55 protein-coding genes (2 of these 55 only partly in view) are annotated in these 54,944 nt (G+C 72.0%); 24 read left to right on the top strand and 31 right to left on the bottom strand.

What is annotated here, in order from left to right:
• Window positions 1–136 carry the 5' portion of a deoxyguanosinetriphosphate triphosphohydrolase gene (locus MFF21_RS11105; RefSeq protein WP_238311203.1) on the bottom strand. Its footprint begins 1,157 nt before the window's first position, so 136 of the gene's 1,293 nt are visible here — the first part of the coding sequence; it begins with the start codon at window positions 134–136; the stop codon falls past the left edge of the window.
• A gap of 123 nt (window positions 137–259) precedes the next feature.
• On the opposite strand from MFF21_RS11105, the gene MFF21_RS11100 reads away from it, so the two are divergent.
• A complete protein-coding gene (locus MFF21_RS11100; protein ID WP_238311202.1) occupies window positions 260–586 on the top strand; it encodes a HesB/IscA family protein in 327 nt (108 codons plus the stop codon).
• Window positions 587–702: 116 nt separating this feature from the next.
• Window positions 703–2,640, top strand: a complete 1,938-nt coding sequence (locus MFF21_RS11095) for an aq_1923 C-terminal domain (protein WP_238311201.1) — start codon at window positions 703–705, stop codon at window positions 2,638–2,640.
• A 46-nt stretch (window positions 2,641–2,686) separates the two neighbouring features.
• On the opposite strand, the gene MFF21_RS11090 is transcribed toward MFF21_RS11095, so the two are convergent.
• Window positions 2,687–2,974 carry a hypothetical protein gene (locus tag MFF21_RS11090; protein WP_238311200.1) on the bottom strand — a complete coding sequence of 96 codons (288 nt, stop codon included), beginning with the start codon at window positions 2,972–2,974 and terminating at the stop codon, window positions 2,687–2,689.
• 154 nt (window positions 2,975–3,128) lie between these two features.
• Between MFF21_RS11090 and MFF21_RS11085 the strand changes: the two genes are divergently transcribed.
• Window positions 3,129–4,088: a lytic transglycosylase domain-containing protein gene (locus MFF21_RS11085; RefSeq protein ID WP_373324988.1), complete on the top strand. Its 960-nt coding sequence runs from the start codon at window positions 3,129–3,131 to the stop codon at window positions 4,086–4,088.
• A gap of 63 nt (window positions 4,089–4,151) precedes the next feature.
• The gene (locus MFF21_RS11080; RefSeq protein ID WP_238311199.1) at window positions 4,152–5,057 is read left to right on the top strand and encodes an alpha/beta hydrolase; all 906 of its coding nucleotides are present in this window, start codon (window positions 4,152–4,154) and stop codon (window positions 5,055–5,057) included.
• Between the two features lie 46 nt (window positions 5,058–5,103).
• Here MFF21_RS11080 and MFF21_RS11075 read toward each other — a convergent pair whose 3' ends face one another.
• From MFF21_RS11075 to sfnG, 4 genes are all read right to left on the bottom strand, one after another.
• Window positions 5,104–6,801, bottom strand: coding sequence for a methyl-accepting chemotaxis protein (locus MFF21_RS11075; protein WP_238311198.1), 1,698 nt, complete (start codon window positions 6,799–6,801; stop codon window positions 5,104–5,106).
• Window positions 6,802–6,994: 193 nt separating this feature from the next.
• Window positions 6,995–8,128 carry an endo-1,4-beta-xylanase gene (locus tag MFF21_RS11070; protein WP_238311197.1) on the bottom strand — a complete coding sequence of 378 codons (1,134 nt, stop codon included), beginning with the start codon at window positions 8,126–8,128 and terminating at the stop codon, window positions 6,995–6,997.
• A gap of 158 nt (window positions 8,129–8,286) precedes the next feature.
• Complete coding sequence (locus tag MFF21_RS11065; protein ID WP_238311196.1) at window positions 8,287–9,546, bottom strand: SfnB family sulfur acquisition oxidoreductase; 1,260 nt, start codon at window positions 9,544–9,546, stop codon at window positions 8,287–8,289.
• 44 nt (window positions 9,547–9,590) lie between these two features.
• Window positions 9,591–10,706 (bottom strand): dimethylsulfone monooxygenase SfnG, encoded by a 1,116-nt coding sequence (gene sfnG / locus MFF21_RS11060; protein ID WP_238311195.1) that lies wholly within the window; start codon window positions 10,704–10,706, stop codon window positions 9,591–9,593.
• Window positions 10,707–11,245: 539 nt separating this feature from the next.
• Here sfnG and msuE point away from each other — a divergent pair.
• The 17 genes from msuE to MFF21_RS10970 all read left to right on the top strand — a co-directional run bounded on the left by msuE (window position 11,246) and on the right by MFF21_RS10970 (window position 29,244).
• Window positions 11,246–11,839, top strand: coding sequence for an FMN reductase (gene msuE / locus MFF21_RS11055; protein WP_238311194.1), 594 nt, complete (start codon window positions 11,246–11,248; stop codon window positions 11,837–11,839).
• Window positions 11,836–12,810, top strand: a complete 975-nt coding sequence (locus MFF21_RS11050) for an aliphatic sulfonate ABC transporter substrate-binding protein (protein ID WP_238311193.1) — start codon at window positions 11,836–11,838, stop codon at window positions 12,808–12,810. The genes msuE and MFF21_RS11050 overlap by 4 nt, the downstream gene beginning before the upstream one ends.
• Window positions 12,807–13,592 carry an ABC transporter permease subunit gene (locus MFF21_RS11045; RefSeq protein WP_238311192.1) on the top strand — a complete coding sequence of 262 codons (786 nt, stop codon included), beginning with the start codon at window positions 12,807–12,809 and terminating at the stop codon, window positions 13,590–13,592. The genes MFF21_RS11050 and MFF21_RS11045 overlap by 4 nt, the downstream gene beginning before the upstream one ends.
• A 4-nt stretch (window positions 13,593–13,596) precedes the next feature.
• Entirely contained in the window at window positions 13,597–14,466 is an 870-nt protein-coding gene (locus tag MFF21_RS11040; RefSeq protein WP_238311191.1) for an ATP-binding cassette domain-containing protein, read from the top strand.
• Window positions 14,467–14,483: 17 nt separating this feature from the next.
• Window positions 14,484–15,659, top strand: a complete 1,176-nt coding sequence (gene ssuD / locus MFF21_RS11035) for an FMNH2-dependent alkanesulfonate monooxygenase (RefSeq protein WP_238311190.1) — start codon at window positions 14,484–14,486, stop codon at window positions 15,657–15,659.
• 42 nt (window positions 15,660–15,701) lie between these two features.
• Entirely contained in the window at window positions 15,702–16,685 is a 984-nt protein-coding gene (locus tag MFF21_RS11030) for a sulfonate ABC transporter substrate-binding protein (protein WP_238311189.1), read from the top strand.
• Window positions 16,686–16,840: 155 nt separating this feature from the next.
• Window positions 16,841–17,431: a ComEA family DNA-binding protein gene (locus MFF21_RS23980; protein ID WP_283206526.1), complete on the top strand. Its 591-nt coding sequence runs from the start codon at window positions 16,841–16,843 to the stop codon at window positions 17,429–17,431.
• A 625-nt stretch (window positions 17,432–18,056) separates the two neighbouring features.
• A complete protein-coding gene (locus tag MFF21_RS11015) occupies window positions 18,057–18,758 on the top strand; it encodes a carbonic anhydrase (RefSeq protein WP_238311188.1) in 702 nt (233 codons plus the stop codon).
• Window positions 18,759–18,771: 13 nt separating this feature from the next.
• Complete coding sequence (locus tag MFF21_RS11010) at window positions 18,772–20,334, top strand: SulP family inorganic anion transporter (RefSeq protein ID WP_238311187.1); 1,563 nt, start codon at window positions 18,772–18,774, stop codon at window positions 20,332–20,334.
• A gap of 164 nt (window positions 20,335–20,498) precedes the next feature.
• Window positions 20,499–21,356: a TrmH family RNA methyltransferase gene (locus MFF21_RS11005; RefSeq protein WP_238311186.1), complete on the top strand. Its 858-nt coding sequence runs from the start codon at window positions 20,499–20,501 to the stop codon at window positions 21,354–21,356.
• A 48-nt stretch (window positions 21,357–21,404) separates the two neighbouring features.
• Complete coding sequence (crtI, locus tag MFF21_RS11000) at window positions 21,405–22,997, top strand: phytoene desaturase family protein (RefSeq protein ID WP_238311185.1); 1,593 nt, start codon at window positions 21,405–21,407, stop codon at window positions 22,995–22,997.
• Window positions 22,997–23,419 carry a DUF2141 domain-containing protein gene (locus MFF21_RS10995; RefSeq protein WP_238311258.1) on the top strand — a complete coding sequence of 141 codons (423 nt, stop codon included), beginning with the start codon at window positions 22,997–22,999 and terminating at the stop codon, window positions 23,417–23,419. The genes crtI and MFF21_RS10995 overlap by 1 nt, the downstream gene beginning before the upstream one ends.
• Before the next feature lie 8 nt (window positions 23,420–23,427).
• Window positions 23,428–24,405, top strand: a complete 978-nt coding sequence (locus MFF21_RS10990) for an ABC transporter ATP-binding protein (protein WP_238311184.1) — start codon at window positions 23,428–23,430, stop codon at window positions 24,403–24,405.
• Complete coding sequence (locus tag MFF21_RS10985; protein WP_238311183.1) at window positions 24,402–25,601, top strand: ABC transporter permease; 1,200 nt, start codon at window positions 24,402–24,404, stop codon at window positions 25,599–25,601. Before MFF21_RS10990 ends, MFF21_RS10985 begins: the two co-directional genes overlap by 4 nt.
• 124 nt (window positions 25,602–25,725) lie before the next feature.
• A complete protein-coding gene (locus MFF21_RS10980) occupies window positions 25,726–27,276 on the top strand; it encodes a phytoene desaturase family protein (RefSeq protein WP_238311182.1) in 1,551 nt (516 codons plus the stop codon).
• 79 nt (window positions 27,277–27,355) lie between these two features.
• A complete protein-coding gene (locus tag MFF21_RS10975) occupies window positions 27,356–28,108 on the top strand; it encodes a lysophospholipid acyltransferase family protein (protein WP_238311257.1) in 753 nt (250 codons plus the stop codon).
• A complete protein-coding gene (locus MFF21_RS10970; RefSeq protein ID WP_373324991.1) occupies window positions 28,108–29,244 on the top strand; it encodes a glycosyltransferase family 2 protein in 1,137 nt (378 codons plus the stop codon). The genes MFF21_RS10975 and MFF21_RS10970 overlap by 1 nt, the downstream gene beginning before the upstream one ends.
• Before the next feature lie 20 nt (window positions 29,245–29,264).
• Here the strand turns inward: MFF21_RS10970 and surE are convergent, their stop codons facing one another.
• The 5 genes from surE to MFF21_RS10945 form a co-directional block, all read right to left on the bottom strand.
• A complete protein-coding gene (gene surE / locus MFF21_RS10965) occupies window positions 29,265–30,029 on the bottom strand; it encodes a 5'/3'-nucleotidase SurE (protein WP_238311180.1) in 765 nt (254 codons plus the stop codon).
• A complete protein-coding gene (serS, locus tag MFF21_RS10960; RefSeq protein WP_238311179.1) occupies window positions 30,029–31,315 on the bottom strand; it encodes a serine--tRNA ligase in 1,287 nt (428 codons plus the stop codon). Before serS ends, surE begins: the two co-directional genes overlap by 1 nt.
• A gap of 86 nt (window positions 31,316–31,401) precedes the next feature.
• Window positions 31,402–32,745, bottom strand: a complete 1,344-nt coding sequence (locus MFF21_RS10955) for a septal ring lytic transglycosylase RlpA family protein (RefSeq protein ID WP_238311178.1) — start codon at window positions 32,743–32,745, stop codon at window positions 31,402–31,404.
• A 301-nt stretch (window positions 32,746–33,046) separates the two neighbouring features.
• On the bottom strand, window positions 33,047–33,352 hold the full coding sequence (locus tag MFF21_RS10950) for a ribbon-helix-helix domain-containing protein (protein WP_238311177.1): 306 nt from the start codon (window positions 33,350–33,352) through the stop codon (window positions 33,047–33,049).
• Entirely contained in the window at window positions 33,336–33,974 is a 639-nt protein-coding gene (locus MFF21_RS10945; RefSeq protein WP_238311176.1) for a division plane positioning ATPase MipZ, read from the bottom strand. Before MFF21_RS10945 ends, MFF21_RS10950 begins: the two co-directional genes overlap by 17 nt.
• 372 nt (window positions 33,975–34,346) lie before the next feature.
• Here MFF21_RS10945 and MFF21_RS10940 point away from each other — a divergent pair, with 372 nt between their 5' ends.
• Window positions 34,347–34,892: a hypothetical protein gene (locus MFF21_RS10940; RefSeq protein ID WP_238311175.1), complete on the top strand. Its 546-nt coding sequence runs from the start codon at window positions 34,347–34,349 to the stop codon at window positions 34,890–34,892.
• 10 nt (window positions 34,893–34,902) lie between these two features.
• Here the strand turns inward: MFF21_RS10940 and MFF21_RS10935 are convergent, their stop codons facing one another.
• From MFF21_RS10935 to MFF21_RS10910, 6 genes are all read right to left on the bottom strand, one after another.
• Window positions 34,903–36,174: a COG3904 family protein gene (locus MFF21_RS10935; protein WP_238311174.1), complete on the bottom strand. Its 1,272-nt coding sequence runs from the start codon at window positions 36,172–36,174 to the stop codon at window positions 34,903–34,905.
• A 272-nt stretch (window positions 36,175–36,446) separates the two neighbouring features.
• Complete coding sequence (gene cobF, locus MFF21_RS10930) at window positions 36,447–37,202, bottom strand: precorrin-6A synthase (deacetylating) (RefSeq protein ID WP_238311173.1); 756 nt, start codon at window positions 37,200–37,202, stop codon at window positions 36,447–36,449.
• Between the two features lie 20 nt (window positions 37,203–37,222).
• The gene (locus tag MFF21_RS10925; protein ID WP_238311172.1) at window positions 37,223–37,618 is read right to left on the bottom strand and encodes a hypothetical protein; all 396 of its coding nucleotides are present in this window, start codon (window positions 37,616–37,618) and stop codon (window positions 37,223–37,225) included.
• A gap of 488 nt (window positions 37,619–38,106) precedes the next feature.
• Complete coding sequence (locus MFF21_RS10920) at window positions 38,107–38,367, bottom strand: hypothetical protein (RefSeq protein ID WP_238311171.1); 261 nt, start codon at window positions 38,365–38,367, stop codon at window positions 38,107–38,109.
• A 123-nt stretch (window positions 38,368–38,490) separates the two neighbouring features.
• Window positions 38,491–38,670, bottom strand: a complete 180-nt coding sequence (locus tag MFF21_RS10915; RefSeq protein ID WP_238311170.1) for a hypothetical protein — start codon at window positions 38,668–38,670, stop codon at window positions 38,491–38,493.
• A gap of 34 nt (window positions 38,671–38,704) precedes the next feature.
• Window positions 38,705–39,715 (bottom strand): SDR family oxidoreductase, encoded by a 1,011-nt coding sequence (locus MFF21_RS10910; protein ID WP_238311169.1) that lies wholly within the window; start codon window positions 39,713–39,715, stop codon window positions 38,705–38,707.
• 243 nt (window positions 39,716–39,958) lie between these two features.
• On the opposite strand from MFF21_RS10910, the gene MFF21_RS10905 reads away from it, so the two are divergent.
• Entirely contained in the window at window positions 39,959–41,422 is a 1,464-nt protein-coding gene (locus tag MFF21_RS10905; RefSeq protein ID WP_238311168.1) for an amino acid permease, read from the top strand.
• Between the two features lie 40 nt (window positions 41,423–41,462).
• On the opposite strand, the gene MFF21_RS10900 is transcribed toward MFF21_RS10905, so the two are convergent.
• The 3 genes from MFF21_RS10900 to MFF21_RS10890 all read right to left on the bottom strand — a co-directional run bounded on the left by MFF21_RS10900 (window position 41,463) and on the right by MFF21_RS10890 (window position 46,775).
• Window positions 41,463–44,531, bottom strand: a complete 3,069-nt coding sequence (locus tag MFF21_RS10900; protein ID WP_283206528.1) for an efflux RND transporter permease subunit — start codon at window positions 44,529–44,531, stop codon at window positions 41,463–41,465.
• A gap of 100 nt (window positions 44,532–44,631) precedes the next feature.
• The gene (locus tag MFF21_RS10895; RefSeq protein WP_238311166.1) at window positions 44,632–45,699 is read right to left on the bottom strand and encodes an efflux RND transporter periplasmic adaptor subunit; all 1,068 of its coding nucleotides are present in this window, start codon (window positions 45,697–45,699) and stop codon (window positions 44,632–44,634) included.
• Window positions 45,696–46,775 (bottom strand): efflux RND transporter periplasmic adaptor subunit, encoded by a 1,080-nt coding sequence (locus MFF21_RS10890; protein ID WP_373324985.1) that lies wholly within the window; start codon window positions 46,773–46,775, stop codon window positions 45,696–45,698. Before MFF21_RS10890 ends, MFF21_RS10895 begins: the two co-directional genes overlap by 4 nt.
• Before the next feature lie 200 nt (window positions 46,776–46,975).
• Between MFF21_RS10890 and MFF21_RS10885 the strand changes: the two genes are divergently transcribed.
• Window positions 46,976–47,644, top strand: a complete 669-nt coding sequence (locus MFF21_RS10885) for a TetR/AcrR family transcriptional regulator (protein WP_238311165.1) — start codon at window positions 46,976–46,978, stop codon at window positions 47,642–47,644.
• On the opposite strand, the gene MFF21_RS10880 is transcribed toward MFF21_RS10885, so the two are convergent.
• The 11 genes from MFF21_RS10880 to pedA1 all read right to left on the bottom strand — a co-directional run.
• Window positions 47,638–47,937 (bottom strand): GCG_CRPN prefix-to-repeats domain-containing protein, encoded by a 300-nt coding sequence (locus tag MFF21_RS10880; RefSeq protein WP_238311164.1) that lies wholly within the window; start codon window positions 47,935–47,937, stop codon window positions 47,638–47,640. The genes MFF21_RS10885 and MFF21_RS10880 overlap by 7 nt on opposite strands.
• 316 nt (window positions 47,938–48,253) lie before the next feature.
• Window positions 48,254–48,538 carry a hypothetical protein gene (locus MFF21_RS10875; RefSeq protein ID WP_238311163.1) on the bottom strand — a complete coding sequence of 95 codons (285 nt, stop codon included), beginning with the start codon at window positions 48,536–48,538 and terminating at the stop codon, window positions 48,254–48,256.
• A 192-nt stretch (window positions 48,539–48,730) separates the two neighbouring features.
• Window positions 48,731–49,099 carry a hypothetical protein gene (locus MFF21_RS10870; RefSeq protein WP_238311162.1) on the bottom strand — a complete coding sequence of 123 codons (369 nt, stop codon included), beginning with the start codon at window positions 49,097–49,099 and terminating at the stop codon, window positions 48,731–48,733.
• A gap of 251 nt (window positions 49,100–49,350) precedes the next feature.
• Entirely contained in the window at window positions 49,351–49,761 is a 411-nt protein-coding gene (gene lanM / locus MFF21_RS10865; protein ID WP_238311161.1) for a lanmodulin LanM, read from the bottom strand.
• A gap of 346 nt (window positions 49,762–50,107) precedes the next feature.
• Entirely contained in the window at window positions 50,108–50,746 is a 639-nt protein-coding gene (locus tag MFF21_RS10860; RefSeq protein WP_238311160.1) for a hypothetical protein, read from the bottom strand.
• A 12-nt stretch (window positions 50,747–50,758) separates the two neighbouring features.
• A complete protein-coding gene (gene pedC, locus MFF21_RS10855; RefSeq protein WP_238311159.1) occupies window positions 50,759–51,652 on the bottom strand; it encodes a lanthanide ABC transporter permease protein PedC in 894 nt (297 codons plus the stop codon).
• Window positions 51,649–52,386: a lanthanide ABC transporter ATP-binding protein PedB/LutE gene (gene pedB, locus MFF21_RS10850; protein WP_238311158.1), complete on the bottom strand. Its 738-nt coding sequence runs from the start codon at window positions 52,384–52,386 to the stop codon at window positions 51,649–51,651. Before pedB ends, pedC begins: the two co-directional genes overlap by 4 nt.
• Complete coding sequence (locus MFF21_RS10845; protein ID WP_238311157.1) at window positions 52,383–52,649, bottom strand: hypothetical protein; 267 nt, start codon at window positions 52,647–52,649, stop codon at window positions 52,383–52,385. The genes pedB and MFF21_RS10845 overlap by 4 nt, the downstream gene beginning before the upstream one ends.
• 2 nt (window positions 52,650–52,651) lie before the next feature.
• Window positions 52,652–53,086 carry a cupredoxin domain-containing protein gene (locus MFF21_RS10840; RefSeq protein WP_238311156.1) on the bottom strand — a complete coding sequence of 145 codons (435 nt, stop codon included), beginning with the start codon at window positions 53,084–53,086 and terminating at the stop codon, window positions 52,652–52,654.
• Window positions 53,087–53,142: 56 nt separating this feature from the next.
• Entirely contained in the window at window positions 53,143–54,132 is a 990-nt protein-coding gene (locus MFF21_RS10835) for a YVTN family beta-propeller repeat protein (protein WP_238311155.1), read from the bottom strand.
• A gap of 169 nt (window positions 54,133–54,301) precedes the next feature.
• A protein-coding gene (gene pedA1, locus MFF21_RS10830; RefSeq protein WP_238311154.1) for a lanthanide ABC transporter ABC transporter substrate-binding protein PedA1 crosses the window boundary here: on the bottom strand, window positions 54,302–54,944 show its 3' portion. It continues 611 nt past the right edge of the window; the window shows 643 of its 1,254 coding nt (coding positions 612–1,254); its start codon lies off the right edge, out of view — the gene reads right to left on this strand; it ends in the stop codon at window positions 54,302–54,304.

Raw genomic sequence — 54,944 nt, 5'->3', positions numbered from 1 at the left:
GCGAGGACGGCTCGGCGATGAGCCGCCCGCGCGTCCGCGCCGGGTTTGTGGCGTAGGGGGCCCGCCAGCGCTCGCCGTTCTGCCGCACGTCTCGTCCCCTCGCTCTGCGCCGGCCCCGGCCCTGCGCGGCCGGCATCGCCCACCCGCGTTGCGGCGCAACGGGGGCGCGCATATCTTGAGAGCTAGGGCGGGGGAAGGGATCGCGCGAGGCGCGGCCGCCCTCCCTGTCCCCGGCTTGCCAAAAAAATCGAGCGTGACGATGTCCGAGATCACCCTCACCGCCCGCGCCGCCCGGCGCATCAACGAGATCATGGGGGCGGAGCCGCCCGGCGCCTCCTTGCGCATCTCCGTCAATGGCGGCGGCTGCTCGGGCTTCTCCTACGCCTTCGACATCGAGCGGGTGCGCACGGAGGAGGACATCGTGATCGAGCGCGACGGGGCCACCGTGCTCGTCGATCCGGTCTCCCTGGAATACATGGGCGGCGCCACCATCGATTTCGTGAACGACCTGATCGGCCAGTCCTTCAAGATCGAGAATCCGCAGGCGACCTCCTCCTGTGGTTGCGGCACCTCGTTCTCCCTCTGAGTCGCCGCCCCGGTGACGCTCGGGCCGCCCGCCCGATTGCGCGGCGCGGCGAAGTGCGGCACGGATGGCGCCTGCGAGCCAACCGCGACAGACAGCGCATTTTTCGGACCTGCCCCATGATCCCGTCGACGACACGTCCCGGCCTCTTCCGGCGGGCGGCGCTGGCATCGGTCTGCGTCCTGGCGCTGCAGGCGGGGCTGGCGCTGTCCGCCGCGCCGGCGCGGGCGCAGGAGGCGGCCACCGCCGTCCAGGACGTCGAGATCGGCCCCCTCGGCTTCGTCTTCGGCGACACCACGGTGAGCGCCGAGAAGGTGACGGTGAGCGGCACCCGCCTCTCGAAGGACGACCTCCTCGCGATCCTGCGCAGCGACTCCAAGGAGCCCTGGACCGCCCGGCTGCGGCGGCTCGATGCCGGCAGCCTGACCATCCCCGCCCTGCGCACGGAGCGCAGCGTCGGCGGCCGGCGTCAGTCGGTGATCTACAAGGACGTCTGGGCCAAGGGCGTGCATGGCGGCCGCATCGCCGAGCTGACGGCCTCCGGCGCCACCCTGGCGATCGAGGGCGGCGGCGAGGGGGAGACCAAGGTCCCCGGCGGCACCGGCAGCTACGGCAAGATCCGGGCGGAGGAGGTCGACCTCACCGCCCTGTCCCGGCTCTATGCCGAGGCCGGGGACGGCAAGGGCCCCTGGCTGAAGGCCTATGCCGGCTTCTCCGTCGACGACGTCGCCTTCACCGATGACCGCGGCACCGTGGTGCGCGTCGCCCACACCGCCGGGCGCGACCTTGCCGGCCGGCAGATCCCGGCGACCTGGGGCGCGGCGCTCGGGGCCCTCACCGCCCCCGATCTCGCCGAGGCCGATGCCGCCCGCCGCGGCAAGGTGGCGGGCATGTCCGCCGATCTCGCCGAGGCGGTCTCCGTCGGCAGCGTCGAGGCCACGGGCTTCTCGGTGCACGAGACCAAGGGCGAGGCGCCGATCGACATCGCCGCTGAGCGCCTCGCCTACGCGGCGGAGGGCGCGGAGGCCGGCACCAGCCTCTCGGGCCTCACCTTCGCCAGCGGCGCCACGCGTGGCAGCCTCGCCAAGCTCTCCCTGTCGGGCTTCTCCCTGGCGCCGACCATCGCCGCCCTCCGCCGCATCGCCAGCGATTCCGCGCAGGCGCCGAAACCCGGCGCGGGCGGCGAGGCCAAGGAGGCGCAGAAGGGGGCCGAGGCCGCCGAGGCGTCCGAGGCCGATCTGCGCCGCCTCACCCCGATGCTCGGCACCCTGACCCTGACCGGCCTCGCCCTGGAAGTCCCGGCCGAGGAGGCGCCCGCGGCGTCTGCCGCCGCCGATCCCCTGACCCGGGGCCGCGAGCTGGCGCAGAAGAAGCCGGCCGAGCCCCTGCGGATCGGCCTGCGCGGGGGCACCCTGAGCTTCGGCCCGCCCAAGGACGGGGTGCCCGCCGAGAGCCGGATCGCCCTCACCGGCCTGACCCTGCCGGCCTCCGCCGTGTCCGGCGTGCCGGGGCTCGGCTCGCTCGGCTTCTACGGCTATCGCGACCTCGACCTCGATCTCGGCGCGGACACCGCCTGGGACGAGCCGAGCAAGGAGCTGAAGCTCAGCGGCGTCACCCTCTCCGGCAAGGATATGGGCCGCCTGCGCATCGACGCGACCCTGGGCGGCATCGGGCCGGAGGTGTTCGACCCCGACGCCGCGGTCTCCGGCTTCGCCATGCTCTCGGCCACCGCCAAGGCCCTCGACCTGACCCTGGAGAATGGCGGCCTGTTCGACCGCTTCATCACCGCCCAGGCCAAGCATCTGAGCCTCAAGCCGGACGAGCTGCGCAAGGAATACGTCACCGCCAGCGTGATCGGTGTGCCGGTGATCCTCGGCAATTCCGCCGCCGCCAAGGCGATCGGCGCGGCCATGGGCAAGTTCGTGACCAAGCCCGGCACGCTCTCGATCAGCGCCAAGGCCAAGAACGGCGCCGGCCTCGGCGTGGTCGATTTCAGCACCGCCCCCACCCCCGCCGCCGTGCTCGACAAGCTCGAGGTGAACGCCAAGGCGGAATAAGCCCCGCCCTCCGCCCCGTCCCCGCGCGGCGGAGCCGCCCCCTCCCCTACAGCATCGGCACCGCGCCGGTGCTCTCGAACTCCGCCACCTCGCCGACGAGATCGGTCACCGAGATGCCGAGGCTGCGGCCGTTCTTGAGGCGCAGGGTCGAATCGGGGGTGAGCCAGATCGGGCGCAGGGCCGCGTGCGAGCCGGTGAGCTTGCCATGGGCGACGATGACCCCGTCGCGCCGCTCGATCACCACCGTGTAGCGGACCCGGACCGGCTCGACCGCCTCGGCCGAGACGTGGCCGCTCCCACGCAGCGTCTGCAGGACTTCGTTGGGCTCGTACATCGCGGGGACGCGCTCGGGGCGGAACGGGGAACGGCGGTCTGGTGAAACGGGAAAGACCGGCAAGTGTTTTGCCGTTTATTCCCGAACAACGCTACCCCCGATCCGCCGCCGCCGCGCCATGGATTCCCCCCTCCCCGCGCCCTAGGTTCGGGCCGTGCGCCTCCTCCCTCTCCAAGCCCCCGCGGCCCGCGCCGTCCTGTCCGCGGGATTCCTCGTCCTGGCCGCGGCGCCGGCCCGGGCCGAGGCCCAGACCGAGACCGTCGAGCAGGCGCTGTGCCGCCTGATCGAGACCTCGGCCCGGGCGCAGAGGCTGCCCGTCCCCTTCCTGACCCGCCTGATCTGGCGCGAGAGCAGCTTCCGCGTCGGCGTGGTGAGCCCCGCCGGGGCGCAGGGCGTCGCCCAGTTCATGCCGGGCACCGCCCGGGAGCGCGGGCTGACCGACCCCTTCGACCCGGAGCAGGCGATCCCGCACGCGGCGCATTTCCTGGCCGACCTGCGCCGCCAGTTCGGCAATCTCGGCCTCGCCGCCGCGGCCTATAATGGCGGCCCGGCCCGGGTCTCCGCCTGGCTCGCGGGGAGCGGCGGCCTGCCCGCCGAGACCCGCGCCTACGTGATCGCCATCACCGGCCGCCCGGCGGAGGATTGGCGCCCCGCCGCCACGGTCGAGATGCCGGAGGGGCCGCCCAAGGATGCGCCCGCGGCGCCGAAGGCCGGCAAGGAGGGGACCAAGGAAGTCGCGAAGGGGGAGGCGAAGGCGGATGGGCCCGAGGCCGAGGCCCAGAGCTGCCTCCAGGTCACCGCGGCCCTGCGCATCCCCGCCCGCGGCGACCGCTTCGCCCTCGCTATCGAGGGCGGCCCGGCCGCCCCCTGGGGGGTCCAGCTCGCCGGCAACTTCTCCAAGTCCCTGGCGCTGGCGAGCTTCTCCCGCGCCCGCAGCCTTTACGCGAGCGTGATCGGCGAGGCCCGGCCGATGATCATCGGCACGCGCCTGCGCTTCCGCGGCACCCGCACCTTCTACCGGGTGCGCCTGCCGGCGGAGACGCGGAAGGCCGCCGACGCGCTCTGCGCCCGCATCCGCGGCGTCGGGGGCGCCTGCATCGTCCTGAGAACCTGAAGGCCGCCATCAATCCGCCCCGGATCACGTGCGAAGCGTGGGCTCAGGCCAATCGGAAGATGTATGCTCAAAGCTCTCGCCGCCCTCGCGTCCCTGGCCTGCCTCGTCGCGACCACCCTCGGTCTCGGGGGCTGCTCGCCCCTCGCGCTGTTCGACGCCCTCGGTCCCCGTGACGCGGGCGGGCGGCTGGCGCGGCAGGACGCGGCCTATGGCGAGGATCCGCGCCAGCGCCTCGACGTGTTCGTGCCGGTCGCCGGCCCGCGTCACGCGCCGGTGCTGGTGTTCTTCTACGGCGGCTCCTGGAAGAGCGGCAGCAAGGACGATTACGCCTTCGCGGCCCAGGCGCTCGCGGCCCAGGGCTTCGTCACCGTGGTGCCGGATTACCGGCTCTACCCCAAGGCGCGCTTCCCCGATTTCCTCGACGACGGCGCCGCGGCGGTGGCCTGGGTGCACGACAACATCGCCGATTACGGCGGCGACCCGAAGCGCATCGTGCTCGCCGGCCATTCGGCGGGGGCCTACAACGCGGTGATGCTCGGGCTCGACCCGCGCTACCTGCGCCGGGCCGGGGTCGACCCGCGGGTGATCCGCGCGGTGGCCGGCCTCTCGGGGCCCTACGACTTCCTGCCCTTCGACCACAAGACGTCGATCGACGTGTTCGGCGCGGCGGAGGATCCGGCGCAGACCCAGCCCGTGACCTTCGCCGGCCCCCATTCGCCGCCGGCCTTCCTCGCCAGTGGCGACGGGGACACCGTCGTGCGGCCGCGCAACACGCAGAGCCTCGCCGGGCGCCTGCGCGCCGCCCGCGTTCCGGTGCAGGAGCGCCTCTATGCCGGCCTCGACCATGCCGACACGCTCCTCGCCCTCTCGGTTACCTTCCGCTCGAAGGCCCCCGCGCTCGCCGAGATGACCGCCTTCCTGCATCAGCACGCCACCGAGCGGCGGATGACGACGGTCAATATCCGCTGACGACGGGCCGGAGGATCCGGCCCGTCGCGCTTCGTTTTGCCGGGGATCAGGCCGCGCGCACGCTCGCCAGGAAATGCGCCACCTCGGCGTTGAGGTGCTCGGACTGGCGCGAGAGCTCGGAGGCCGAGGACAGCACCTGGCTCGCCGCCGCGCCGGTCTCCTCGGCGGCGCCCGCCACCCCCGTGATGTTGTGCGTCACCTCGCCGGTGCCGGTGGCGGCCTGGGCGACGTTGCGCACGATCTCCTGGGTGGCCGCGCCCTGTTCCTCGACGGCGGCGGCGATCGAGGTCGCCACCTGGCTGATCTCGCGGATCCGCGTGGCGATCCCGCCGATCGCGTCCACCGCCTGATCGGTCACGCCCTGGATCTGTGCGATCTGGCCGGAGATCTCCTCGGTCGCCCGGGCGGTCTGGCTGGCGAGCTCCTTGACCTCGGCGGCGACCACCGCGAAGCCGCGCCCCGCCTCCCCGGCCCGGGCCGCCTCGATGGTGGCGTTCAGGGCGAGCAGGTTGGTCTGGCCGGCGATGGTCGAGATCAGGCTGACCACGTCGCCGATGCGGGCGGCGGCCTGGCTCAGCTCGTGCACGAGCTGCGCGGTCTGGTCGGCTTCGCCCACGGCGACCTGGGCGAGATCGGCGGAGCCGGAGACCTGGCGTCCGATCTCCTGGACCGACGAGCCGAGCTCCTCCGCCGCGGCCGCGACGGTGCCGACATTGGAGGCGGCCTCCTCCGCCGCCGCGGCGACGGTGTTGGACTGGCTGGCGGTCTCGGTGGCGGTCGCGGTCATGGTCTGGGCGGTCGCCTGCAGCTCGGTCGCCGCGGAGGAGACCAGCCCGACGATGCCGCCGACCGTGGTCTCGAAGCGATTGGCCAATTCCATCATGGCGCGCCGGCGCTCGCTGGCGGCGGCCTCGTCGGCGATGCGCCGAATCTCGGCCTGCTCCGCCGCCTTCTGGGCGACCATGGCCCGGATGCCCGCCACGGCCCGCCCGATCGCACCGATCTCGTCGCCGCGGGTCGCTTCCGTGATCTCGGCATCGGTGTCGCCCTCGGCCATGCGCCGGAGCACGGAGACGAGGTTGCCCATCGGCCGCGTGATGCCGAACACGGCAACGAGGATGGCGGCGAGGGTGCCGAGGAACAGGCCGAGGGCGCTGAAGCCGATCAGGCTGTGGCGCGTGGCGTTGGTCTGATCGGTGAGATCGTCCGAGCCCTTCTCCATGTAGCGCTGGATCTCCGTCCCGAGGTCGCGCGTGCCGGCGACCAGCGTCTCGAAGATCGGGTCGATGCGCGCATGGGTCAGGTCGAGGGCCTCGGCGCTGTGCTGGCCGGGCAGAAGGGCGATCCGGAGCGCCTCCTGGGCGACCTTGGTGAAGTCCTCGATCAGGGCGGCCTGCCGGTCCGTCCGCTCCGCGAAGCTCGGCGCCTGCTCGCGCAACTCGGCCAGCGCCTTGCGGATCTGCGGGAGCGCGTCCGCGAAGGCGGCACTCGCCTTCTCCATCCGGGGCCGCTCGGTCTCCGCGATGGTGCGGTACAGACTGTAGTTGAGCTCGAAGACCATGCGATTGAGGCGGCGCGCGGTCGCGACCGCCCGGGCCTCGCGGACGATGAAGACGCTGTAGGCGTCGTCGATCTTCGTCATCTGCGCCTGCGCGTACCAGACGCAGCCGCCGACCACGATTCCAATCATCCCGATGACGGCGAGAAGCTTGGAAAGGATGTTGATACGGGCGAGAAAATGCATGCCTGCGCCTCTGGAAGTTGCACTCCTTGTCGTTATTGAGCATTCCTTAAATTTTCATAATTCGCATTTTGTGCAGTCGATGACATTCGGCGCATGAATGTTGCGGCTTCGTGCCGCGTTGCTTGTCTACACGTAATGGAATCACGATCGTGTGATACAGCTTATAGTTGCGATACGCGTCGCTCCGGGGCGGTCAGTCTCGCCGCAGGCGCGCCCGGGTCTCCCGGTGGTCCGGCGCGCCTTCGAAGGCCCGGCGCATCGCCTGCCAGAGGGGCGTGCGGCGGTACTGGGCGTCGAGGGGGAGCGCCCGCTGCGCCAGGCCGTCTGGCCTTTTGCGCTGCGGGCTGTGGTTGAGCCAGGTGCCGGCATTCGTGATGTCCCAGCTCACCACGTTCAGCACGGCGGCTTCGTCGAGCACGACGTCGAGGAAGGCGCGGGCGCGATCGGCCACGCCCCGGTCGCGCGCCGCGATCGCCGCGGGGAAGGCGCGGTCGTCGACGTCGAACTCGGTGATCTCGATGGCGAGCCCCCGCCCCGCGATCTCCCGCAGGAAGGCGCGCAAGGCCGTCGCGTCCAGGGGAATGGTGCTGTCGAGATGGCCCTGCATCCCGAAGCGGCGCACCGGCACGCCGCGCTTGAGGAGCCCGTCCAGGGTCGTCAGCACGAGGGCGCGGCGCCGGTCGATCCAGTCCGCGCCGAGCTCGCAATCGTCCTCGTTCCACACGCCGACCGCCTTGGGGTCGGTGTCGCGCAGCATGCCGAAGGCGAGGTCGATGTAGGCGGGGCCGAGGGCGGCGAGCCAGGGCGTGTGGCGCAGCCCGTCCGCCCGGCCCTCCTGCGGCGCCAGGATCTCGTTGACCACGTCCCAGGCCTCGATCCGGCCGCGGTAGCGGTGGGCCATGCCGTCGATCCAGCGGCGCAGGAATTCCTCCGCCTCCCGGGCGGTGGCGATGCGCGGCAGCACCCAGTCGGGAATGGCCCGGTGCCAGACGAGGCAATGCCCGCGCATCCCCTGGCCGTTGGCGGCCGCGAAGCGCAGGGTCTCGTCGCCGCCCTGGAACGTCACCTGGCCCGGATCGGGCAGGACATGCTCCATCTTCATCGCGTTCTCGGCCGTCACGATCCCGCATTCGCGGGCGATGGCCGCGCCATAGGCGGGGTCGCGGCGCAGGGGCGTGATGTTCACCGCGCTGCCATAGGCCAGCCCCTTCCGCGCGGCGGCCGCCTGCAGGCTGTCGGGGCTCCAGGAGGCGGCCTGCGCCGGGGCGAGGGGCAGCGCGGCGGCGGCGAGGCCCGCCAGTGTCCGGCGGCGTGTCGGCAGGATCATGCGGGGACCTGGCGCGGGCGCCGCGCGCGGGCGGCTCTGGGGCGAAGGATAGGGCGGCGCCGTCGCCCGTCCCTCCCCGGAGCTTACCGAACCCGCGCGCGAAAAGGCCGCCGGACGGTGTCTCCGGCGGCCTTTTCCTCCCCGTGTCCGGGCGGCGCTCAGCTCCAGGCGTGATAGGGCGGGTTCACCCCGTTCAGCGCGTGGTTGCCGACGATCGCGTATTTCCAGCGCACGGGATCGTGCAGGGTATGGGTGCGGGCGTTGCGCCAGTGCCGGTCGAGATTGTGCTCGGCCAGGGTCGAGCGGGTGCCGGCGAGCTCGAACAGCTTGTTGGCCGCGTCGATCGCCACCTCGGTGGTGAGCACCTTCGATTCCGCGACCGCGAGCTGGGCCGCGGCCACGCTCGCCTCGTCGGGGGCGGCCACCGCCGCGTCGATGGCGAGGCCGGCCCGGTCGAGCAGGGCCTCGGCCGCGTGCAGGCGGATGGTGAGGTCGCCGATCGCCTGGATCGTGTAGGGGTCGTCCGAGGCCCGCTCCTGCCCGCTGTCGATCCAGGGCCGGGCCTTCTCGCGCACGAAGGCGATGGTGTCGTCGAGGGCCGCCCGGGCGATGCCGGCATCCACCGCCGCCTGGATGATCTGGAAGATCGCCCCGTCCGAGCGCGGCTTCTCGTAGCCCTTCCAGGCCGGCACGAGATGGGTCTTCTCCACCCGCACGTCGTCGATGATCACCGTGCCGCTCGCCGTGCCGCGCTGGCCGAAGGCGGACCAGTCGTCGATCACGGTCAGGCCCGGGGCATCGCGCTCGGCGATGGCGTACCAGGCCCGGCCCTGCTCATCGAGGGCGACGATCGGCACGAGATGGGCGAGCAGGGCGCCGGTCGCGTAGAACTTGCGGCCCCGCACGATCACGTGGTCGCCGTGATCGGTGAAGCGGGTGTCGAAATCCGCCGCCCGCTTCGTGCCCTTCTCGGAGAAGGCGTTGCCGAAGCGGGTGCCGCGCAGGATCTCGCCGAACAGCAGGGCCTGCTGATCGGGATCGGAGACGGTGCGGATCGCCGCGACGATGCCGAGATGGTTCTGCGCGATCTGCCCGATGGAGGGATCGGCCGCCGAGATGATCGCGATGACCTGGGCGAGGGTCCGGTAGGACACCTCCGGCCCGCCGAAGGCCCTGGGCACGTTGATCGACCAGAGGCCGCTCTGGGAAAAGGCGTCGAGTTCCGCCAGCGGGCGCCGGCTGTCGCGGTCGCGCAGGGAGGCGTCCTGGCGGAACTGGGCGGCGAGCTCGTGCGCGACGCGGATCGCCTCCGCGTCGTCGCGGATGACGTGGGCGGGCCTGTCCGGACGGACTGGGCCCGGCACGCCCTGGGGCTTGTGGCCGGCCTCGATCGTGCTGGGATTCACGGCGATGTTCATGGGCGGGTCTCCGGAGAAATGAGGGGGGGCGTGAGGGCGGCGGCTCAGGCCGCCTCGGCCCGGCGCTCGCGGGCGGCCTCCAGGGCGCGCACCCGCGGGATCACATGCTCGCCGAAATAGGCGACCTCCTCCTGGAAATGCAGGAAGGCGAGCAGGGCGAGGTCGACGCCGGCATCCTTCAGCGCCACGATGCGCTCGGCGATCTGGTCGGGCGTGCCGATCAGGTTGGTCTTGAAGCCGTCATTGTACTGGACGAGGTCGTCGAAGCTGGACTTCGCCCAGTTCCCCTCCCCCTCGGGCGAGGCCTTGCCGGCATTCTTCACCTCGTGGCCGAAGGCCTTCACCGCCTCCGGGTCGGCCTGGTCGAGGATCTCCTGGAGGACGGCGCGGGCCTCCGCCTCGGTGTCGCGGGCGATGACGAAGGCGTTGACGCCGATGCGGGGACGGTTGCCGCTCTCGGCCGCCTTGGCGCGGATGTCCTCGACCTGCGCCTTGATCGCGTCCGGCGTGTTGCCGTTGGTGAAGTACCAGTCGGAGACGCGGGCCGCCATGTCGCGCGCCGCCCGCGAGGAGCCGCCCTGGAAGATCTCCGGCAGCGGCTCGGCCGGCTTCGGCTTCAGCGTGTAGTGCGTGTAGCGGTAGAAATCGCCGCGGAAGCTGAAATCGTCCTTTGTCCAGATCCCGCGCAGGGACCGGATGAATTCCTCCGAGCGGCGGTAGCGCTCGTCGTGGTCGAGCCAGGGCTCGCCGATTGCCCGGAACTCGCCCGAGAACCAGCCCGAGACGATGTTGACGGCGATGCGGCCGCCCGTGAGCTGCGAGATCGTGGCGATCTGCTTGGCGGCCAGCGTCGGGTTCCAGGGGCCGGGCAAGATCGCGGCGATGACCTTGAGCCGGCTCGTGGCCGCGAGCAGGGCGTGGCTGAAGGCCACCGATTCGTGCTGGTACTCGGCGCCGTAGCCGGCGGTGAAACGGATCTGCGTCAGCGCGTAGTCGAACCCGGCCTCCTCCGCGATCTGGGCGAGGCGGCGGTTGTAGTCCGCGTCCCAGCTCGTGCGCTGGGGAATCTTGCTGATGACGAGGCCGCCGGAGACGTTCGGCACCCAATAGGCGAAACGGATCGGCTCCTGGCCGTTCTGCGGTTGCGGATGGGAGCTCATGGCAGCCTCTGACGCTAGCCCGGTCCGGCATAGGCCGGCCGATCTCGGGCGGTGGATGACATTCTGAAGCAGAAGTTCGCCAGCCGCCTCGCGGCATGCGGGGCTGGGACTGTCTTTCCAGATGCAGCCAAGCATCCGGCAAGATGCTTGCGACGTCAAAGGAAGCAAAAAGCTTTTTGTGACCAGTCTAGATGAGTTCGTTCCGCTTGTGGTGCGCTTCGGAGAAGATGCTTCGCGAGGGCGAGGGGTTGCTGCGCCGCACTCTGCCGTTCGTCAAAAAGAACGATCGGCATCGGGATCGGGCGCCGAGACGTCTTTTGGCCCCTCGTCTGCGCTGAAAAGCGAAGAATTCTCCATTCTCAGCCCTGGGCCGAGACGATCATCTCCGAAGCCCCGTCCCTTTAAAAGAACGTTTCATTGACCGTGGGACCGGTCGCGAGCACGTTTGTCGAAAGCGTTTTTCGCCGCGCGGCAGGGGGACGGGAAGGGGTTGGCCCGTCCCGGCCGGTTGCGCGGTTTCGGCCACGGAAGAGCCTCGCATGTCACGTCAGAGAATCGTCGGCTTCAGTGCGAACCTGCAGCGTCCCTCCAAGACCCGCGCCCTCGTCGAGGCGGTGGCCGCGGAGACGGCGGCGCGCATCCCGGTCGAGATCCGCCTCTACGACGTGGTCGATGCCGGCAACGGCCTCGGCTCCGCCTGGAGCCGCGAGCAACTGCCCCTGCCCGCCCGGCACATCCTCGACGAGATCGAGGAGGCCGATGCGCTGATCGTCGGCTCGCCGGTCTACAAGGGCGCCTATACCGGGCTGTTCAAGCACCTGTTCGATTTCGTCGATCCGGCGGCCCTCGCCAACAAGCCCGTGGCGATCGTGGCCACCGGCGGCGGCCATCGCCACGCCCTCGTGGTCGAGCATGCCTTCCGCCCGCTCTTCGGCTTCTTCAACGCCCTCGCGGTCCCCACCGCCGTCTACGGCTCGGATGCCGATTTCGAGAACGGGGCTCTGGTCAATCCGGGGGTGCGCGCCCGGGTCGAGGATGCCGCCGCCCAGCTCTCGGGCCTCCTCACCCGCGGCCTGCTGCCCGGCCTCCGCCCGGCCCAGACCGCGGCCGCCGTGGCCGGAGCGGCCCGATGAGCATCGGCCGGCGCGGTTTCCTGGCCGGGGCCCTGGCGGCCGGGCTGCCCCTCGGCGCGGCGTCTTCCGCCCGGGCCGGCGAGGAGAAGGTCTTCCGGATCGGCTACCAGAAGAACGGCATCCTCGTCGTCGCCAAGCAGCGCGGCTCGGTCGAGGAGCGGCTCGCCCGCCTCGGCTGGAGCGTGCGCTGGACCGAGTTCTCCTTCGGGCCGCCGCTCCTGGAGGCGGCCAATGTGGGCGGGATCGATTTCGGGCAGACCGGCGACGCCCCCCCGATCTTCGCGCAGGGGGCGGGCGCCGACATCGTCTACGCCGCCGCCCAGGAGGCGGGCGGCTCGGGGGCGGCGATCCTGCTGCCGAAGGGCTCCGAGATCCGCTCCCTGGCCGAGCTGAAGGGCAAGCGCGTCGCCTTCGCCAAGGGCTCGAGCGCCCACAACTTCACCATCGCCGCCCTCGAGAAGGCGGGGCTGACCTATCGCGACATCGAGCCGGTGACGCTGGCCCCGGCCGACGCGGCCGCGGCCTTCGCCCGGGGCAGCGTCGATGCCTGGACGATCTGGGACCCCTATTTCGCCGTGGCCGAGGCCGGGGAGGGCGTGCGCGTGCTGACGCTCGCCACCGACGTGGCCCGGCCGAACAACTTCTTCCTGGCCCATGCCGGCTTCGCCCGCAGCCAGGGCGTCGTGCTCGCCGAGGCGATCGAGGCGCTGGCCGGCGTCGCCCGCTGGTGCGAGGCCCATCGCGACGAGGTCGCCGCCCTGCTCTCCAAGGGCACCGGCGTGCCGCTCGCCGCCACCCGGCGCGCCGTCGACCGCACCGACTACGTCATCGGGCCGATGAGCCCGGCGGCGGTCGCCGAGCAGCAGCGCATCGCCGACCGCTTCCACGCCCTCGGGCTGATCCCGAAGCCGATCCGCGTCGCCGACGCGGTCTGGCAGGCGCCCGCCCGCACCGGACGAGACCCGTCATGAGCCGCTCCACCCCCCTGAACCGCCTCGCCGGCCGGGCCGTGCCCTGGCTCCTGCCCATCACCATCCTCGTCGGCTGGCAGGCGGCGGTGTCCTCGGGCCTCGTCTCCAACCGCTTCATGCCGGCGCCCCTCGACGTGGCCCGGGCCGGCTGGAGCGCGGCGCGCACCGGCGAGCTCTGGACCAATCTCTGGATCAGCTTCCTGCGGGCGGCCGGCGGCTTCCTGATCGGCGGCGGCATCGGCTTCGCCCTGGGGCTCGCCAACGGCCTGTCCAAGGGCTCGGAGCGGCTCACCGACACCACCGTGCAGATGGTGCGCAACGTGCCCCATCTCTCCCTGATCCCGCTGGTGATCCTGTGGTTCGGCATCGGCGAGGAGGCCAAGCTCTTCCTGGTGGCCTTGGGCGTGTTCTTCCCGATCTATGCCAACACCCTGCACGGCATCCGCTCGGTCGACCCGCAGCTCGTCGAGATGGGCCGCGTCTACGGCATGTCCCGGGCCGAGCTGTTCCGCCGGGTCGTGCTGCCCGGGGCGCTGCCCTCGATCTTCGTCGGCCTGCGCTACGCCCTCGGCATCATGTGGCTGACGCTGATCGTCGCCGAGACGATCTCCGCCTCCTCCGGCCTCGGCTACATGGCGATGCAGGCGCGCGAGTTCATGCTCGTCGACGTCGTGGTGCTGGCGATCCTGATCTACGCCGCCCTGGGCAAGATCGCCGATGCCCTGACCCGGCAGCTCGAGCGGATCTGCCTGTCCTGGAACCCCGCCTACCGCACGGTCTGACGCCATGCTGCTCGATATCCTGCGGTCCGAGGCCGACACCCCTCCGCCGGCGGCGCATCCCGCCCCGGTTCCCCCCTCCCCCGTCGCCCCGGCGCCCTCCCCCGGCCCGGCCGCCCCGGCCCGGAACGAAACCGGCATCGGCCTGACGCTGCGGGGCCTGCGTAAGAGCTTCGAGGGCCATGCGGTCATCGAGGGGCTCGACCTGCACGTGCCGGCCGGGCAGTTCGTCGCCGTGGTGGGGCGCTCCGGCTGCGGCAAGAGCACCCTGCTGCGCCTGATCCTCGGGCTCGAGACCCCGAGCGGCGGCCGGCTCGACTTCGAGGAGCCCGGCGTGGCTCCGGGGCGGGGCCGGCGCCTCAAGCGCATCATGTTCCAGGAGCCGCGGCTCCTGCCCTGGTCCCGGGTCGTCGACAACGTCGCGGTCGGCCTCGGGCAGGGCGGCTCGGGCAAGGAGAAGCGCGCGCGGGCGCGCGCCGCGCTGGCCGAGGTCGGCCTCGCCGAGAAGGCGGGGCAATGGCCCGCCACCCTCTCCGGCGGCCAGCGCCAGCGCGTGGCCCTGGCCCGCGCCCTGGTGAGCCGCCCGGGCCTCCTCGCCCTCGACGAGCCGCTGGGCGCCCTGGACGCCCTGACCCGCATCGGCATGCAGGACCTGATCGAGCGGATCTGGCGCGCCCAGGGCTTCACGGCCCTGCTCGTGACCCACGATGTCGGCGAGGCGGTGGCCCTCGCGGACCGCATCCTCGTCCTCGACCAGGGCCGCGTCGCCCTCGACCTCAAGGTCGACGTGCCCCGGCCCCGCCGGCGCGGCGACCCCGATCTCGCGGCCCTCGAAGGCCGCATCCTCGAACATCTGCTCGGCGAGCACGCCGCCTGAGCGAGACGGAGACCGACATGACCGCTTCTCAAGACGGGCGCACCGACGTCCTCTGGTTCCTGCCCACCCATGGCGACGGCCGCTATCTCGGCGCCTCGGACGGCGCCCGCGACGTCTCGCTGAACTACCTGCGCCAGATCGCCCAGGCCTCGGACGATCTCGGCTATTACGGCGTGCTCCTGCCCACGGGCCGTTCCTGCGAGGATTCCTGGGTGGTGGCCTCGGCGCTGGCGCCGCTGACGAAGCGCCTGCGCTTCCTCGTGGCCGTGCGCCCGGGCCTGCAGGAGCCCTCCGCCGCCGCCCGCATGGCCGCCACCCTCGACCGGATCTCGGACGGCCGCCTCCTCATCAACGTCGTCACCGGCGGCGATCCCGTCGAGCTCCGGGGCGACGGCGTCTTCCTCGACCATGACGAGCGCTACGTCGTCACCGACGAGTTCCTCCACATCTGGCGCGGGCTGATGGCCGGGGAGACGGTGCGCTTCGAGGGCAAGCATCTGCGCGCCGAGAACGGCCGGGTGATCTTCCGCCCGGTCCAGGCCCCCTACCCGCCCCTCTATTTCGGCGGCTCCTCGCCCGCCGGCATCGAGGTCGCGGCCGACCATTGCGACGTCTATCTCACCTGGGGCGAGCCCCCGGCCGGCGTCGCCGAGAAGATCGCCAAGGCGCGCGAGGCCGCCGATCGCCGCGGCAAGACCTTCTCCTACGGCATCCGCCTGCACGTGATCGTCCGCGAGACGGAGGCCGAGGCCTGGGAGGCGGCGGAGCGCCTGATCTCCCGCCTCGACGACGAGACCATCGCCCAGGCCCAGGCGACCCTGAAGCGCCAGGATTCCATCGGCCAGAGCCGGATGATGGCGCTGCATGGCGGTCGCCGCGACAAGCTCGTCGTTTCCCCCAACCTCTGGGCCGGCGTCGGGCTGGTGCGCGGCGGGGCGGGCACGGCCCTGGTGGGCTCGGCCGATCAGGTCGCCGACCGGATGAAGGAGTACATCGATCTCGGCATCGACCGCTTCATCCTCTCCGGCTACCCGCATCTGGAGGAGGCCTACCGCTTCGCCGAGCTCGTCTTCCCGAAGCTCCCCCTGCGCGCCACCACCGGCAACCCGCCGAGCACGGCCCGCAACAACGGCCCCTTCGGCGAGGTCATCGCCAACGACATCGTGCCCGGCCGCCGCATCGCCGCCCATTGAGGGCGGCGTCTCTTCCTGCCTTTCCAGACCGAGGATGTCCCGATGCCGGCCGTCGCCCGCGCCCTGTCCCGGCCCGATCTCCCCCGCCGCTGGCGCCTGCTCGCGCTCCTCGCGCTCCTCCTGTTCCTGCCGCTCGCGGCACGGGGGCAGGAGGCACAGGACAAGGTGGTCCGGGTCGGCTACCAGAAATACGGCACCCTGGTGCTGCTCAAGGGCAAGGGGCTGCTGGAGAGGACGCTCAAGCCCCTCGGCTACCGGGTGGAATGGGCGGAGTTCCCCTCCGGGCCGCCCCTCCTGGAGGCGCTGAACGCGGGGGCGATCGATTTCGGCTCGGCCGGCGAGGCCCCGCCGATCTTCGCCCAGGCGGCGAGCCCGCGGCTCGTCTACGTGGCGAACGAGCCGCCGGCCCCGCAGGGCGAGGCGATCCTCGTGGCCAAGGACAGCCCGATCCGGACGCTGGCCGACCTCAAGGGCAAGACCATCGCCTTCAACAAGGGCTCGAACGTGCATTACCTCGTGGTGCGGGCCCTGGAGCAGGCGGGCGTGCCCTACGAGGCGGTGAAGACCGCCTTCCTCGCCCCCGCGGATGCGGGGGCCGCCTTCAGCCGCGGCGCCGTCGATGCCTGGGCGATCTGGGATCCCTATCTCGCCTCCGGGGAGCGCAGCACCGGGGCGCGCACCCTGGCCTCCGCGGAGGGCCTCGCTCCGAACCGGCAATTCTACCTGTCGCGCCGCGAATTCGCCGATGCCAACCGCAAGGCGATCGACGCGCTGCTCCAGGCAATCGGCGAGATCGACGCCTGGGCCAAGGTCAATACCGACGCCGTCGCCGCCGAGCTCGCCCCCTCCGTCGGCATCCCGGCGCCGATCCTCACCGTCGCCCTCAAGCGCCTGTCCTACGGCGTGCAGCCGCTCGACGCGCAGACCGTGGCCGATCAGCAGCGCGTCGCCGATGCCTTCCACCGCCTCGGCCTGCTGCCCAAGCCTCTGACCGTCGCCGACGCGGTGTGGAAGCCCGGCAGCTGAGGACGCCGCCCTCACCGTGACCTGCCCGCAACGCTTCCACGGCGTCGGGCGGCTCGACCCGTGATACCCTGGAACCCTTTCCGGGGCGCGGCGCTCTCTTGCCTGGCGAGCCGCCGCGCGCCGGTACGCGAGAGGACGACGGGTTTCTTGGGGCGATGAAGGCATCGACGCTGTTTCTCGGCTTCACCCTGGCGGTGCTGGCCGCGGTGCTCACCCTGCTCTGGCAGGCATTCGGGCCGAGGCCGCTTCCGCCCTCTGCCCTGCAGGGCCCGGCGACGAAGCCCGCGCCCACCGCACCGGCCCCGGCGGAGCGCACCGAAGAGCCGGGCGTGCGCAGCGTCTATCCCGGCCCGCGGCCGAGCGCGGCGCCCCGCCCCGGCAGCAGCGCCGAGGCACCGGCCGCCCCCGCTCCTGCCCCCGCCCCGCTTCCGGAGGCCGGGACCGAAAAGCCGGCTCCCGCCGCTCCCGCGCGGGGAGCCGAGGCCGCGCCGCCGGACGAGATGCCCGGCGAGGATCCGCAGGACGTGCCGGCGGCGCCCGCGCCCGCCGAGGCCGCCGGGGGGGAGACGGGCGGCGTCGACCTGAACACCGCGTCGGTGGAGCAGCTGAACGGCCTCGGCGCCGGGATGATCGGCCGGGTGATCGTCGCGGGCCGGCCCTATGCCAGCCCGGACGACCTCGTGACCCGGCGCATCCTGACGCGCCGGGACTTCGAGACGATCCGCCCGCACGTCACCGTCCGCTAGACGCGCCCCTCCCCGTTCCGGATCGCCCGTCGCCTGGGCCTGGGCCGGGGCCGGGGCCGCGCCCCGGCTCGCGGCCCAGGCGGGCCTGGTCTGCGGAACGAGGGCCTCCGGGTGCCGTGGTTTATTCTAATCCCGGAATTTTTCGAAAAATCGTCTTCTGGTGCGCATCGGCACGTCGATGGTCAATTTTCGCGGATTAAACGCCTGATCTCTGCTCGTAACATATCGCACTGATATAAATTTCTTCTTTTCCTATCGTGCGAAGCACCGGTCGGGACTGTGTGCTGACCCCGGAGTTCCGGGAAAATCTGCCATCGTTCCGATCCCCATCGGCATCGACGACCCCGCGTGCCGCTCCGTGGCGGCGGCTGCGGAGTCCTGTCGGTTACCGCGCTGCGGCGAGAGGCTGCGTCGGGGGGAATCGCGGGAGGTTGGTCGTGCCGGCGCAGCACGGGGGAGGGATGAAGCCGGCTTTCATCCCCGCCCCGCCCGTCGTTCCTCGGAGCGGCCGCGTGCTCGCCAAGGATCGTTGCCCGTTCCGGCCCCCGCCGGACGGTCTCCGTCGTCGATGAGTCGTTCTCCGTTGCTCGGCAACCGGGCCACCCCCTAACCGACGAGGACCAACGTGAATCACATCTTCCAGGGCATATCGAGCTTCCGCGGAAACGTGTTTCCGGGGCAGCAGGCGATGTATCAGCGCCTCGTGCGCGACGGGCAGTCCCCCAGCGCCCTCATCATCGCCTGCGCGGATTCCCGTGTCTCGCCCGAGCACATCACCCAGGCGGGGCCCGGTGATCTCTTCGTCTGCCGCAACGCCGGCAACATCGTCCCGCCCTTCGCCGAGCAGAACGGCGGCGTCTCCTCGGCCATCGAATACGCGGTGGTGGCGCTCGGCGTGCGCGACATCGTCGTCTGCGGCCACTCGGATTGCGGGGCCATGAAGGGGCTGATGAACCCCGGCGCCCTCTCCAGCATGCCGAACGTCGCCGCCTGGCTGCGCCACAGCCATGCCGCCAACCAGATCGTCTGCGAGGCCTATCCCGAGGGGATGGACCCGAAGGCCCGCCACCGCGCCGTGGCCCTGGAGAACGTCGTGGTCCAGCTCGGCCATCTGCGCAGCCATCCGAGCGTGGCCGCCGGCCTCGCCAAGGGGCAGCTGCGCCTGCACGGCTGGTTCTTCGAGCTCGAGAGCGGCCAGATCCTCGGCTACGACGGCAAGCTCGGCCGCTTCGTGTCGATCGAGCAGGATGCGGAGATCCCCGTGGCGCAGGCGCCGGCGGTGCGCCTCGCCGCGCCCGAGATGGGCGTCCCGGTCGCGGCCGAGTGACGGAGCCCCTGTCATGAACGCCCTTGCCCGGCTGCTGCCCCCCTCCCTGAAGCGGGACTTGCCCTCCTCCTTCGTGGTCTTCCTCGTGGCCTTGCCCCTGTGCATGGGCATCGCCATCGCCTCGGGCGTGCCGCCCGAGCGCGGCCTGCTCACGGGGATCGTCGGCGGAATCGTGGTCGGCCTGCTGGCCGGCTCGCCGCTCCAGGTGAGCGGGCCGGCGGCCGGGCTCGCGGTGATCGTGTTCGAGTTCGTGCGCGAGCACGGCATCGGCATGCTCGGTCCCGTCCTCGTGCTGGCGGGGGCGATCCAGCTCATCGCCGGCGCGGCCAAGGTCGGCGGCTGGTTCCGTGCGATCTCGCCGGCGGTGGTGCACGGCATGCTCGCCGGCATCGGCATCCTGATCGTGCTCGCGCAGATCCACGTGCTGACCGACGCGCTGCCCCAGGCGAACGGCCTCGACAACCTCGTCGCCATCCCCGCCGCCTTCTTCAACTTCGTGACCGGGGAGGGCTCCCGGGCCGGGGCGGTGACGGTCGGCTTCACCACCATCGTGGCGATGATCGGCTGGGAGAAGCTCCGGCCGGCGAACATGAAGCTCGTGCCCGGCGCCCTGATCGGCGTGCTGGCCGGGACCGTGATCGCCGCCCTGTTCGCCCTGCCGGTGAAGCACGTGGTGGTGCCGGAGGCGATCTTCTCCGGCATCGCCCTGCCGGTCTCCGGCGAATGGGCCCGGCTCGCCGAGCCGACCATGCTCGTCGCGGCGCTGACGCTCGCCGTCATCGCCAGCGCCGAGAGCCTGCTCTCGGCCGCCGCCGTCGACCGGATGCACGACGGTCCGCGCACCCAGTACAACCGGGAGCTCGGCGCGCAGGGCGTGGGCAACGTGATCTGCGGCCTCATCGGCGGCCTGCCGATGACGGGCGTGATCGTGCGCTCCTCCGCCAACGTCCAGGCCGGTGCCGCGACCCGCGCCTCGGCGATCCTGCACGGCCTCTGGATCCTGGCCTTCCTGCTGCTGCTGCCGGGCCTGCTCAAGCTGGTGCCGACGGCCGCCCTCGCCGGCATCCTCGTCGTCACCGGCTGGCGCCTGATCGGGCCGCACCACGCCCTGCACCTGCATCGCCAGTACGGCCTCGCCACCGCGGCGATCTGGCTCGCCACCATGGTCATGGTGGTCGCCACGGACCTGCTCACCGGCGTGCTGGTGGGGCTCGGCCTCAGCCTGATCCAGGTCGTGCCCTACCTCCTGAAGGGCCGGCTCAAGATCGAGACCGGCGCGGCGGAGACGGCGCAGCCCGCCGGCGTGGGCAAGGCGGTGCCGGAGCTGCGCCTCTCGGGCTCGGCCACCTTCCTGCAGCTGCCCCACCTCAACGAAGCCCTGGAGCGCACGCCCTCGAGCGGCCCGGTGCGGCTCGCCGCGGACGAACTGCACCATGTCGACCACACCTGCCTGGAGGCGATCGGCGAATGGGCCTCGCGCCGGCTCAAGAGCGGGACGCGGATCGAGGTGGTGGGCGGCAGCCGCTCGATGCGCGACCGCCTGATCGCGGCGGTGGGCCCGGTGCCCGCCCATTGAGGCCGGATCGGGCATCCGCGGAAGCGGTCCCGGTCCGGCGGAGGGGACGCCAGGATGCCGCGCCGCGCCCGGTCGCCCCGCGACCGGGCGCGGTTCCGCGCGGGCGGCTCCGGGGATCCCGGGGCCGCCTCACGGCGCGGCCGGACATCCGCTACAGAGGCGGGATGACCCCGATCCTCATCGACGATCCCCTGGACCCCCGGCTGGCGCCCTATGCCGCGATGCGCGAGCGCGACCTCGTCGGGCGCGAGGGCCGCTTCATCGTCGAGGGGGAGGTGACCCTGCGCACCCTGCTCTCGGGCCGGGCGCGCTTTCGCGTCGAATCCGTCCTGCTGAGCCCGAACCGGCTCGCCGGCCTGGCGGATCTTCTCGACGGGCCGGAGGCGCCGCCGGTCCATCTCGCCGCCAAGCCGGTCATGAGCGCGGTGGCGGGCTTTCCGATCCATCGCGGCGTCCTCGCCGTGGGCCTGCGCGGGGCGGAGCCCGCGGCAGAGGCGCTGATCCCGCCCGCCCCCGCCCCGGCGACGGTGGTCGCCCTGGTCGGGCTGACCAATCACGACAATGTCGGCGGCCTGTTCCGCAACGCCGCCGCCTTCGCCGCGGACGCGGTCCTGCTCGATGCCGCGACCTGCGACCCGCTCTACCGCAAGGCGATCCGCGTCTCCGCCGGGGCGGCGCTGACCGTCCCCTTCGCCCGGGTCGCGGACGGGGCGGCCCTGCTGGCGCTGGCCGAGCGGCATGCCCTGGAGCCCCTTGCCCTGACGCCGTCCGGCGACGAGGAGATCGGCGCCTTCGCCGCCCCGCCGCGCGCCCTCCTGCTGCTCGGCACCGAGGGGCCGGGCCTGCCCGCCGCCCTGATGGCCCGGATGCGCCGGCTGCGCATCGCCATGGCGCCGGGCTTCGATTCGCTGAACGTCGCCACCGCGGGGGCCATCGCCCTGCATCACTTGGCGCTGAACACCGTGGCCGCGCGCAAGCGGGGCCATACGCGCGACAATCCGCGCCAATTGCCGGCTCCCTGAAGCCGGCCAAGATTGGCGTCGGGTTCACGAAACGGGGAGCGGTGTGCAGTGCTGCAGTCGCGGGAGGGCATGCGCACTCTGTCCGGGAGCCGCGTGATCGTCGTGGGAGCCGGCCCCGGCGGCCTCGCCACGGCGCTCCTGCTGGCCCGGGCCGGCCTCCACGTCACCGTGCTGGAGCGCGACGCCGCCGTCGGCGGCCGCACCAAGACCGTCGAGGCGCCGGGCGGCTACCGCTTCGACATCGGTCCGACCTTCTTCCTCTATCCGCAGATCCTCGCCGACATCTTCGCCTCCTGCGGCGAGCGGCTGGAGGACCACGTGGCGCTCAAGCGGCTCGACCCGCAATACCACCTCGTCTTCGAGGGGGAGGGCGGCCGTTCCAGTGAGATCCGCGCCACCGGCGACCTCGACCGTCTGGAGGCGGAGATCGCCCGGATCGCCCCGCAGGACGCCCGCAACCTGCGGTCCTTTTTCGCCGAGAACCGGAAGAAGCTCTCGAAGTTCAAGCCGGTGCTGGAGCAGCCCTTCGACAGCCTCCTGTCGATGGCGAGCCCCGCCATGCTCACCGCCCTGCCCCACCTGCATCCCGGCCGCAGCGTGGAGGGCGACCTCAAGCGCTTCTTCGCCGATCCGCGGGTGCGCCTCGCCTTCTCCTTCCAGACCAAATACCTCGGGATGTCGCCCTTCCGCTGCCCGAGCCTATTCACGATCCTCTCGTTCCTCGAATACGAGCACGGGGTCTATCACCCGGTCGGCGGCTGCGGCGCGGTCTCCGAGGCGATGGCGGGGCTCGCCCGGCGCATGGGCGTCGACATCCGCCTCAACACGCCGGCGGAGCAGGTTCTGTTCGAGAACGGCAAGGCGAGCGGCGTGGCCGTGCCGGGCGAGACCCTGAAGGCCGATGCCGTCGTCATCAACGGCGACTTCGCCAAGGTCGTCCCGCAGATCGTGCCGGAGGCCTACCGGCCGCGCTGGCGCGACGCCAAGGTCGACAAGGCCCGCCTCTCCTGCTCGACCTACATGCTCTATCTCGGCATCGAGGGACGCATGCCCGAGGCGCTCGGGCACCATACGATCCTGCTGGCCCGGGATTACCGGCGCAACATCGAGGAGATCACCGGCGGCGTGCTGCCGATGGAGCCCTCGCTCTACGTGCAGCATGCGGGCTTCACGGACGGCGGCATGGCGCCCCCGGGCCACACCGCCCTCTACGTGCTGGTGCCGGTGCCCAACCTGAAGGCCGGCATCGACTGGGCGGCGGTCGGGCCCGCCTATCGCCGGCTGGTCCTGGACCGCCTGAGGCTCCTCGGGATCGAGGATATCGAGGAGCGCATCCGCTACGAGCGCGTCGTCGATCCCCGCGGCTGGCGCGACGACTTCGCGGTGCATGAGGGGGCGACCTTCAACCTCGCCCACGATCTCGGCCAGATGCTCTGGTTCCGGCCGCACAACCGCTTCGGCCACGGCCTCTATCTCGTCGGCGGCGGCACCCATCCCGGCTCGGGCCTGCCGGTGATCTACGAGGGCGCGCGCATCTCCGCCCGGCTGCTGATCGAGGATCTCGCCGGCCGCCGGGCGCCGGAGGTGCTGGCGGAGCTTCCCGCCACGCAGCCCCTGGCGACGCAGGGGGAGCCGTCGTGATTCGCGCCGCCGCCGGCGCGGGCGGGTTCCTCGCGGCCCTCGCCCTCGTCCCCGGGCAGGCGGCCGGCCTCGACGTGACGGTGAGCGGCATCGAGCCCGGCGGCACGCTCTACGTCGCCCTGTGCCAGGGCGGCCTGTCGGAGGAGGCCTGCCGGATCGGGCAGGACGCGCCCGCGGCCGGGGCGAGCCAGCGTTTCGTCTTCCGCGACCTGCCCCCCGGGATCTGGGCCGTCGCGGCCTTCCAGGATCGCAACGGCAATCGCCGCCTCGACCGCACGCCCCTCGGCCTCCCCCGCGAGCCCTACGCCTTCTCCGGCGGCGGGCGCCGGGCACGGCCGGACTTCGCCTCCGCCAGCTTCCGCCTGAACGAGCCCGGCGCCGCGCTGCATCTGCAGCTCGTCCGGGCGCTGCCGCCCCGCTGACCCGGCCGATGAGCCAGAGCGGATCCCCCCTCGTGGTCGTCGCCTCCGCCTCCCTGGCCTATCGCGGCCGGCCGGCCCTGGCGCGGGTGGACCTGACGCTCCGGGCGGGGGAGATCCTGGCGCTGCTCGGCCCCAACGGGGCGGGCAAGACCTCGCTGATGCGCCTCGTGGCCGGGCGCCTCGCCCCGGCCGCCGGCAGCGTCCGGGTGGCCGGAGGCGATCCGTTCCGCGCGGGCGCCGTGCGCCGCCTGATCGGCTGGGTCCCGCAGGAGATCGCCCTCTATCCGCGGCTCACCGTAGCGGAGAATCTCGACGTCTTCGCCGAGCTGGCCGGGCTGTCCGCCGGGACGCGCCGGGCGGCCGTCGCCCGGGCCCTCGACCAGGGGGCGCTCGGGCCGGTGGCGCGGCGGATCGTCGGCACCCTGTCGGGCGGCTACCAGCGCCGGGCGAACATCGCCGCGAGCCTCGTCGCCCGCCCCCGCCTGATCCTGCTCGACGAGCCGACCCAGGGCGTCGATCTCGAGGCGCGGGCCGCGATCCATGCCCTGCTGGCCGGCCTGCGCGCGGAGGGCGCCGGGCTCCTCGTCAGCACGCACGATTTCGCCGAGGCCGAACGGCTCGCCGACCGCGTCGCCGTCCTCGGGGAGGGGCGCCTCCTGCGCGAGGGGCCCCTCCCCGCCCTGCTTGATCCCCTGCGCCGGGACGCGCCCGAGCAGGAGGTGCTCCTCGAAGACGCCCCCGCCGCGGCGGCGCGGGCCGCCCTCGCCGCCGCCGGCTTCACCCCGGCCGGTGCCACGGTGTGGCGGGGACGAACCGAGAACGGCCTCGACGGGGCGGCCCTGCTCGCGCATCTGCGCGCCCTCGGCGTGCCGGTGGCGGAGATCCGCCTGCGCCGGCCGGGGCTGGAATCGCTCTACCGCGCGGTGCTGGCCGGCGCGCCCCCGGCGCCCGCCCCCGCCCTGTCCCTGGCGGAGACGGGCCGATGAGCGCCGCCTTCCGGGTGATGTGGCTGTCCCTCCTGCGCGACAGGGCGGCCCTGGCGATGGCCTTCCTGCTGCCGACGGTGATCTTCGTGGTCTTCGCCGCGATCTTCTCCGGCGCCATCGGCGAGCGCATCCGGATCCATCTCGGCGTGGCCGATCTCGCCGACACGCCGACGACCCGGCGCCTGCTGAGCGCCCTTGCCGCCGAGCCCTCCCTGCGCCTCGAACGGCTGGAGGCGGGCGACGTCGACGCGGTCGTGGCGGCGGTGCGCCGGGGGACGGTCGACGTCGCCCTGGTCCTGCGCGGCGATCTCGCCGCAGGCAGCGCGTCCGCGCCGGCCGATCAGCCGGTGCTGCTCGTCGAGAATCCCGCGCGGGCGCTGGCCACGCCGATCGCCCTGGGCCAGCTCCAGCGGGTCCTCAACGAGGCCCTGCCCGACGTGGTGCTGGCCCGGATCGTCGCCGACGTCGAGCGCTCGGGCAAGATCGGCGCGGACGAGCGCGCCTTCCTGGAGGAGACCTTCGCCGAGCAGCGGGCCAAGAAGGAGCCCTTCGCCTTCGCCCATTGGGTGGAGCGCCGCTCCACCGGATCGGGCCGCGGCAACGACCGCGTCGCCTATTACGCCGGCGCCATCACCGCCGTGTTCCTGCTGTTCTCGGCGATGCAGGGGGCGCTCTCCCTCGTCGACGAGCGGAGCGCGGGCCTGGCCGACCGGCTCGCCGCCGCCCCCGGCGGCCTGCCGGCGATCGTCCTGGGCAAGTTCGCCTTCCTCACCCTCCAGGGCGTCGTGCAGACGGCGCTGATCTTCGCCGCCGCCGCCCTGCTCCACGGGGTCGACGTGTCCCGCCACGGGATCGGCTGGCTCGTCACCGCGCTCCTCGTCGCCGCCATGGCTGCGGGCCTGGCGCTGGCCGGGTGCGCCCTCGCGGCGACGCGGCAGCAGGCCCATCTCGTCGCGACCTTCGGCGTGCTCCTGCTCTCCGCCGTGGGCGGCAGCATGGTGCCCCGCTTCCTCATGCCGCCCTGGCTGCAGCAGGCCGGATGGCTCACGCCCAATGCCTGGTCGATCGAGGCCTTCCAGCGCGCCCTGAGCGAGGGCGCCACGGCGGCGCTTCCGGCCTGGGCCGTGCTGGCGGGGCTGGCCCTGGCCGGCCTCGCCGCCGCCCTCGCCCTAGTGCGACGGGGGCAGCCCGCATGAAAAACCTGTCGAAGGGGATGGCGCGACCGGTTGGCGCGTTGACCCCGCGATTCCCGATCGTAGCTTCGGCCCAGCGGATCGGCCGAGCTTCGGGCCTCACGCCGATCCGGAGAGCACGACGCCCATGAGCCAGGATTCCTCGATCGCCGTGATCGGCAGCGGCCTCGGCGGGCTGGCGGCGGCCTGCGTGACGGCGGCGCGGGGGCACCGCGTCACCCTCTACGACAAGAATCCCTGGCTCGGCGGCAAGGCCGCGGTGCTGCACGAGGGCGGCTTCCGCTTCGATATGGGGCCGACCATCCTCACCGTGCCCCGGGTGCTGGAGCGGATCTTCGCCGAGGCCGGCCGCAGCGTCCACGACTACATGGACCTGCGCCGGCTTGACCCGCAATGGCGCTGCTTCTTCGAGGACGGCGCGCGGATCGACCTGATCGAGGACGTGGAGGCCATGGCCGCCACCATGGAGCGCTTCGCCCCCGGCCAGGGCGTGGGCGAGGGCTACAAGCGGTTCATCGCCCTCTCCGAGCATCTGCACGGCGTCTCGGAGCGGTTCTTCTTCTGGAAGGCGGTGCAGGACCTGTTCGACACGATCGACCTGCGCGCCAACATGAATCCCGGCACCCTGCGCGACGTTCTGAGCCTGCGCATGCATGCCACCGTGGCGAGCACCATCCGCGGCAAGGTGAAGGATGCCCGCCTCGCGCAGATGCTCGACCATTTCGTGCAATATGTCGGCTCCTCCCCCTACGGCGCGCCGGCGGTGCTCTGCGCGATCGCGCATATGCAGACCGCGGAGGGCGTCTGGTACCCGATGGGCGGCACCCGGGCCGTGGCCGAGGGGCTCACCCGGCTCGCCCAGGAGCTCGGCGTCGCCCTGCGGCCCGCCGCCGCGGTGACCGGGCTCGACATCGCCGGGGGCGCCGTGCGCGGGCTGCGCCTCGGCGGGGAGAGCGTCGCCTACGACGCGGTGATCTCCAACATGGATTCCGTGCGCACCTACCGCGAGCTCGTCGGCGGGGCGGTCGGCAAGGCCTACGAGAAGCGGAGCTTCGAGCCCGCCTGCTCCGGCGTGGTGCTCTATCTCGGCCTCGACCGCCGCTACGAGCACCTGGCCCACCACGATTTCGTCTTCTCCCGCGACCCGGAGGAGGAGTTCGACTTCATCTACCGGAAGGGCGAGCCCGCCCCCGACCCGACCGCCTATCTGGCCGCGCCCTCGATCACCGATCCGAGCGTGGCGCCGGAGGGCGGCGAGGCGCTCTACGTCCTCGTGCACACGCCCTATCTGCGGCCGCATCACGACTGGTCGGCGATGTTCCCGATCTATCGCCGGGTGATCCTGGAGAAGCTGAAGCGCACCGGCGGCATGCCGGACCTGGAGGCGCGCATCGTCGTCGAGCGGCACCTCACGCCCCGGGACATCCACGAGCGCTACAACGTGCTCAACGGCGCGATCTACGGGCTGGCCTCGCACGGGCGGATGATGGGCGCCTTCAAGCCCGGCAACCGCTCGCGGGAGGTCGGCGGCCTCTACCTCGCCGGGGGCGCCGCCCATCCCGGGCCCGGCATGCCCATGGTGATGATGTCCGGCTGGATCGCCGCCGACGCCCTCGATCAGGACCTGCGCAAGGGCCGTCCGCAGCAGGCGGAGCCGGCCCTGCGCCAGAGCGCGTGAGGAGCCGGCGCGTGACGGGCTCGCGCGCGTGAGCGCCCCCCCGCCTCCGCCGGAGCGGTCGGCCCTCGTCTGGCGCTTCATGCTGCCCTGGTTCGACCGCTTCTTCCGCCGGCACATGAACGCCCTGCGCCTCGCCCGCTGGGGACGGCCGGCCTGCGCCGGCCATGCCGGGCCGCTCGTCCTCTATTGCAACCATCCCGCCTGGTGGGATGCCGCCACCCTCATCGTGCTCGCCGGCCGGCTGTTTCCGGAGCGCGAGGGCTTCGCGCCGTTCGAGGCGCGGATGCTGGAGCGCTACGGCGTGTTCCGCCGCATGGGCGCCTTCCCGGTCGACCTCGCGTCGCGGAAGGGGGCGCTGCAGTTCCTCGCCGCGGCGCGCAGCGTGCTCTCGGGGCGGAACCGCGCCCTCTGGGTCACCGCGCAGGGCCGCTTCGCGGATGTGCGCGAGCGGCCCCTCGGCTTGAAGCCCGGCATCGCCCATCTCGCCGAGATCGCCCCCGATGCCCTGTTCGTGCCCGTCGCCCTCGAATACGCCCTCTGGCAGGAGCGCGGGGTGGAAGCCTTCTGCGCCTTCGGCCCGCCGATCCCCGCCTCCGTGCTGCTGTCCCTCCCGCGCCCCGCCCGCCTGGCCCGGCTGGAGGGAGATCTGACGGCCCTGCTCGACCGCCTGAGCCAGGACGTGATCGCCCGCGATCCCGGCCGGTTCGAACCCGTGCTCGCGGGCCGGAGCGGCATCGGTGGGGTCTATGACGGCTGGCGCCGGCTCGTCGCCCTCGCCCGCGGACGGTCCTTCGACCCCGCCCATCGCCCGGAGGGGGAACGGCCGCGATGATGTTCGCCCTCGCGCTCCTGGCCCTCGTCCTCGCCCTGCTCCCGGCCGTGATCGCGGCGGTGAACCTCGTCGGTTACCGCACGCCCGAGCCCGGCCCGGTCGGGACCGGCCTCGTCTCGATCCTGATCCCGGCCCGAAACGAGGCGGCGATCATCGCCGAAACCGTCGAGGCGGCCCTGGCGAGCCGCGGCGTGGCGGTGGAGGTGCTGGTCGGCGACGACCATTCCAGCGACGACACCGCGGCGATCGTCGCCGCCCTCGCCGCCCGCGATCCCCGCCTGCGCCTCCTGCCCGTGCCCTCCCTGCCGGAGGGCTGGACGGGGAAGAACAACGCCTGCGCGGCCCTGGCCGCGGCGGCGCGGGGCGAGCGCCTGCTCTTCATCGACGCGGATGTGCGCCTCGCGCCGGAGGGCGCCGCGCGCCTCGCGGCCCATGCCGCCCGCAGCGGGGCCGCCCTGGTGAGCGGCCTGCCCCGCCAGCGCATGGAGACGCTGGGCGAGCGCCTCACCGTGCCGATGATCGGCTTCCTGCTCCTCGGCTACCTGCCGATGCCGCTGATGCGGGCGCGGCCCGATCCCTCCCTCGGCGCCGCCTGCGGTCAGCTGATCCTGGTCGAGGCGGCGGCCTATGCCGCGAGCGGCGGCCACGGGGCGATCCGCAGGAGCCTGCACGATGGCGTGCGGCTGCCCCGCCTGTTCCGGGCGGCCGGCTATCGGACGGATCTGGTCGCGGCCTCGGCGCTGGCGACCTGCCGGATGTATCCGGGCTTCGCGGCCGCCTGGGCGGGCTTCTCGAAGAACGCCAACGAGGGCATGGCGACGCCGCGGGCGCTGCCCGTCTGGACGCTGCTCCTGTTCGGCGGCCACGTCCTGCCCTGGCTGCTCGTGCTCGTAGGGTTCCTCTTGGGGCTCCTCGGCGGGCTCTCGACCGCTTCGCTCGCCGTCAGCCTCGCCGCCGGCCTGATCTCGCTTGCGACCCGGGCCGCGATCACCCGGGCCGCGGCCGAGCCGGCGGCCACGATCCCGCTTCATCCGGTCACCGTCCTGATCGCCCTGGCGATCCAGTGGAACGCCCTCACCCGCGCCGAGCGCGCGGGCGTGGCCCGCTGGAAGGGGCGGCGCTACCCGGTGCCCTGAGCTCTCGCCGGGCCGCTCCCCTAATCCCGGAAGGCCTGGGCGAAGCGGGTCAGGGTCGGCTCGTCGGTGAGGTCGAGGCGCAGGGGCGTCACCGAGATCTTGTGGTCGGCGATGGCCTTGAGGTCCGAGCCGTTGCCCGGCTCGAACCGGGCTTTGGCGAAGGCGAGCCAGAAATAGGGATTACCGCGCCCGTCGTGGCGGGCGTCGATGGCGAGCAGGGCCTGGTTGCGCTGGCCCTGGGCGGCCACCGCGATGCCCTGCACCTCCTCCGCCTCGCAATCGGGGAAGTTCACGTTGACGAGGATGCCCGGCTCGATCCCGATCTCCAGGATCTTGCGGATCACCTTGGCGCCGTGATGGGCGGCGCAGCCCCACTTGATGTTGGCCCGGCCGCCGAGGCCGTAGGCCTGGCTCAGGGCGATCGAGGGCACGCCGAGGATGGTGCCCTCCATGGCGCCGGCGATGGTGCCGGAATAGGTCACGTCCTCGGCGACGTTCTGGCCGCGATTGACCCCGGACAGCACGAGGTCCGGCTTGTGGTCCTTGAGGAGGTGGGCCACCCCCATGATCACGCAATCCGAGGGCGTGCCCTTCACGGCGAAGCGCTTCTCGCCGGCCTGGCGCAGGCGCAGGGGATCGTTCAGCGACAGCGAATGCGACACGCCGGACTGGTCGGATTCGGGGGCGACCACCCAGACGTCGTCGCTGATCTCCCCGGCGATGCGCTCCAGCGTCTCGAGGCCCGGCGCGTGGATGCCGTCGTCGTTGGTGACGAGAATGCGCATCAGGAGTTCGGTCCCTCGATCCGGTTGAGGCCGCCCATATAGGGCTGGAGCACGGACGGGATCGTGACGCTGCCGTCCGGGTTCTGGTAGTTCTCCATCACCGCGATCAGGGCGCGGCCCACGGCCACGCCCGACCCGTTGAGGGTGTGCACGTAGGAAACGCCCTTGCCGTCCTTCGGCCGGTAGCGCGCGTTCATCCGCCGCGCCTGGAAGTCGCCGCAGACGGAGCAGGAGGAGATCTCGCGGTAGGTCTGCTGGCCGGGCACCCAGACCTCGATGTCGTAGGTCTTCTGGCTGGCGAAGCCCATGTCGCCGGTGCAGAGCGTCATCACCCGGTAAGTCAGGTCGAGCTTCTTCAGCACCGCCTCGGCGCAGGCGAGCATGCGCTCGTGCTCCTCGTCCGATTTTTCGGGGGCGGTGATCGAGACCAGCTCGACCTTGTTGAACTGGTGCTGGCGCAGCATGCCGCGGGTGTCGCGTCCCGCCGCCCCGGCCTCGGCCCGGAAGCAGGGCGTGAGCGCGGTGAAGCGCAGGGGGAGCTGGTCCTCCGAGAGGATGCTCTCCCGCACGAGGTTGGTCAGCGGCACCTCGGCGGTGGGGACGAGCCAGAAGCCGTCGCCGGCGGCGAACTGGTCGTCACGGAACTTCGGCAGCTGCGCCGTGCCGAACATCGCCTCGTCGCGCACGAGGATCGGCGGCGCGACCTCCAGATAGCCGTGCTCCTGCGTGTGCAGGTCGACCATGAACTGGCCGAGCGCCCGCTCCAGCCGGGCGAGCTGACCTTTGAGCACCACGAAGCGCGCGCCGGAGAGCTTGGCCGCCGCCTCGAAATCCATCAGGCCGGTGGCCTCGCCGAGCTCGAAATGCTGGCGGCCCTCGGCGAGGCGGCTGCGCGCGGAGTCGAAGCGGCGATACTCGACATTGCCGTGCTCGTCGGCGCCTTCCGGCACCTCGGCCTTCGGCCGGTTGGGAATCGCGGCGAGGCGCTCGTCCAGGGCCTTGGCGGCCTCCGCCTGCGCCGCGTCGAGGGCCGGCCCTTCCTCCTTCAGCCGGGCGACCTCGGCCATCAGTTCGGCGGCGCGGGCCTCGTCCTTCGCCTTCTTGGCGCCGCCGATCTCCTTGGCCAGGGCGTTGCGGCGCTCCTGGTTGGCCTGCGCGGCCGAAACGGCGTTCTTGCGGGCATCGTCCAGGGCGAGCAGCTCGGCGGAGAGCGGCGCCAGCCCGCGGCGTGCGAGGTCGTGGTCGAAGCCTTGCGGGTTCTCGCGGATGGCGCGGATGTCGTGCATGGGGGGCTCGGGCGGCGTCTTCGAAAGTCGGCCGGCCCGCTTTGCCGCATCGCTCCCGGCATCACAAGGCCGGGGCGCCCCTCCCGTCAGTAGACGCCCGCGATCCGCGAGCGCTTGCCCTTGGCGCCGGCCTTCGTGTCGGCCATCGCGGGGGCCTTGCCCTTCGGCGCCGAGGCGGCGGCGAGCTTGGCCATGGCGGCCTGGGCGGCGGCCGGCATCACCGCCGGCTTGGCCTTGCCCGGACCGGGGGCGGAGAGGGCCGCCATGCGGGGCGCGGCCGCGGCCTTGCCGGGCGCCAGGGCGGCGTTGCGGATCGCCGGCGCGCCCTTCGGGCCCGAACCGTGGATCGCCATCGGCGCCCGGCCGGCGGGCGCGGCGGCGAGCTTGAGCGGAGCGGGGGCGAGGCTGAGCGGCGCGGCCTGGGCGTGCTGGCTGCGGGCCGGCCCTTGCGCCGCCGCGAAGGTGGCGCGCGGGGCCGTGCCGGCCACGACGGGGGCGGGGCGGAACGGCGCGGCGCGGCGCGCGGTCGGCTGCAGGGCCGCCGGCACGGCGACGCTCGCCGCGCTCGCGACCATGACCGGGGCGGGCCGGGCCGGGCGCGGGGCCGGGGCGGGCTCGGGCGCTTCGGCCGTTCCGGTCTCCCGGGCCTCCTCGTCCTTCGGCTTGAAGGCGAGGGGCGCGGCTTCCGGCCGGGTGAAGCGCTCGACGTCGGGATCCGTGTCGGGGCCGAGATCGGCCATCATGACCGGAGTGCTGATGCCGGCCGGGCGGCCGTCCGTGCGGAGCGTCGCGAGCAGCCGGCGGTCGTCGCTGCCGGCGGTGGAGGCCTTGCCGACATATTCGACCCGCACATGGGCGGTGCCGCGGCGGTGGAAATCGAGGGCGCGGGCCGCCTCCTCCGACACGTCCATGACGCGGCCGGCATGGTAGGGGCCGCGGTCGTTGACGCGGACCACCATCGAGTAGCCGTTGTCGAGATTGGTCACCCGGGCATAGCTCGGCAGCGGCAGGGTCGGATGGGCCGCCGCGATCGAGTGGCGGTCGAACACCTCGCCGTTGGCGGTCATGCGGCCGTGGAAGGCGCTGCCGTACCAGGAGGCCAAGCCCTGGCGCACATAGCCCCGGGCCTCCTCCCGCGGGACGTAGGTCTTGCCCGCCACCACGTAGGGCTTGCCGGAGAAGCGGCGGCCGCCGCCCTTCGGGATCACGTCGCCCTCGTTGTAGAGGCGCCGGCTGGCGCGCACGCCGTATTTCGGATCGATGCCGTTGCCCCCGGAGGCGCCGGCGAGCTTCTGCGGATTGGTGCTGCAATTGGCGGTCGTCAGCGCCACCGCGCAGACGCCGAGGAGCTTCCAGAAGGGCGCGCCGAACGGCGGCAGGGCCGACGCATACGGGAAGGGACCCTTTCCGGTCTTCTCGACACCCGCCATGAGGACACGCCCGGGCTCCCCGTCACGCCACACGGGCACCCGCAGCGCGGGGAGCGCCGGTGCGGGGCCGTCACACGGGAAGCCGGCGGCAGCCGCCTCCCCCGCCCAAAATCGTCCGAACGCCGTAAAGGAAAGCTGAACGGATTCGTTTGCGCACAACAATCTTCCTGCGGGGCCGGGGGCTTGCGCGCCGGCGGACGGGCGCCCGGCGAGGCCGCACGGGGAAAGGGGCCTGAGGCGGCGGATCAGGATCCGTCCTCAAGCCCCTCGGACAGCGGGCGTCTTCGCGTTCCGGCCGCCCTCAGCGGCGATCCGCCATGACCTGCTCGATCGAGCGGGCGCCGCGCTGGCGGAACAGCAGGTCGAGTGCCTCGAGCATCAGGCTGTGCATCTTGGTGCGCTCGACATGGGCGAGGTCGCGCAGCTGGTCGTGGACCGGCGGCTCCAGATAGACCGACATCTGCCGCGCCCGCTGCTTCAATGTGGCGGGGGCCGGGCGCTGGGGCGGGGCGCGGTCGAGGGAGACGATCTCCGCCGTCTTCTGTCCCCGCGCCGGGCTCGCCGCCGCCACGATGGAGGCGAGGTTGAGCTTAGGCGGCTTTGACATGACGGCTCACCTGCATGCGCCGCTCGATCCAGCCCCAGAGCCGGCGCACTTCGTCGGCGGCCTGACCCTTCGGGTTGAACTCGGTCACGCCCTGGCCGACGCCGATGGCGTCCTGGTGGTCGGTGCGGGCCACGATGTTCACGTCGGGCAGGATGCCGAGCACCGCGAGGCCGTCCGCCGCGTCGCGGATGCGGTAGGAGCGGGGCGGGGTCTGGTTCAGCACGAAGGCGAACTTCTTCTCCAAGCGGTAGACCGCCGCCAGCGTCGGCTTGAAGGCGCGCAGATCGGCGGGGGTGGGCCGGCAGGGGATGATGCAGAGATCGGCCGCGCGGATCGCCGCCAGGGTGCCGGGGGAATCGACGCCGGGGGTGTCGATGAAGACGTAGTCGTAGGCCGAATCGCGCAGGCGCTCCATCACGAGCTCCATCTGCGTGGCGTCGATCTGCGCCACCTCGGGGCCCTCCGCCGTGCGGTGGTCGAGCCAGTCCGAGATCGTGGCCTGCCGGTCCATCTCCAGGATGCAGACGCTGTGTCCGGCTTCCTGCGCCGCGACGGCCAGCGAGATGCACAGCGTGCTCTTCCCGCTGCCTCCCTTCTGGGTGACGAACGTGATGGCTTTCATGATCGGGCGCTCCCTTTCGGTCCAGGCGGGCTCTTGTCGTCCGGGCGCTCTGAGCGCGGGCGCCCGTCCTGTGACACCGGGATCGCCTGATCCCCTGATCGCCAAACAGGGTTAACCGTTGGTTAAAGTGCATCCGGCGGGGGCGCCCGCCGGTGGGGCGGCACCGCTTCCGTGCGCGCAAATTTAACTTGAAATTGAATCTGCGTTGCCGCTTCGATCTTCGCTTTACTGATGTATGATAAGGACTGTAGGCTCCCGGAATTGCAAAATCCGGGCACCAACGCCTTAACCTGAGGTTTGTCTCTGAGCGGCGAATAGCCGGGGCGGGACGCCTTCCGGGTCGTGGGTCGCCCGCCCGTAGCCCGGAGCCCCATGTCGGCCCTTCACCCCGATCTCGAAGATGCCCTCGCCCGGTCGGCCTGTCTCGGCCCCTGGTCACACCAGGCGGCCTGCGACCGCTTCGCCGCGGCCCAGGCGCTGACCCGGCTGCTGGGGCTCGAGGAAGACGCCACGGCGGGCGTGCCGCTCGCCGCCTTTCTCGCCCGGATCGAGGAAGGCACGCGGGTCGAGAGCGTGCTGCTCGCGGCCCGGCAGGGCAGGGAGCCCTTCGAGGTCGAGTTCCGCACCCGCGGCGGTCCGGAGGGGCGGCGCTGGCTGCGGCTGATGGGGCGGGGCGAGCACGACCGCGCCACCGGCCTCGCCTTCGACCTCACGGAGGAGCGCATGGTCCGCGGCAGCGCGGCCCGGGAGGCGCAGCGCCGGGTCAACCGCCTCGCCGACCACGTGGTGGCGATGAAGGGGCTGGTCGAGGGCCTGCCCAATCCGCCCCTCGCCCGCCTCGTCGATGCGGTGGCGCTGGAGATCGGTTTCGAACTCGCGCGGCGGTTGCAGCCGCCGGAGGGCAGCCAGTCCCACTGAGCCGGTCGGCTCAGGGGCGGGCCGTCGCCTCCAGGGCCGGCCGCTTCCCGGGGGCGATCAGCCGGCGCAGGGCCGTGGCCGCCTCGGGCAAGGGCAGGCTCAGGGCCCGCAGGTAGCGGCGATGCTGGAGCGCGCAGGCGGAGGCCGGATCGGGAATCGTCGCCGCCGCTTCGAGCCGGGCCGCCTCCGTGTCCTCCACCTCGATCGTCACGGGCAGGACGGCGTCGTCGAGGGCCTGCCGGACGAGATCCCGCGCCTCGGCCTCGCCCGTCAGCATCCGCTGCGCGAGGACGAGGTCCCCCGTTTCCGCGAGGCGGACGCAGGTCTGCGGGTGGCTCGGGCCGGCCCGCTCCATCGCCCGCACCAGGAGGCGCCCGAGGGCGAGCAGGGTCTCGTCGGAGGCGCCGTGCAGCGCTCGCGCCGCCGCCCGGGCGGCGTCCCGCTGCATCCCCGCGAGGACCGCGTCCTCCGATCGGCCCTCGAGATAGGCGCCGAGCGCCCGGACCGCGACCGCATCGATCACCTGCGGCGCCCTCCCCTCGAAGGCGGAGAGGAGCGGCACGTTGCGCAGGGCGGCGGCGCGGGCATGGGCGAGGTCCGGCCCGTCGTCGAGGCTCGAATCCGGGAAGCGGTCGGTCCCGACCACGCCGGTGGCGACGTTGCCGCGCATCAGCCGGGCCGGATCCGGGATCCAGAGATCGCCGGAGGCGACCGCCAGGGCGGTGTCGGCGAAATCCGCCGTCACCCCCGCCGCGAGATAGGCCGCCCGCTCCGGCCCCGAATCGGCCTGGATGTCGAGCCCGAGCGGCCCCGTCTCGTAGGGCGCGTGGAAGCCGAGCCGGGCGCTCGCCACGATCAGCCGCTCGCGGCCGCGCACGAAGGCGAGGGTGCAGGCGGAGACGCAGTAATCCGGCACGTAGGTCACGAGGCGGTGGGCCGCGATCAGCTCCCCGAGCGCGTTGCCCTCGTCGACGAGGCCGCCCTCGCTGGTGAGATGGATGCGCTCCACCCCCGAATGCGCGGCGAGGAGCCGGGCGAGCCGGTCCGCCGTCCCCTCCCCCAATTCGCCGGAGAGCCGGATGTCGTGGCCGCCGGGGCCGAGGGCGACACGGGCGGGGGCGGCTTCGGGCTCGGGGCCGGGCAAAGTCTCCGGCCGGAAGGCGAGGCCGCGGGCGGGGGGCGCCGCGAGGGCCGGAACCGGCTCCGGCGGCGGCCCGAGCCCGGCCGGCGCCAAGCCGGTCATGCCCAGGGCACAGCACAGGCCACCGGCCAGAAGGCTCAATCCGCGCAACGCGTTCCGCGCCGCTCGTGTCATGGTGTCAGCCCCTTCGGGACGTAGCGCGACCTTGTTCGTCCGCGGCTCAGTGTCCCGTATGGAGCCGGCCAAGCAAGGGCTCTGCCAGGGCCTTTCCGAGGCCGATTCCGGGCGGGAGACGGACTCGTGCGGTCGCCGATCGTCCGATAGAAAGGATTATTCGTACGGAAGGGCGAACAGGCAAGGGCCTCCCGCGGCCGGGCCGATTTGTCGCACCCTGCCCGCCGGCTCCGTGCCGCCTAGCGCGGCCGGCGCAGCAGGTAGGTGTCCATGATCCAGCCGTGGCGCGCCCGCGCCTCGGCCCGCCGCCGCAGGATCTCCGGCGCCACGTCGCCGATCCGGCCGGCCACCACGATCTCGTCGGGCGTGCCGAGATAGGCGCCCCAATGGATGGTGAGGTCCGGGTCGAGTCGGTCGAGGGCGGGGTCGCCGTCGAGCATGACCACGGTGGTGTCGAGGGGCTCCGGCAGCCCCTCCGCGAGGCGCCGGCCGGTGGTGACATGGACCGGCTCGCCGATGCGGTTGAGGGCGATGCGGTGGCTCGCGCAGAGGGCCTGCACGCTGCTGATCCCCGGGATCACCGCATGGGTGAAGGGCAGCCGGCCCCGGACGGCGATGCGGTCGATGATGCGCAGCGTGCTGTCGTAGAGGGAGGGGTCGCCCCAGACGAGGAAGCCGCCGGTCCCGCCCTCGGGCAGGTTCTGGGCGATCAGGTCCTCGAGCAGGACGGCCCGGGCGGCGTGCCAGTCCGCGACCGCCGTGCCGTAATCGGCGGGGGCGCGGTCGCGCTCGGGATCGGGGGCGGCGACGAAGCGGTAGGGCCGCTCGCCCATGTAGCGGTCGCAGATCTCCTGGCGGATCCGGGTGAGCGCGCTCTTCGAGCCGCCCTTGTCGAGGACGAACACGGCGTCGAGGCTGCGCAGGGCCTCGACCGCCTGGACGGTGAGATGCGCGGGGTTGCCCGTGCCGATGCCGATGACGAGGAGTTTGCGCACGGAGCTTCGGGATCGAGGCGTCAGCGGGTGAGGCCGCCGAGCCAGGCGGTCACGGGATCGACGACATAGGCGGCCACCGAGGCCATCCAGGCCCGGGCGCGGCTCGTCAGGCTATGGCCGTCATGGGCGCTGGCGCCCTCGCTGCCCTGGGCCGCGAGAACGCCGGCGACATAGGCGTCCTCGGCCGGCTTGCATTCGGCGAGCGCCGCGTTCTGCGCCGCCTGCTTGGGCACGCTGACGGGCTGGCCGGAATAGGCCTGGCGCACGCATCGATGCCATTGCCGGCGCAGGCTCTCCAGGTCAGGGCTCGCCGGGACGCCGGTTTCCGGGGTGCTTTCCGCCGGAGCCGCCAGGGCCGGGAGCGGCCCGAGGGCCAGCGGCAGGGCCAAGGCTACGGACGCGCATCCCACTCGCATGGCTCCCCTCCTCGGACCGGCACGGAGGGCCGCCGCCGGCACCCGCCGACGTTCCCCACCCGTTCTCATCCGAAGGATTTAGGCGATTCTCGCCGCCGGCGCTGTCACCGGGATGCCCCACCGGCCCTCGCCGATGGCCTGCCCTCCCGGAAAGCCGCCCGCTCGGTCTCGGAGCGGGCTTGCGCCTCAGCCGACGAGGGCCGCCAGGGCGCTGCCGCCCAGGGTCACGACCATCATGGTCATCAGGAACTTCAGGTCTTCGATCCGGTCGCTCATCGTCGTACTGCTGCTGGGTTCGGGCCGGTCGGCGCCTTCGCGCCACCTCAAACGTTAATAGTCCTTAACCGGAACGGGCGGGATTCTGCGGTGCGTTTCCTCACCGTTGCTCACACCTGCCCACACCCCCGGCGCGGCGCTTTGCGCGGTATGGTTTCCGAATTCTTAACGGCGCTGCCGGTTCCGGTCCCGCGGCGGCACGGGGCCTCCGGTCAGGCGGAGGGCTCGGACAGCCTGGCCCGGTGGCGGCCGAGGGCCGCGAGCAGGAGGGGCAGGGACGAGGCGCGCGCGCCGCGGGCCAAGCCGCCCGCGACGGCGCGCTCCAGCACGTCGAGGGCCTGCATCTGGGCGGTGAGGCCCTCGATGGGAGCCAGGTAGCTCCAGAGGGCCGCGTCGAAGGCGGCCAGGGGGGAGGGCGGATCCGCGATCAGGAGGACGCGGAAGGCGTCGAGTGTCGGCTCCCGGGTCGTCATCGCGCGGATCCCGTCGTCAGTGGGAGCGCGGCGTGTCCGCCGGATCCGGCCGGTCGGGGCGTTGGTGGCTGCTGCCGGGGCCGCCGTGATGGCGGTCGGCGGCGGGCGTCTTCGAGGAGGTGCTCATCGGTCCTGCTGGTGTCCCTGATGCGTGGTGTTGACCTTGGCGTTCCCGGCCTGCCCGGTCTTGTCCGGATTGGCGCCGGCATTGGGCCGGCCCGTCTCCTTCGGGGCGGGCGCGGCGCTGCCGGGGCCCTTGTCGGAGCGGTTGGCCGGCGGGACCGGCGGGGGTGCGGTCGTCATGGGACGGTCTCCTCTCTCGGGTGGACGGATGGGCTCAGGGGCGGCGCGGGCCGCCGCCGATCAGGCTCGCCGCGGCGAGCCCGACGCCCGCCACCACGGCCGCGGTGGCGAGGGGGTGCAGCTGGCTGCGGGTGTAGAGGCTGCGCTGCATCACGTGCCCGGGATGGCCGCCCGAGACGCGCCCCGCGCTGCGGCCGGCGGCGTGCAGGCTGCCCTCCCGGTCGCGGGCGGGGGCGTCCTGGAACTGCTGGCCCATCAGGGTGCTGCCGATCCGGTCGAAGGCGCGGGGGGCGAGGGCCTGGGCCGCGGTCATCAGCCGGCCGCCGCCGCCGACATAGAGGTCGCGCCGCGGATGGACGGCGGCATGCAGGATCGCCTCCGCCACCGCCTCGGGGCGGTAGACCGGCGGCGGCAGCTTGGGCGCGCGGTCGGTGTAGTTCCGGGCGTGCTGCGGGAAGGGGGTGTCGATCGCCGCCGGCTTGATCAGCGTCACCGCCACGTCCGCCCCCTCGTCCTCCCACTCGATGCGCAGGGTGTCGGTGAAGCCTTTGATGGCGTGCTTGCTCGCGCAGTACATGCCCTGGAGCGGGAACGGGATGTCGGAGGCGATGCTGCCGAGGTTGATCAGCGTGCCGTGGCTCTCCTTGAGGTGCGGCGCCGCCACCAGGGAGCCGTTCACCACACCCCAGAAGTTCGTCCGGAACAGGCGCTCGTGGTCGGCCTCGCTCACCTCCTCGAGGCGGCCGATGATCGAGAGGCCCGCATCGTTCACCCAGGTATCGATGCGTCCGAAGCGCGCGATCGCGTGATCGGCGACGGCCTGGACCGCGGCCCGCTCGGCGACGTCGGCGGCGACGTGGCTCGCGGTGCCGCCCGCGCGCGCGATCTCCTGGACGATCTCGGCCAGCGCCTCGCCGTTGCGGGCGGCGAGCACGACCCGCGCGCCCCTCTGCGCGGCGAGGCGGGCGGTGGCGAGGCCGATCCCGCTCGAGGCGCCGGTGATGACGACGACCTGGCGGTCGAGCGGAGTGCGGGCGGTCTTCATGGGGCGGTCCGGTCCTCGGGGGGCTGGGGCGGACCGCGTCGGCGGATCCCCGCCGGCACGTCCGCCCTCTGCCCCGGAAACCGCCGGAGACCCTCCCCGTTCAAAGATTCCCCGGCCCGTCCCGCCGGCCGGAGACCCGCCCTCCCCGACGCGTCGTCGGGACCGCATTGCGCGGCCGGCGTTTTCGACGCTTGATTGCGCCAAGGTTCCAGAACCTCACGCAACGGACAATCGAGGACAGGCATGGCGTCGGGCATCGCGGGCGATCTTTTTCGGGTGAAGTCGCTGGAGCGGCTGAACGCCGATGCGGAGGCCGGCGAGAACAAGCTGCAACGCCATCTCGGCCCCTGGAGCCTGATCGGGCTCGGCATCGGCGCGGTGATCGGGGCCGGGCTGTTCTCGCTCACGGGCATCGCGGCGGCCGAGCATGCCGGCCCCGCGGTCGTGGTCTCCTTCGCCATCGCCGCGATCGGCTGCGCCTTCGCCGGCATGTGCTACAGCGAGCTCGCGGGGATGATCCCGGTGGCGGGCTCGGCCTACACCTATTCCTACGCCACGATGGGCGAGTTCGTGGCCTGGATCATCGGCTGGGACCTCGTCCTCGAATACGCGGTCGGCGCGGCCACGGTCTCGGTGAGCTGGTCGCGCTACGTCACGCGGCTGCTGCACCAGTTCGGCATCGACCTGCCGGCCGCCCTCGTGCACGCCCCCTTCGAGACCTACACCCTGGCCAACGGGACCACAGCGGCGGGAATCGTCAATCTGCCGGCGGTCCTCATCATCGTGGCGGCCTCGTTCCTCCTGATGGTCGGCATCCGGGAATCCGCCCGGGTCAACGCGGTGATCGTGCTCGTGAAGCTCGCCGTGGTGCTCGTGGTGATCGGGGTCGGCCTGTTCTACGTGAAGCGCCAGAACTACGTGCCGTTCCTGCCGGAGAACACCGGCACCTTCGGGGAGTACGGCATCTCCGGCATCATGCGCGCGGCGGGCGTGGTCTTCTTCGCCTATGTCGGCTTCGACGCGGTCTCGACCGCGGCGCAGGAGGCCAAGAACCCCCAGCGCAACATGATGATCGGCATCCTGGGCTCGCTGGCGATCTGCACGGCGCTCTATATCGCCTTCGCCGGCGTGCTCACCGGGCTCGTGCATTACGACGCCATGCGGGGCGACGCCGCGCCGGTGAACACCGCCATCGCCCAGACGCCCTACCCTTGGCTGAAGACCCTCGTGACCTTCGGCGTGATCTGCGGCTTCTCCACCGTGATCCTGGTGCTGCTGCTCGGCCAGAGCCGGGTCTTCTACACCATGAGCCAGGACCGGCTGCTGCCGGGCTTCTTCTCCGCGATCCACCCGACCTGGAAGACGCCCTACCGCTCGAACCTGTTCTTCATGGTGTTCACGAGCGCGCTCGGCGGCCTGCTGCCGATCTCGCAGCTCGGCCACATGACGAGCATCGGCACCCTGCTCGCCTTCATCCTGGTCTGCCTCGGCGTGATCATCCTGCGCCGCACCCAGCCCGATGCCCGGCGCGACTACCGCACGCCCCTGGTGCCCCTGGTGCCGATCCTCGGCATCCTGTTCTGCGGCGCGATGATGGCCTCCCTCGACGGGGAGACCTGGCTGCGCCTGCTCATCTGGCTCGCGATCGGGCTGGTGATCTACTTCGCCTGGGGCCGGCGCCACAGCCGCCTCGGCCGCGCCGCCTGAGGATCTGATAACTTGGGGGCGTGGGGGCCGGGGCCGGCCCTCACGCCTGCGCGGGCGCCGCCCCCGCCGCCGGCTTGCCCGGGCGGATCCGGTACCAGCCGACATAGAGGGCCGGCAGGAACAGCAGGGTCAGGAAGGTCGCCGCGAGGATGCCGCCGATCATGGCATAGGCCATCGGCCCCCAGAACACCTCGCGGGCGATCGGGATCATGCCGAGGCTCGCCGCGGCGGCGGTGAGCAGGATCGGGCGCATGCGGTGGCAGGTCGCCTCCACCACCGCGTCCCAGGGCGCCATGCCCTCGGCCGCGAACTCGTCGATCTGCGTCACCAGGATCACCGCGTTGCGGATGATGATGCCGATCAGCGCCAGCACGCCGAGGATCGCCACGAAGCCCATCGGCGCCCCGGAGGGCAGCAGGGCCGCGACCACGCCGATCAGCCCGAGGGGCGCGACGCTGGAGACGAGGAAGAGCTTCTGCACGCTCTGGAGCTGCACCATCAGGAAGAAGGCCATGGCGAGGAGCATCACCGGCACCACCGCCGCGATCGGGCCCTGGCCCTTGGCGCTCTCCTCCACGGCGCCGCCGACGGCGAGCTCGTAGCCCTCGGGCAGTTCCTTGGTGAACTGCGCGATGGCCGGCGCCAGGGCGTTGACCACGGTGGGCGGCTGCGTGTCGTCGGTGATCGCGGCCCGGACCGTGATGGTCGGCAGGCGGTCGCGCCGCCAGACGATCGGCTGCTCCAGGTCGTAGTGGAGCCGGGCGAAGGCGAGCAGCGGCACGGTGGCGCCGTTCGACAGCGGCACCTGCAGGCTCTGCAGGGTGTCGACGGAGTTGCGCTCGACGGCGAGCGCCCGGCCGACCACGTTCACGAGGTAGATCGAGTCCCGCACCTGCGTGATCGTGGTGCCGCCGACGATGCCGTTGAGGATGCCGGCGATGTCCTGGCTCGTCACCCCGAGCTGGCGCGCCTTGTCCTGCAGGATCTCGACCCGCAGCACCTTGCCGGGCTCGTTCCAGTCGAAGGTGGGCACGCCGATCCGGTGATCGGTCGCCATCACGTTGGCGAGCTTGAGCGCCTGGGCGCGCACCACCTGCAGGTCGGGCCCGGACAGGCGGTACTGGATCGGCCGGCCGACGGGGGGGCCGAGATCGAGGGGGTGCACGAACACGTCGGTGCCGACGAACTGCGTGCGGGCGAGTTCGTTCAGCCGCGCCATGGTCTCGTCCCGGGCCTGGAGCGACACGGTCTCGATCACGATCTGCCCGAAGAAGGCGTTGCCGAGCTGCTGGTCGAGGGGGAGGTAGAAGCGGATCGCGCCCTCGCCCACGTAGGAGCTCCAGTGGCGGATCTTCGGGTCGCCCTTTAGGGCCTCCTCGAACCGGTCCATCTGGGCCTTGGTCTCGCCGATGCTGGCATTCTGCGGCAGGGTCAGGTCGACCAGCACCTCGTTGCGGTCGGAGGCGGGGAAGAACTGCTGCTGCACGTGCCCCATGCCGACGATGGCCGCCCCGAGCAGGCCGAGGCAGATCAGCACCGTCACCCAGCGGAAGCGCATGGCCGGGATCAGCACGGCCCGGAAGCTGCGCAGCAGGAAGCTCGGCTTCTCGCTGTGATGCTTCATCGTCTTGGGCAGGATCTTCACGCCGATCAGCGGCGCGAACAGCACCGCCACCACCCAGGAGACCAGGAGCGCGGCCGCGATCACCACGAAGAGCGAATAGGTGTACTCGCCCGCCGCCGAGCCGTTGAAGCCGATGGGCAGGAAGCCCGCCACCGTCACCAGCGTGCCGGTGAGCATCGGGAAGGCGGTGGAGGTGTAGGCGAAGGTCGCCGCCTTGTGCAGGCTGTCACCCTGCTCCAGCCGCGCCACCATCATCTCCACGGTGATCATGGCGTCGTCGACGAGCAGACCCAGGGCGATGATGAGCGCGCCGAGCGAGATGCGCTGCAGCGTCACCCCCATGATCTCCATGACGATGAACACGATGGCGAGCACGAGGGGGATCGAGAGGGAGACGACGAGGCCCGCCCGCACCCCGAGGCTCACGAAGGAGACCGCGAGCACGATGACGACGGCCTCGACCAGCGCCTTGGTGAAGCCGCCCACCGCCTCCTCGACGATCTTGGGCTGGTCGGAGACGAGGTGGACGCCCACGCCGATCGGCAGCTCGGCCTCGGCAACCCGCAGGCGCGCCTTCAGCTCCTCGCCGAATTCCAGCAGGTTGCCGCTCGGCTGCATGGCGATGGCGAGGCCGATCGCCGGCTTGCCGTTGTAGCGGAACAGGGATTGGGGCGGGTCGGTATAGCCGCGGTGGATTTCCGCAACGTCCGCAAGGCGGAAGAAGCGGTCGTTCACACGCAGGTTGATCGCCTTGAGGCTGTTCTCGTCGGCGAACTGGCCGCCGACGCGCACGGAGACCCGCTCCGGCCCCGCCTGGATCACCCCGGAGGGGGCGACCGCGTTCTGCGCCTGCAGGGTCCGGACCAGGGTCTGGAAATCGATGCCGAGCCCGGCGAGCTTGCGGGTGGAGAAGTCGAGATAGATCACCTCGTTCTGGGCGCCGAGGATCTGCGTCTTGCCGATGTTCTTGACGCGCAGGATGATGGTGCGCACCCGCTCCACGTAGTCGCGCAATTGCCGCATCGAGACGCCGTCGGCGGTGAAGGCGTAGATGTTGCCGAAGACGTCGCCGAACTCGTCGTTGAAGGATGGCCCCTCGATCCCCTCGGGGAAGGTGTTGCGGATGTCGCCGATGCGCTTGCGCACCTGGTAGAACAGCCAGGGGATGGTCTTGGGCGGCGTGGTCTCGCGCAGCTGCACGAACACCGTGGCCTGGCCGGGCGTGGTGTAGCTGCGGGTGAAATCCACCGCGTTGATCTGCTGCACCTCCTTCTCGATCCGGTCGGTGACCTGCTCGAGGGTGTCCTGGATGGTGGCGCCCGGCCAGCGCGCCTGCACGACCATGGTCTTGATCGCGAAGGCCGGGTCCTCCTCGCGGCCGAGCCGCTGATAGGCCATGGCGCCGGCGATCACCGAGACCACCATCAGGAACCAGACGAAGGAGCGATGCGCGAGCGCCCATTCGGAGAGGTTGAAGGACTTCAGCATCGGGCGGAGCGAACGTCTTTGCGATCAATCGGATGCGGGGCGATCCTGACGCCCCGCCTGAAGGCTTTGCGGCGGGTCCGGGCCCGCGGCCGGGGACTCACCGGTTCGCGGCGAGGCGCACGGTCTGGCCCTCTTCGAGGCTGTGCACCCCGGCGACGGCGACCCGCTCCCCCGGCGCGAGCCCGGCGCCGATCGTGACCTGGCCGTCGCTGCGCCCGGACACGGTGACGGCGCGCCGGTTCACCCGGCTGCCGTCGGCGGAGACGACCCAGACCTCCGTCTTGCCCTCCGCCTCCAGCAGGGCGCCCGCGGGCAGGCTGATCCGCGGCTGCGTCTTCCGCTCCAGGGCGACGGTGACGGTGGTGCCGAGGCGGAAGGCGGGCGGGGGCGCGAGCAGGGTGAGGCGCACCCGGCGGGTCCGGGTCATGGGATCGGCGATGGGGCCGACCTCGCGCACCTTGGCCTGCGCCGTGACTCCCGGCGCCGCCTGGAGCGCCACGGTGTAGTTCGCCTCCGGACTCATCCCGCCGATCAGGTCGTCGGGGATGTCGACCACCGCCTCGCGGATGTCGGGGCGGGCGAGGGTGACCACCGCCTGCCCGGCGCTGACCACCTGCCCGACCTCGGCGTTCCAGGCGGTGACGACCCCGTCGAAATCGGAGGACAGCGTCGCGTAGCCGAGCTCGTCCTGCGCCCGCTGGAGGGCCGATTTCGCCTGGGCGAGGCGGGCGGCGGCGGTGTCGCGGTTGGCCACCGCGGAATCGAGCTGGGCCTGGGTGACGTTCGCCCCCTCGAACAGGGTGCGCTGGCGCTGCTCCGTGGCGGCGGCGTTGGCGAATTGCGCCTCGGCATCGGCCACGTCGGCCTTGGCCCGGGTCAGGGCGAACTGGGCCACCGTCGGGTCGAGGGCGGCGAGCCGGGTGCCCTTGGCGACGAGGTCGCCGACATAGACGTCGCGGGCGACGATGCGGCCGCCGACCCGGAAGCCCGCCTGGGTCTGGTAGCGCGGCTCGACCGTGCCGGCGAAGGGGCCGAAGGTGGCGCGCGCGCGGGGCTCCACCGTGACGGTGAGGACCGGGCGCACGGGGGCGGGGGCCTCCTCCGTCTTGTGGCAGGCGGAAAGGCCGAGGAGGAGCGCGGGCGCGAGGAGAAGAGCGGGCCTCACAGCGTGCCCTCCCCCGTCACCGCGACCCGCTGGCCCGGGCGCAGGAGCTGGATGCCGGCGCTGACCACCTGCTCGCCGGCCGAGACGCCCCCCGACAGCACCAGGGCGGAGCCGGAATAGCGGGCGATCTCGATCCGCCGCGGCGCCACCGTGCCCGCCTGCCGGTCGTAGATCCAGACGGCGGGGGCGTTCTCCCAGCGGTAGAGGGCGCTCCAGGGCAGGGTCACCGCCGTCTTCGGGCGGAAGCGCCCGCTGCCGATCACCACGGCGCCGAGGCTCATCTGCGGCGGCACCGGATCGATGGCGAGCTTCACCTTGACGCCGCCGCTGGAGGGGTCGAGGGCGGGCGAGATCTCCCGCACGGTGCCGGTGGTGCGCACCGACGGGTCGGCCTGGAGCACGATGTCGACCTTCCTGCTCTCCGGCGGCTCGGCGAGCAGCGTCTCCGAGACGGTGAAGACGGCGTCGCGCGGGCCGTCCTGGGCGATGGTGAACACCGTCTGCCCCGCCTGGATCACCTGGCCGGCCTCCGCGTCCCGGGCGGTGACGATGCCGGACACGCCGGGCTTCAGCTCGGTATAGGAGAACTGCTCCCGGGCGGTCTGGAGGGCGGCCTGGGCCGAATCCACCGAGGCCTGCGTGGTCCGCAGGCTCTGCTCCGCCTGATCGTAGGCGCTGCGGGTGGTGTAGCCCGAGCGCATGAGCTGCTTCTGGCGCTCGAAGGCGACCTTGGCCTGGGTCAGCAGGGCTTCGGCCGAGGTCAGCTGCGCCTGGGCGGTGTCGAGATTGACCTGCTGCTCCTGCGGCTCCAGCCGCGCCAGGACCTGGTCGGCCTCGACATGCGCGCCGACCTCGACGAGGCGGGCGGCGATCTTGCCGCTCACCCGGAAGGCGATGTTGCTCTGGAACTTGGCCTGGACGTCGCCGGTGAGCACGACCTCGTCGGCGATGCTGGCGAGGGTGGCCGTCACGGTCTTGATCCGGGCCAGCGCGTCCTCGGCGCGGGCGGGGGGACCGATCCCGAGGCAGGCTGCGAGAGCGAGCCCGGTCGCTGCGGTAGAGACACGACCCTTCACGGCGGAGCGATCTCCTCGTTGCCGATGAGGGGAACCGGACCCGGTCCCCTCGCCTTCCCGGCAGGAAGATCGCCCCGTCCGCCCACGGGGTCCCGGCGCCGCCCCCTGTCGGGAAAGCGGGAGCCGAATCGTTGCCTGCCGGGCAGAGAGCTAATAATAACTGACTGGTCAGTCAATAATGGGTGCGGAACGGGCGCGAGATGCCTTCGTCAGGTGGACGACAGCGGCGCAAGCAGGCGCGTCCGGGGGAGATCCTCGAGGCGGCCTTCGAGGAATTCGCCCGGACGGGCTTCGCGGGCACCCGGCTCGACGACGTGGCGGCGCGCGCCGGCATCACCAAGGGCACGATCTACGTCTACTTCTCCAGCAAGGAGGAGCTGTTCATCGCCACGGTGAAGGAGATCGTCCGGCCGGTGCGCGAGAATCTCGAGGGGCTCACCGCCGCCCTGCGGGGCAGCGCGGCGGCGATCCTGCGCCAGCATTTCGGCTTCATCTTCGCGCGGATGGTGGAGGATCGCCGCGGCCGCGAGCTGATCCGCATGCTGGTGGCGGAGGCCTGCCGCTTTCCCGAGCTCGCCAACCGCTGGCACGACGAGGTGATCGAGCCCCAGATGCTGCGGCTGCGCCAGGTCGTCGCCTACGGCATCGGGCGCGGCGAGTTCCGGGGGAGCGCCGCAGTGCAGTTTCCCGAATTGCTGCTCGCGCCCATCATCATGGCCTGCCACTGGCAGAGCCTCTACGGCGAGAGCCACCCCCTCGACATCGACGCCTACCGGGACGCGCAGATCGATCTCCTGCTGAACGGCCTCGCCCTCCGGGACGGAGAAGGGCCGGACGACGCGCGCCCGGCCCTCGAAGATACTCAGTAGAACGGCCGCGGGCCGTAATAGCCGTAATAGCGCGGCGGCGGGGGGCGGTAGAAGCCCGGGCCCGGCCCGTACCAGCTCCGGCGCCAATAGGGCCGCGGGCCGTAGCCCCAGTTCGGCCGGCAATGGCCCCAGGGATTGAGGTGGAAGCCGGGGCCGCAGGCCCAGTCGACCGTCTCGATCGGGGCCGAAGCGCCGAGGGGCGCGGGGGAGAAGGGGGCGGCCTGCGCCGCCGTTGCGAGACCGAGGCCGCCGGCGATCGCGGCAGCCATTGCCAGCACCTTTGCGTGCCTCATGACGTGATCTCCTACGCTGGAGCACCGACCCGGAGAGGGAAGCCTCCTCCCGGAGAGGGCCGGTGCGGAACGACATCCTCGAGCCTCGGACCCTGGAGCGGGCCCGGGGCTCACGCCCTTCCGGCGGGGAGCCGGCCGGGCTTGTCCAGCAGAGTGGACCCGCCCGGGTGAACCGATCCTGACCCGAATGCGACGGATTCGGGGCAGGAGGCCCATCCCGCCCGCCTCACGAAAACGTGTCGCAAGACCCTGGCGCGCAACGCAAAACGGCGGAGCGCGCGCTCCGCCGTCCGGGACCTTCCGTGAGGAGGTGGGGTTACTGCGCCGGGCCGCCGGCGGTGTTGCCGTACTGGGGCACCAGGAAGTTCGGCTGGGCGGCGTTGCCGCCCTTGGCGGAGCTGTCGATGGCGCGCTGGGTCCGGCTGAGACCCCAGCCGCCCCGCGGGCCGATCGAGCCCGTGGTCAGCACGTCGCCGGTCGCGACGGTGGCACCCGTGGGGATGCCGGCCGGAGCCGTATAGCTCTGGGCGAAGGCGGAGGAGGCGGGAAGGGCGAGGCTCAGGGCGAGCGCAGCAGCGACGGATGCAAGACGAGTATTCATCGGTCTTTCCTTTCGTCTGGCGCGGTCTCCGTCTTGTTCGGGGGCCGTGTCATCTTGTGGTGACCGTGAGATAGGAAGCCGCTTGCAGGGCCGACGTGCCGTTTCGCACGCGGCTTGCTGTTCTGCCCTCTTGCGCGGAATCACGGGGACTTGCGGATCCTTGCGGGCGCCGAGGCGCCCCGAGACGACGCCCTACCGGGCGACGAACAGGCCCGGCACGACCCTGCCCTCCGCGCCGAACAGCTCCGCCGCCCGCTTGCAGCTCGCCTCGACGTCCTTCCGGTAAGCCTCGATGTAGGATTGGGCGCGCAGGCGCAGCTCGCCCTGCTCCAGCTCCTCCAGGGAGACGCCCATCGCCGTGACCGTGCTCTTCAGGCGGGCCGTGTCGGTGCGCAGGGTCGGGCAGGACAGGTTCACGAAGCCGGCAAGGCCGGCGATCTTGGCGGCGTTGTTGCGCTTGTCCGCGGCGGGCTGGGGACCGGGCCCGGGGGCCGTCTCCGCCAGGGCCTGGGAGGCGCTCAGGCTCGCGAGGAGCGCGGCGGCGGCAAAGAGATGGTTCATCGGGAGACCGGTGTTTCCTGCCCTGGGGCGTTTCGGGCCGCGATCGGCCTCTCGTTCGCCGGGAGTCCTATCGCCCGAAGATCCTCGAGTCGAAGGATTCCGCATGCTGCCCCGCCCACCTTGCCCTTATTAAGTTCTGAAGGTCGCGCGATCCCCTCTCGTCGGCCGCCGGCGGGAGGCGAAAACAGGAAGGGCGCGGACCCTCTCGGATCCGCGCCCCGCGCCGTTCTCCGCAGTGAGGGCGGAACGGCTCACTTCATGAGCTTGAGCAGCTTCTTGCCGGCCGGGCTCGCCAGCTCCTTGGCGTCGATGGTGCCGTCGTTGTCGGGCTCGGCGGCCTGGAAGCGGGCGGCGACCAGGGCGAGGTACTCGTTCTTGTCGAGGGTGCCGTCGGAATCCGGATCGGCCGCCTTCAGCTCCTTCTTGGAGACGCGGCCCTTGAGCTCCTTGGCGTCCAGGGTGCCGTCCTTGTCCGGATCGAGGCCGTCGAAGGTCGCGGCGGCGGCGGCCTGTGCCTCCTTGAGGTCGATGGTGCCGTCGTTGTCCGGGTCGAAGGCGGCGATGGCGGCGGCGGGCTTGGCTTCGGCCGCGGCGGCGACCAGGGCGGCGGAGGAGAGGCCGAGAAGCGCGGCGAAGGCGAGGCGGGAGAACCGGGAAGCCATGTCGTGGAAGTCTCCGTGAGAGCAGCCGCAGCCGAGGAGCCGCCGCCGGTCAGCGAGGGGATCAGGAAGGCGCAGGGGCCGTGGAAGGGCCTGGGGGGACTTGGGTCTTCCTGTGTCGCTTGCCTAACCGTCCCGGGATAATTTGGCAATGCCCACGGGGTAACTTTGTGAAGAATGATGCCGTTTCGGGGCGCTCTCTCCGGGGCCGCTCCGTCCTCGCGGACGCCAAGGGGCTTGGCCTCCGGGCTTGGCTACCGGGCCTGGCTTCCGGTTCTGGCGGCGCAGGGCGAAGCGGCGCCGGACCCGCCGGGTCCCGCGCTGCCTGCGATCGAGGCTTCCGAAGGGGTTAGAGCTTCGCCTGAATCTTCCGGGCGATCTCGCCGAGGCGCTGCTCCAGCAGGGTCGGCACCTCGCAGACATAGGAGACCGACTGGCTGCGCTCCTGGAAGATGCGCCGGTCCCAGTTGAAGGCGCTCTCGAGGTCGGCAGTCTCCTTGGAGGAGACCTTGGTCGGGTCGCTGTCCGGGCTGTCCTTGGCGGCGCTGACCTTGTCGGCCTCGTCGCGGATGCGCTCGGCGAGCCGGCGCTGGCCCTGGGCGTAGCGGGTGATGCCGCTGATCACGGTGTTGCGCTCGCCGTTGATCACCTCGAACACGCCGGCGAAGAGGCGGGTGAGGCGCTTGTCCTTCTCGGCCTTGTCGCCCCCGCTCTTGGCGAGGAACTCGTCGAGGAGGCCGTCGACCTCGCTCAGCTCCGTGCGGCGGGAGGCGATCTTGCGGGCGAGCTGGGCCACCTCGCGGTCGTTGCCCCATTCGCCGGCCTCGGCGAGGTCGGGACCGGTCCAGAACGAGCCGTAGCCGAGGGTGGTCACCTTGCGCTGGGCGCAGGGCCAGTCCGGGTCGGCCTTGGGCTGGGCGAGGGCCGGCCCGGCCAGGGCGAGGGCGAGGAGGGGCGCGAGGCGGGCGGGGGACAGAAGGCGGAGCATCCCGGGGGTCTCTCAGTTCGGTTCGCCCGCCGGGCCGCCGCGCCGGGCCATGAGGCCGCGGCCGGGGTCGTAGGCGATGACGGCGAGCGTGAAGAAGGCGAGCGTGGTGCCGACCACGACGGCGCAGGCGAGCGGCTCGAACTTCACGTAGAGGGCGAAGCGGACCAGCTCGACCGCGTGCGTGAACGGGTTGGCCTCGCAGATCCAGTACAGCGTCTCGCTCGATTCCCGGATCCGCCAGAGGGGATATAGGGCGGAAGAGGCAAAGAACATCGGGAAGATCACGAAGTTCATCACGCTCGCGAAGTTCTCGAGCTGCCGCACCAGGGAGGACAGGAACAGGCCGATGGCGCCGAGCATCATGCCCGCCGCCAGGAAGGCCGGCAGGGCCGTCAGGTAGCCGAGCGGCGGGATGTCGGTCTCCCAGAAAGAGGCCACCGCGAGGAAGGTATAGGCCTGCACGATGGAGACGCAGACGCCGGCGATCAGCTTGGCGAAGAGCAGCGTCCAGCGCGGATAGGGCGAGGTGAGCAGCACCTTCATCGAGCCGACCTCGCGGTCGTAGACCATCGAGAGCGAGGATTGCATGCCGTTGAAGAGCTGGATCATCACGGCGAGGCCGGGCACCACGTAGACCTCGTAGAGCACGTAGGTCTCGTAGGGCGGCGTGATCGAGACGCCCAGCGTGTTGCGGAAGCCGGCGGCGAAGATGAACAGCCAGACGAGCGGGCGCACCAGGGCCGAGAAGAACCGCTCCTTCTGGTTGAAGAAGCGCAGCAATTCCCGGCGCACGATGCCGCCCAGGGCGATGCCGTAGCCGACCGCGTCGAGCCGTCCGGCATGGGGCACGGGCCGGGCGCCCGCCTCGGCGCCGCTCGCGACGGCGGGGGTGGGGGAACGGCTCATGCGGCGGCCTTTGCGGGTTCGGCCACGAGGCGGCGGAAGGCGGCTTCCAGGGTCTCGCCGGGGGTGCCGATCGCCCCGGCCCGGCCGCGGGCGACGATGCGGCCGCGATGCAGGACCACGGCCTCGTCCTCGGGGGCGATCTCCTCGAAGATGTGGGTCGCCCAGAGCACGGAGAGCCCCTCCTCCCGCACCAGGGCCCGTACGATGCCGACGATGTCGGCGCGGGATTCGAGGTCGAGGCCGACGGTGGGCTCGTCGAGGAGCAGCAGGCGCGGCTCGTGGATCAGGGAGCGGGCGATCTCGATGCGCCGGGACTGGCCGCCCGAGAGGGTGCGGATCTTGTCGTCGCGCCGCTCGGCGAGGCCGACCCGGGCGAGAAGCTGCTCGATGCGCGCCCGCGCCGCCCGCCGGCCGATGCCGTGCAGGCTCGCGTGATAGTGGAGGTTCTGCGCGACGGTGAGGTCGGTGTCGAGGGTGCGGGCCTGGAAGACCACGCCGAGCCGGGCGAGCGCCCGCGAGGGCTCCCGGTCGAGGGGATGGCCGAAGATCGCGACCCGGCCCTCCTGGTTGTTGTAGAGCCGCGTGATCACCGAGAACAGCGTGGTCTTGCCCGCGCCGTTGGGGCCGAGCAGCGCCATGAAGCGCCCGCGCTCCACCGCGAGCGACACGTCGGACAAGGCCGCGCGCTGGCCGAAGCGGTGGCTCACATGCGCGACGTCGAGGGCGGCGCTCATTTCGGCAGCGCCCTCTTGGCGTCGCCCACGGCGTCGAGGCACTCGTCGAACTCGCCCTCCCCCTGCTCGCGCCGGGCGACCCGCAGGGCCTTCTTCAGCTTGGCGAGCACCGGCTCCGGGGGCGCCTTGGCGATCTCGGCCTCGATCAGGCCGATGCCGTCGGCGCAGGCCGCCTTGTCGTCGGCGCGGGCCGGTCCGGCGAGGAGGAGGGCCGCGCCCAGAAGGGTCGCGGCCAGGAGGGCGGGTCGGGGCAGGCTGCGCATGCTCACTTCACCGAGATCGTGCCGGTCAGGCCTTTGTCCTCGAGGCCCTGGGCGTACCACTTGTAGGTGCCGGGCTTGATCGCGACGAATTCGAGGGCGATCTCGCCCGGATCGTCGAATTCGAGGTGATCGGGCGCGCCGCCGCCATGGATCTCCTTGTGCTCGATCACGATCTGGTTGAACCAGATGTAGCGGAAGAACTCCGGCGCGTAGAACTTGTATTCCTGCCGCCCCTTGGCGACGATGCGCAGGCGATAGGCCTTGCCGGCCTCGAGCTCGATGTCCTTGTTCTCGACCACGAAGTCGTTGCCCTCCTCGTTGCCGAGCACGAGGTCGGGCAGGTTCTGGCGCTTCTTGGTCAGGTCGAGGGCGCCCGCCGGGGCGGCGGCGAGCATCAGGGCCGCGGCCGACAGGGCGGCCCGCATCATCCGTGTCATGTCCGTTTCCTCCTCCGCCGCCGTTGCCCGGCGGTCCGTGCCGTTCTGGTCGGGAATTACTTCTTCGTGATCGCCACGCCCCAGGGCAGCAGGCCGACGGGGATGCTCTTGACCACCTTGAGGTTCTCCACGTCGATCACGGAGACGTCGTTCGAGGTGCCGTTGGTCGTGTAGAGCTGCTTCTCGTCCGGGGTGAAGGCGAGCTGCCAGACCCGCTGGCCCACGGGCAGGTATTTCAGCACCTCGTAGGTCTTGGTGTCGATCACGGCGACGCGGTTGGCCGGGCCCAGGGCGACGAAGGCCTTGGCGCCGTCCTTGGTCAGGCGCACGCCGACCGGCTGGATCTGCTCGTCGGTCACGCTCGGGATCTTGAAGGTGATCTTCTTGATGACCTTGCGGGTGCCGACATCGATCACCGAGACCGTGCCGCCGACCTCGGCCGAGACCCAGAGCGTCTTGCCGTCGCCGGAGAACTCGGCGAAGCGCGGCCGCGCATCCACCAGCACATTGTCGATCACCTGGAAGGTCTTGGTGTCGATGAAATGGGCCATGTTGGTGGTTTCGGAGGTGTTCACCAGGATCTTGCCGTCCGGCGAGAGGCCCATGCCCTCCGGCTCGACGCCCACCGGCACCTCGGCGAGGACCTTGTTCTTCTCGATGTCGAGGATGGTGACCTGGCTGTCGTCCTCGTTGGCGACGTAGAGCGGGTTGCCCGAGGCATCGAGGATGAACTGCTCCGGGTCGGGGCCGGAGCGCAGGGAGCGGACCACCTTACCCGTGGCGGTGTCGAGCACGTCGATGCGGTCGTCGTCGCTCGCGCAGACGAACAGCTCCTTGTCGTCCTTCGAGAGGGTGACGCCGCGGGGCCGGCGCCCGACCTTCCAGGTGGCGGTCACGGTCATGGTGCCGACATCGATCACGGAGACCGAATTGGCCTTCTCGTTGGTGACGTAGGCGGTCACGGCCCGCGCGCCGGCCGTGCCCGCGACGAGCCAGGCCGCCGCGAGCGCCGCCAAGCCCGTTCCCGCCCCGAAGCGAGCGCCCATCCGTGTCCTCCCTGTCGTTCCGGCGCTTGCGCGCGCCGTCTCCGAGAAATGGTCCCGCGCGGGATGCCCTGTCGGGGCGGGCCGCACAAACTGAAAATTCGGGCTGTCCCCGCCCCTTACGCAGGCGGTCGATTGCCGCATCGGGCCGGCGCCGGCGAGAGCCCCGCCGTCATTTGAACTTGCACGTCGTCTCGGGCTCGTCGGTGCCCAGGGTGTCCAGCGGCGTGCGCTGGTGGATGAAGCCCTGCTCGGGGGCCACCGAGACCATGGCCTTGGGCTGCACCACGATGATCGGCTGGCGCAGCTGGTGGTCCCAGGGGCGGTAGGTCAGGCTGACACCCTTGTAGGCGGGCAGGGAGAAATCGGGCGTGGTCAGGTAGGGGGCGAGCACCGCCGGGTCGGTCGACTTCTTCTGGGTCGCCGCCTCGCCCACCGTGCGCACCGCCGCCCAGGCCTGGTAGTCGAGGGGGCGCATCAGCCGGCCCGAGAGGCGGCGGAAGCGGTTCTGCGCCTGGGCCGCGCCCCAGGTCTCCAGGGTCGGATGCCAGGTGGTGGCGATCAGCCCCTGCGTGCCGGCCACGGGGCGGGGATCGACGGTGCGGTAGGGGACGTAGTCGCCCCAGTCGCCCTCCTCGTCGGCCACCACCGCCATGTCGTAGTCGAGGCCCCGGGTGAAGACCATCGCCTCGGCCCGGGTCGGGGTGTCGCCCCGTGCCTTGGCCAGCGGCCCGAAGGTCCAGGGCTTCTCCGCCGTGATCTTGAGGCCGAACTTGCGGGCGGCGTTCCTGAGGGCGTCGGCATAGGCCTTGTCC

This window comes from Methylobacterium organophilum (assembly GCF_022179465.1).
Classification (GTDB): domain Bacteria; phylum Pseudomonadota; class Alphaproteobacteria; order Rhizobiales; family Beijerinckiaceae; genus Methylobacterium; species Methylobacterium organophilum.
Note: the sequence above shows the minus strand (reverse complement) of the source record. Positions and strands in the feature narration are given on the sequence as shown.

Excerpts from the sequence above, each read along its gene's own strand:
- MFF21_RS10870 (WP_238311162.1), bottom strand. The coding sequence starts at position 49,099 with ATGAACCATCTCTTTGCCGCCGCCGCGCTCCTCGCGAGCCTGAGCGCC.
- MFF21_RS10945 (WP_238311176.1), bottom strand. The coding sequence starts at position 33,974 with ATGAAAGCCATCACGTTCGTCACCCAGAAGGGAGGCAGCGGGAAGAGC.
- lanM (WP_238311161.1), bottom strand. The coding sequence starts at position 49,761 with ATGGCTTCCCGGTTCTCCCGCCTCGCCTTCGCCGCGCTTCTCGGCCTC.
- MFF21_RS10940 (WP_238311175.1), top strand. The coding sequence starts at position 34,347 with ATGTCGGCCCTTCACCCCGATCTCGAAGATGCCCTCGCCCGGTCGGCC.
- MFF21_RS10980 (WP_238311182.1), top strand. The coding sequence starts at position 25,726 with ATGAGCCAGGATTCCTCGATCGCCGTGATCGGCAGCGGCCTCGGCGGG.
- MFF21_RS11100 (WP_238311202.1), top strand. The coding sequence starts at position 260 with ATGTCCGAGATCACCCTCACCGCCCGCGCCGCCCGGCGCATCAACGAG.
- pedC (WP_238311159.1), bottom strand. The coding sequence starts at position 51,652 with ATGAGCCGTTCCCCCACCCCCGCCGTCGCGAGCGGCGCCGAGGCGGGC.
- MFF21_RS10835 (WP_238311155.1), bottom strand. The coding sequence starts at position 54,132 with ATGGGCGCTCGCTTCGGGGCGGGAACGGGCTTGGCGGCGCTCGCGGCG.
- MFF21_RS11065 (WP_238311196.1), bottom strand. The coding sequence starts at position 9,546 with ATGAACATCGCCGTGAATCCCAGCACGATCGAGGCCGGCCACAAGCCC.
- MFF21_RS11090 (WP_238311200.1), bottom strand. The coding sequence starts at position 2,974 with ATGTACGAGCCCAACGAAGTCCTGCAGACGCTGCGTGGGAGCGGCCAC.
- serS (WP_238311179.1), bottom strand. The coding sequence starts at position 31,315 with ATGCACGACATCCGCGCCATCCGCGAGAACCCGCAAGGCTTCGACCAC.
- MFF21_RS10920 (WP_238311171.1), bottom strand. The coding sequence starts at position 38,367 with ATGACGACCCGGGAGCCGACACTCGACGCCTTCCGCGTCCTCCTGATC.
- MFF21_RS11045 (WP_238311192.1), top strand. The coding sequence starts at position 12,807 with ATGAGCCGCTCCACCCCCCTGAACCGCCTCGCCGGCCGGGCCGTGCCC.
- MFF21_RS10985 (WP_238311183.1), top strand. The coding sequence starts at position 24,402 with ATGAGCGCCGCCTTCCGGGTGATGTGGCTGTCCCTCCTGCGCGACAGG.
- MFF21_RS10880 (WP_238311164.1), bottom strand. The coding sequence starts at position 47,937 with ATGAGGCACGCAAAGGTGCTGGCAATGGCTGCCGCGATCGCCGGCGGC.
- MFF21_RS10950 (WP_238311177.1), bottom strand. The coding sequence starts at position 33,352 with ATGTCAAAGCCGCCTAAGCTCAACCTCGCCTCCATCGTGGCGGCGGCG.
- MFF21_RS11005 (WP_238311186.1), top strand. The coding sequence starts at position 20,499 with ATGACCCCGATCCTCATCGACGATCCCCTGGACCCCCGGCTGGCGCCC.
- MFF21_RS10975 (WP_238311257.1), top strand. The coding sequence starts at position 27,356 with ATGCTGCCCTGGTTCGACCGCTTCTTCCGCCGGCACATGAACGCCCTG.
- MFF21_RS11070 (WP_238311197.1), bottom strand. The coding sequence starts at position 8,128 with ATGATCCTGCCGACACGCCGCCGGACACTGGCGGGCCTCGCCGCCGCC.
- MFF21_RS11050 (WP_238311193.1), top strand. The coding sequence starts at position 11,836 with ATGAGCATCGGCCGGCGCGGTTTCCTGGCCGGGGCCCTGGCGGCCGGG.
- MFF21_RS11030 (WP_238311189.1), top strand. The coding sequence starts at position 15,702 with ATGCCGGCCGTCGCCCGCGCCCTGTCCCGGCCCGATCTCCCCCGCCGC.
- MFF21_RS10840 (WP_238311156.1), bottom strand. The coding sequence starts at position 53,086 with ATGACACGGATGATGCGGGCCGCCCTGTCGGCCGCGGCCCTGATGCTC.
- MFF21_RS10905 (WP_238311168.1), top strand. The coding sequence starts at position 39,959 with ATGGCGTCGGGCATCGCGGGCGATCTTTTTCGGGTGAAGTCGCTGGAG.
- MFF21_RS23980 (WP_283206526.1), top strand. The coding sequence starts at position 16,841 with ATGAAGGCATCGACGCTGTTTCTCGGCTTCACCCTGGCGGTGCTGGCC.
- MFF21_RS10875 (WP_238311163.1), bottom strand. The coding sequence starts at position 48,538 with ATGAATACTCGTCTTGCATCCGTCGCTGCTGCGCTCGCCCTGAGCCTC.
- MFF21_RS11080 (WP_238311199.1), top strand. The coding sequence starts at position 4,152 with ATGCTCAAAGCTCTCGCCGCCCTCGCGTCCCTGGCCTGCCTCGTCGCG.
- surE (WP_238311180.1), bottom strand. The coding sequence starts at position 30,029 with ATGCGCATTCTCGTCACCAACGACGACGGCATCCACGCGCCGGGCCTC.
- MFF21_RS10860 (WP_238311160.1), bottom strand. The coding sequence starts at position 50,746 with ATGCTCCGCCTTCTGTCCCCCGCCCGCCTCGCGCCCCTCCTCGCCCTC.
- MFF21_RS10925 (WP_238311172.1), bottom strand. The coding sequence starts at position 37,618 with ATGCGAGTGGGATGCGCGTCCGTAGCCTTGGCCCTGCCGCTGGCCCTC.
- pedB (WP_238311158.1), bottom strand. The coding sequence starts at position 52,386 with ATGAGCGCCGCCCTCGACGTCGCGCATGTGAGCCACCGCTTCGGCCAG.
- MFF21_RS10910 (WP_238311169.1), bottom strand. The coding sequence starts at position 39,715 with ATGAAGACCGCCCGCACTCCGCTCGACCGCCAGGTCGTCGTCATCACC.
- msuE (WP_238311194.1), top strand. The coding sequence starts at position 11,246 with ATGTCACGTCAGAGAATCGTCGGCTTCAGTGCGAACCTGCAGCGTCCC.
- MFF21_RS11095 (WP_238311201.1), top strand. The coding sequence starts at position 703 with ATGATCCCGTCGACGACACGTCCCGGCCTCTTCCGGCGGGCGGCGCTG.
- ssuD (WP_238311190.1), top strand. The coding sequence starts at position 14,484 with ATGACCGCTTCTCAAGACGGGCGCACCGACGTCCTCTGGTTCCTGCCC.
- MFF21_RS11040 (WP_238311191.1), top strand. The coding sequence starts at position 13,597 with ATGCTGCTCGATATCCTGCGGTCCGAGGCCGACACCCCTCCGCCGGCG.
- MFF21_RS10955 (WP_238311178.1), bottom strand. The coding sequence starts at position 32,745 with ATGGCGGGTGTCGAGAAGACCGGAAAGGGTCCCTTCCCGTATGCGTCG.
- MFF21_RS10915 (WP_238311170.1), bottom strand. The coding sequence starts at position 38,670 with ATGACGACCGCACCCCCGCCGGTCCCGCCGGCCAACCGCTCCGACAAG.
- MFF21_RS10970 (WP_373324991.1), top strand. The coding sequence starts at position 28,108 with ATGTTCGCCCTCGCGCTCCTGGCCCTCGTCCTCGCCCTGCTCCCGGCC.
- MFF21_RS11010 (WP_238311187.1), top strand. The coding sequence starts at position 18,772 with ATGAACGCCCTTGCCCGGCTGCTGCCCCCCTCCCTGAAGCGGGACTTG.
- MFF21_RS10845 (WP_238311157.1), bottom strand. The coding sequence starts at position 52,649 with ATGCGCAGCCTGCCCCGACCCGCCCTCCTGGCCGCGACCCTTCTGGGC.
- MFF21_RS10990 (WP_238311184.1), top strand. The coding sequence starts at position 23,428 with ATGAGCCAGAGCGGATCCCCCCTCGTGGTCGTCGCCTCCGCCTCCCTG.
- sfnG (WP_238311195.1), bottom strand. The coding sequence starts at position 10,706 with ATGAGCTCCCATCCGCAACCGCAGAACGGCCAGGAGCCGATCCGTTTC.
- MFF21_RS10885 (WP_238311165.1), top strand. The coding sequence starts at position 46,976 with ATGCCTTCGTCAGGTGGACGACAGCGGCGCAAGCAGGCGCGTCCGGGG.
- MFF21_RS11075 (WP_238311198.1), bottom strand. The coding sequence starts at position 6,801 with ATGCATTTTCTCGCCCGTATCAACATCCTTTCCAAGCTTCTCGCCGTC.